Source organism: Filobacillus milosensis (assembly GCF_004402015.1).
Classification (GTDB): Bacteria; Bacillota; Bacilli; order Bacillales; family Alkalibacillaceae; genus Filobacillus; species Filobacillus milosensis.
Window position 1 is genome coordinate 1 of record NZ_SOPW01000020.1, and the last position, 57,671, is coordinate 57,671.

Sequence of the window (57,671 nt, forward strand, 5' to 3'; positions counted from 1 at the left end):
AAAACCACTTGATTCATGTTATAATCTTTAAACATAAGGATCCTCCTTGGGATTATGGTGTGGTTACTTTAATTCTATCAAAGGGGATCCTTTTTGTTTATGTAAAAATTACAAAAATATATAAAAATCGTGGGATTCATCATTACGATGGAGTCCCACGATTTTTTATGTTGCTGGGTTTTGTCCCAGCCTCTTTTTATTCTTTTTGTTGAATGAATGTCATTAATGATTCATGAATGGCTTTGTTTGAGCAAATAACCGTATTACCCGTTAACATATCAATTTCACTTCCATCGACTCTGGTAGTTATACCGCCAACTTCATCTACAATAATTTTACCGGCTGCGATATCCCATGGTTGTAAACGCATTGTGATATAGGCATCGATAATTCCTTCTGCAATGTAAGCAAATTCTAATGCTGCAGAACCATATGACCTTGTACCTTTCACCTTTCTAACGAGATCATGAATCTTTTTCTCATTCAGGCGTCGATTAGGAATGGCCCAAAAATTGTTTAAACCCACCAATGCGTCAGTTAATGACTTATCTGGATCAATAGGATCCAACTGTTTCCCGTCTTTATAAGCACCTTCACCTCGAACACCTTCATAAAGCACATTTGACATGACATCATATATTAAACCAATTTCACCGATACCGTTATGATATATACCAATAGAAATCGCAAAGAACCGCTGCTGATGCACAAAATTCATCGTTCCATCTATTGGATCAATAATCCAAACAGTTCCTTCTAATGAGTGCACTTCCTCACCCATGCCTTCTTCACCAAGAATTTTATGTTCAGGATATTTGGTTGAAATTTGATCCACAAAAAATTGTTCAGTCTTCTGATCAATTTCAGTCACTAAATCCTTACGATCACGCTTGGTATCTATTTTATAAGGCTTATGCATTTCACTTTTTATTAATTCACCAGCTTCAATAATCCATTGTTTGGCTTGCTTTAAGATAGAATCTCTATTATTCATTAATTAAAATCATTCCTTTTGCAATAGATTTTTTGTCCTAGCATTGTTGTATATTATTATAAACTAGTTTAGAGGTATGCTAAAATAATTTACAGAATGACGTAAAGGAGTGATGTAACGTGGCTAATTTTAAAGGATTCACACAAAAAGATTTTGATGTTTTTAAAATTGACGGACTAGATGAGCGAATGGAAGAACTTAGAGGCCGCTTATCACCCAAATTAGAGGCGATCGCAACTGCTATAGAACCTACAGCTTCATCATTATCAGGTGATGAAATGTTCGTACATGTAGCCAAGCATGCCAGACGTACTAAAAATCCACCTAATGATACTTGGGCGGCTCTAGCTAGTAGCAAAAGAGGTTATAAAAAGTTACCTCATTTCCAAGTAGGGATGTGGGAAACTCATGTATTTGTTTGGTTTGCATTAATATATGAAAGCCCTATAAAAACAGACTTTGCAAAGCAATTAAAAGCGAATAAGAATCATATTTTATCTTCCATTCCAGATCATTTCGTTTGGTCTAAAGATCACACTCAACCGGATACCGTTTCACATCAAAGCATGAAAGACGGTAAATTTGATGAGCTTGTTGATCGATTGCAAAATGTGAAAAAAGCAGAAATCCTGTGTGGAATCACTTTAGATCGTAATGATGAGCGTTTAAAAGATGGTAAACAATTTATTAAATTATGTGAAGATACGCTTAACGACTTATCCGTATTATACGATTTAACTAAATCACTTCAGACAAGCTAATAACTCGGCAAATGCCGAGTTATTTTTTTATAAACTATTTCATTGAAATCGTCTCATTGTCCGCTGCTTTTTGTGCTTGTTGCACGACTTTGTATGGGACATAAGTTGAATGTTTCTCAAACTGCTTAAACATCGTTTTTTCTTCCGCTTTTGATGGGACAACCTGTTTGAAGTTTTTATATTGAGTTAATACATCAGATGCTTTTATTTGGTTTTCATAAGCATTTTCCACAGTTCTAAAAAACTCTATAACGTGAATGACTTCTTCAGTCGACCAATCTGGGTCTATGGGGTAATGATATTCCATATATTAATTCCTTCTTTCTTATAGTTTTGACCATTTGTTTTGAACCTGCTTGACATCTCGTTTTATGATCTCAAATAATTCATTAACTGTAGGTACGTCATTGATGCGCATGGCCACTTGACCGGCCCATGCATACCCTTCTTCTTGTTTTCCCTCATGAATATATCGTTTATTCGCTTCGCCACTGATATAATTTTTCAATCCTTCATAACCAGCATCCTGAGATTCTAATTTTAAAATCTCATCAGTCCAATTATTTTTTAGAGCTCTCGCTGGTGCGCCTATTGATTTTTTTATTAATACCGTGGATTGTTCATTAGCCTCAAGTAGAGATTGTTTATAAGATTGATGGGCATGAACACATTCCTGAGTTGCAATAAAGCGTGTCCCCATTTCTATACCCTCTGCTCCTAAAGCTAATGCTGCCATTAGTCCTTTTCCATCACTAATTCCCCCCGAAGCAATAACAGGGATATTAACGGCATCCACAACTTCTGGTGTTAATACAAAGGTACCAATATCATCTCGCCCTAAGTGGCCACCACCTTCATGACCTACAACCATAACTGCATCTGCTCCAAGCTCCTCAGCTTTTATAGCTTGCCTTTTTGCTGCAACTAACACAAGTGTTTTAGTGTTGGTATTGTTAAACATCTCAAGGACAGGTTTAGGATTTCCTCCTGTGACTGAAATGACAGGAACCTCTTCTTCAACAGCTACTTGCACCATATGCTCAAATGGTCGACCATGCTGACCAATTGCAAAATTTACGCCGAATGGTTTATCGGTTAAATTCTTAACTTTATGTATTTCTTCACGTAATGATCGTTCATCAGGTAGACTCATTGCAGTGATTTGACCTAATCCCCCTGCATTAGAAACAGCTGCAGCGAGTTCTGCATATGCTAAATGAGCTAACCCCCCTTGAATAATTGGAAATTCTATTGATAATAACTCTGTAACTTTAGTTTTCAAAGAAGACCACTCCCTTTTGTTTCTTCTATTAATGTTATCACTTTTAACTCTATAAAAAAACAACTCAAGCGCCTAGGCGTTTGAGTTGTTTTTCTCTTTATGACAGCATTCGCATTGATTACTGTATACTTTAGTTACTTTAATATGTTCAAAATAATCGATAACCTTTTGACACTTCTGACAAATAATTGTTCCCATTTTCAACAGCTCCTAACAAATTAGAGTGTATTAATGTGTTACTAATAGTATATTATGTCATACTAATTATTGCAATAGGTTATTCATTTTTGTGCTATTTGTATATTTATATACCCAACAACTAAAATATACAACCAATTTTTTTAAACTAACCAAGAGAACTATTGCCATAAAGTCATTGAGCCATAATGATGCTCAACTATATTTTAATTAAAACTTCAAATAACAAAAAACGCTTGGATTTAATTATCCAAACGTTTTTTAGCATTCTCATAATTAATTTACAATTACACTTCACTGATAAATGAACGAAATTAAAGTTCACGAAATTTCTGTACTAAGCCGACCAAACCTTTACTGCCGAAAAACAATACAAACCCCAATATTAACCGAAGTAGTAATGCAAAAAAGGAAAACAATAATTCATCTTTAGCTTTGTCATTGATTTGTCCCATACCTAATTCTTTTAAACTTAACCAACTTTGTGCCATAGGCAAAAATTGTGGAAGTGTATATACAATAAATGCAAGACCCACAACCGAAACTGCAGCTACTTGAAACTGATAAGCTGATAATGAAGGCTGGTTTTGATTTAGTGCATCCTGATTTACTGAAGCCTTATTTTTAGGTATAAAAACACGACTTATTTTTTCAGCATATAACCAGATCACAATACTCATTATGACTTGAATCAGAAAAGGACCTAGATGCAATAGGATATTAATAACATGCGTTCGAGCCAACCCTTGTATTTCCTCATAGTAAATAGGTAGTACATAAAAACTGACCACCTGTGATAAATCCATTAATGATTGAATCAAAATATAAACAGCCAATATTCGTAACGCTATAAAAGCCAAGTCTTTGGTGTTCATACATAACCCCTCCTAACTTTATTTAACTATTTCACGCCATTAGCTTTATTACATGTAAAATATATAAGTAGTAACTGCTAAAGCCGTAATACCTACAGCAGACTGTACCCAAATTATTTTATTACTTATTCCAGCCTTTTTTTCTAAATAAAATATGTATCCATTTGTTAGCGAATATCCTATGATTGATAGACCATAGCCTTGTATGTCATAAATTAGAGTAAAATAGCGAATCATTCCTAATCCAACCAAAATCATACCAATCGTCCCAAAAATCATATTTAAGTATAAACTTCTACTTTCATTATTAATGACCATCACACCGTTCTCTTAATTAAATTATCTATGAATATCTAATACAATGTTAACATAATATTCCAATAATTTATTAAAAAATTAAAAACGATCACTTTTATGATCGCCTTGTTCAACGCCTCTCCCGTTAACTTAAATGGTTAGCACTATAAAAATAAGATTAAATACCCTTTCCACCTATTGTTTTTAGGGTGCTGATTCTCTCCATCCCAGTTATGATTGGTTTCACACGCCTAATTAATGTTTGTGTAGCTTCAATAGTTAGAGATGCTTGATGAGCGTTTTCACTACTCCATACTTCATAAACATAAACAGAATTCGGATCATTTTCAGAAATATTCACAAGATATACCTCACATTCATCGTTAAATAAGAAAGCTTTTAATCATTTATTAACTCATCGAAATTGATTCCTGCTGAAATTGCATATTTATCTGTAACAACCGTTCCACTTATAAATGCTTTAATTTCACGATAATTTTTGTTCTTGTCTTCAAAAACTATTCTTAATTCTGGACCATGTTCCCAGCTAATTTTTGATAAATCTTTTTTAGCGCTATTGTTTATTTTATCTATAATATTCATAATTGTCGTTCTATCCGTAATAACAATTTTTTCACCATTACCCCAGTTGTTGTTGGCTTGGGGTAATTCATTACTAATAGTCATAATTATGTATTCTTTTTCCTCGATGATAGCTGAACTACTACAAGCAGCTAATACAAACAATAAAGTCAACAATAAAACACTGTATTTCATGTTTAACCATCCTATCTGCACTTCTTTAAGTGAACACTTTTTAATAATAATATAGAAAATATCAACGTTCGTATATATGATAGAGAAAAGGGAATATAAAAGTTTGTATATGTTAAAATAAGCACGAATTGTAATTGGAAGGTTGGATGAATTATGCATGTATGGACTTTAATAGCGAATTTAATGCAAATTAGTCAAGTTGCTGTACAGGCTGTTACGGTAATAATTTTATATTATTTAGTGAAGAAATTGGTTTGGTATGTTGATGATTGTATTTATAGGTATCTACATTGGACTTCTCGCATATAGGTACTTTTTTCGCTTTATGATTTATATTACCTCAACATAAAATAATAAAGTTGAGAATAAAAACTAAATTGCCTCCATAACGTAGAAATTCACCTATAATAATGGCTCAGACATAATGGGCTGAGCCATAAAGTTATTTGCTTAAAAAACTTTCTAATGAGTAAAGTAAATTGTCAACAGAAGTTAAATGTTTATTAATTTCTTCTTCTGATAAATCTTCAAATGCGTATGGATTAGAAATCAATTTATATAATTAGTCTTTAAATAAAGAAAAAGAACAGACCAAATCATATACGATTAGGTCTGTTAGTTATTGTCTATTCAATTTACTCCATTGAATCCATAGGTGTTTCTATCAAGTCTGGATCTATAAAGCCATAACCCTTTTCTTTTAATCCTTCTAATATTGCTGGTAAAGCAGCATTTGTCCACTCCCGATCATGCATAAGCAGATTAGCTCCTTTACCTAAACCAGGTGCATTAACCATAATCTCTTCTAAAGCTTCTTTTTCCATATAACCTTGCATAAAGTCATATCCGTAAGACCAATTCATTAATAACATACCTTGTTCTTTGACTAACTTGCGCGCATAATCTGTATTTGCACCATGTGGAGCACGGAAGAATTTTGGTTTCTCACCTGTTACCTCTTCTATCAATTTACTCACACTCATTATTTCTTCATGTTGCTTTTCTTGTGATAAATCCCTTAAGTTTTTATGACTGTATGTATGGTTTCCTATTTCAAATCCCATGTCATACAATTCTTTAACTACTTTCTTACCTTCCTCAGAGTCCATAAAAATACCATTTACAAAAAATATAGCTGGTGCATTATACTCCTTTAATGTTGCAGCCATTTCTAATGCATGTCCATCAGGTGCATCATCAATTGTTAGTAAAACAGCATTGGGATCAGCCTTATCAATCGGCTTTATGTACCATACATCATTCATTTTATATTGTGGTTCTTTTACTTCCTCTTTTTCAGGTTCTTCTTGCTCAGCTTCATTATCTTTATCTTCATTTACTTCTTCATCGTCATTTGAACCAGCATTCTCTTCGTTCTTATCTTCTTTATTCTCTTCTTCTTCAGATTCATGATTATCATCGTTAGCATTTTCTTCTTCTTGTTGATTTGTTTCATCTGCACCTTGTCCAACAGCAGGTTCTAGAGCTTCTTCCCCACACCCAACAATCATTAGCAATAGAATTAAACCCAGCATAAAATATAGTTTTTTCATTGTTGTCTCCCCCTTTAATACTATAACTAAATTATAAATGATAAGACTAAAATTACCTATACATTTTCGAGTAGAAATTACAAAATAGGGCAAAAGAAAGATATAGAAAAATCGATTATAAAGCATTAATTTTTGTCTAGATCATGAAAGGATGATTGCACATTATGGGAAATAAAGTAACAAAAGTATTTTATATCTCATTAGCTATAGCTATATTATTTATTATTTGGGGTGTTATTTCTGAAGATACTTTACCAAACTGGAACTTAGGAACTGTTACTGGTAAAATTCAAAGTTTCTTGGTAGATAAATTTGGATGGTTTTATTTACTATCAGCAACAGCATTCTTAGTCTTTGCACTATTTTTAATCGCATCGAAATACGGAAATATTGTTTTAGGAAAAGATGGCGACAAGCCTGAATACAATTATGTTACTTGGTTTGGAATGTTATTTAGTGCAGGTATGGGGATTGGACTTGTCTTTTGGGGGGCAACTGAACCAATTTACCATTTTAATACACCACCTTATGCTGTAGAAAATGAAGGTGAGGCAGCAAAAGTCGCGATGAGGTATAGCTTTTTCCACTGGGGTCTTCATCCATGGGCGATTTACTCAGTACTAGCTTTAGCCTTAGCTTATTTTCAGTTTAGAAAAGATGCTCCTGGTTTAATAAGTAGTACATTAAAGCCATTATTCGGAAGCCGAATGGATGGTGGATACGGAACATTAGTTGACGTTATTGCGGTATTTGCAACTATATTCGGGGTCGCAACCTCACTCGGACTTGGTGCTCAACAAATTAGTAGTGGTTTAGGATATATAGTTGAAGGACTGACGAATAATTTCACTCTTCAGTTAATCATTATCATTATAGTAACTGTTTTGTTTATGTTGTCGGCAATTACTGGGTTAAATAAAGGGATTAAGTATTTAAGTACAACAAATATTATTTTGGCATTCTTATTACTGTTTTTCATGATGTTTGCTGGACCTACGAACTTCATTATGAACTTCTTTACAACAAGCTTAGGAAGTTATATTCAAAACTTGCCTGCCATGAGTTTTAGAATGGCACCTTTTAATGAAGAGAATACTGGTTGGTTACAGTCATGGACAATTTTCTACTGGGCGTGGTGGATTGCCTGGGCTCCATTTGTCGGTATGTTCATAGCTCGTGTATCACGTGGTAGAACGGTAAGAGAGTTTGTTGTCGGAGTTTTATTAGTGCCAACTTTATTCGGTGCATTATGGTTTGCGGTATTTGGAGGATCTGCCATATCTTTAGAATATAATGATGGGATGGACTTATTTAATATTATAGGTGAAGTCGGTCAAGAAGCAGCACTCTTTACGGTATTAGAAAACTACCCGATATCGATGCTTACGTCAATATTAACTATCTTCTTAATTAGTACATTCTTTATCACTTCAGCTGACTCTGCCACTTTTGTTTTAGGTATGCAGACGACAGGAGGTAGCCTAAATCCGAATGTAAAAGTCAAATTAGCTTGGGGTGTAGTACAGTCTGCAACAGCAGCTGTATTATTATGGCAAGGTGGACTCGGCGCTTTACAAACCGCTTCAATCATCGCAGCCTTTCCATTTGCATTTATTCTCATAATGGTGATTTTCGCCGTAATTAAAGAATTTAAAGAAGAAGCTAGAAATTATCCATTAAAACGAAAAAGACCTGAAGAAAGATAAAAAAAGATCGTGGCAATCGCCACGATCTTTTTATTTAACTAAAATTATGCTGTATGAATCGGCATACCAAGCACAACTTCTGCTGCTTCCATTACAGCTTCACCAAGCGTTGGGTGAGCATGAATAGTAAGAGATAAGTCTTCAGCAGTCATACCTGCTTCAACTGCTAAGCCTAATTCAGCGATTAGATCACTTGCATTAGGTCCTGCTACTTGTGCACCAATTACAAGACCATCAGATTTACGTGTTACTAATTTTACGAAGCCATCTGAGTCATTAAGTGATAACGCACGACCGTTAGCTGCAAATGGGAACTTCTTAGCAACTACTTCATAACCTGCTTCTTTTGCACTCTCTTCACTGTATCCAACACTTGCAAGTTCAGGATCAGAGAATACAACAGCTGGAATTCCTAAATAGTCAATTTCAGATTTTTCACCACTGATTGCTTCAGCAGCAATTTTACCTTCATAAGATGCTTTATGAGCTAATTGAGGTCCGTCAACAATATCACCGATTGCATAGATGTTATCTAAGTTAGTACGGCATTGTTTATCAATTTTAACTAGTCCTTTATCATCCATTTCTAGTCCAATATCTTCTAGACCCATTTCATCAGTGTTCGGACGACGACCTACAGTTACTAATAGGTAATCGGCTTCGATCGTTTTCTCTTCACCTTTAACCTCATAAGTAACTTTAACACCATCATCAGTTTCTTCTACACCTTGAGCCATTGCTTCAGTTACTAGTTCAACACCTTTTTTCTTAAGACGTTTTTTTACTAACTGAGTCATACCTTTTTCGAATCCACCTAAAATATCTTTAGTTCCTTCCAGGATTGTTACTTCGCTTCCAAAGCTTGCGTAAGCTCCACCAAGCTCCGTACCAATGTAACCGCCACCGATTACAACTAATTTTCCTGGGATTTCTTTAAGGTTTAATGCGCCAGTTGAATCTAACACACGATCAGAATAAGGGAAAGGCTTTAATTCAATCGTTCGGGAACCAGTTGCAATAATACAGTCTTTGAACTTGTAAGTTTGTGACTGTTTCTCATCCATAATTTTTACTGTGTTCTTATCAACAAAATATGCTTCACCTTTAACGATATCTACTTTGTTAGCTTTTAATAAGCTTTCAACACCGCCTGTTAGTTTATTTACAATCTTGCCTTTCCATTCTTGAACTTTGTCAAAGTTAACAGAAACGTTTTCAGCAACAATCCCCATATCTTCAGAGCCTTTCGCATGTTCATAGCGATGACCTGCTGAGATTAATGCTTTAGATGGGATACAACCAACGTTTAGGCAAACACCACCTAAATTACCTTTATCTACGATTGTTACTTTTTGGCCCATTTGAGCAGCACGAATAGCTGCTACATAGCCACCAGGACCAGCACCAACGACTAGAGTATCTACTTCTTCTGGAAAATCTCCTACTACCATTATCTACGCCTCCATCATGATTAATTGTGGGTCATTTAATAAACGTTTAACATGATTCATCGCATGCTGTGCTGTAGCACCGTCAATCATACGATGGTCAAAGCTTAATGAAATAGCTAAGACTGGTGCGACAACCACTTCACCGTCACGAACAACAGGTTGTTCACCAATACGACCAATACCTAAAATCGCAACTTCAGGGTGATTAATAACTGGTGTAAACCACTGTCCACCGGCAGACCCAATATTAGTGATTGAGCATGAAGCACCTTTCATTTCTTCTGATGACAGTTTACCATCACGAGCTTTTGTTGCCAACTCGTTAATCTCACCAGAAATTTCAAAGATTGATTTACGATCAGCATCTTTAACAACTGGTACGAGTAAGCCTTTATCTGTATCAGCAGCAATACCAATGTTATAGTAATGCTTTTGAATAATTTCCTCAGTATCATCATCAAATGAAGTATTAAATATAGGATACTTCTTAAGAGTTGAAACTAAAGCTTTAACAACATAAGGCAAGTAAGTTAGTTTGATGTCTTGCTCTGCTGCAGCTTCTTTAAACTTCTTACGGTGATTAACAAGTTCTGTCACATCAACTTCATCCATTAATGTCACATGAGGAGCTGTTTGCTTAGACTTAACCATTGCTTTAGCAATTGCTTTTCTAATGCCACTCATCTTCTCACGAGTTTCTGGGTATTCACCAGCAGGAACTGTTTGTTTCGCTGTTTCTTCAGTAGATTCAGCTGATTGATCTGACTCTTCTTCTGTTGTTTCAGCCGGTTGTTCACCATTTAAGTACTGATCAATATCTTCTTTAAGAATACGACCATTTTTGCCTGAACCTTGGACTTTTTGGATGTTAACTTCATTATCTCGTGCATATTTTCTTACTGAAGGCATGGCAATAACGCGCTTCTCTTCGCCTTCATCTTCGTTAGAATCATCTTTTTCTTGGGACTTATCTTCTTTGTCTTCTTTATCTTTTTTATCGTCTTTTGATTCTTCTTTAGACACCTCTTCTTTTTCTTTAGAAGAAACTTCTTTTGAATCATCAGCCTCTTCTTCAGAGCTGTCATCGTCACCCTCATAACCTTCAGCATCAATCTTAATAATGACATCTCCGACAACTGCTGTTTCACCTTCATCAACTAATACATCAAGAACTTCACCTTCAACTGGAGAAGGGATTTCAACGACTGCTTTATCGTTCTGAACTTCACATAGAACATCGTCTTCTTTAATTTCATCGCCTTTTTTTACAAACCATTTGGCGATTTCACCTTCATGAATACCTTCACCGATATCAGGTAGTTTAAATTCGTAGGCCACTATTTTTCCCTCCTAATCATTAAAAGTTAATGGATTGCTTCGCTTTCTCTACAATATCTTCATAGTTAGGTAACCATACTTCTTCAGCTTGAGAGAATGGGTACACTGTATCTGGAGCTGCTACTCTTAATACGGGTGCTTCTAAGTGTAAGATAGCACGTTCTTGAATTTCAGATACGACACTTGCAGCAATTCCAGCTTGTCTCTGAGCTTCTTGTACAACTACTGCACGGTTTGTTTTCTTAACAGATTCTACAATTGTTTCAATATCAATTGGAGAGACCGTTCTTAAATCGATAACTTCAGCATCAATATCTTCTTTTTCTAGTTCTTCAGCTGCTTTTAATGCTGAATGAACCATAGCACCATAAGCAATTAATGTAATGTCTTTACCTTCGCGTTTAACTTTTGCCTTACCGATCTCTTCTGTGTACTCTTCTTCTGGTACTTCTTCACGGAATGAACGGTAAAGTTTCATATGTTCTAAGAAAATAACTGGATCGTTATCTCTAATTGCTGAAATTAATAACCCTTTTGCATCGTGTGGATTTGAAGGGATAACAACTTTCAAACCAGGTTGTTGAGCCATTAAGCCTTCTAAGCTGTCTGCGTGTAATTCTGGTGTGTGAACCCCACCACCGAAAGGCGAACGAATAGTGATTGGGGCATGCCATCTACCACCTGAGCGATAACGCATACGAGCTGCTTGTCCACTTACAGCATCCATTGCCTCATAAACGAAGCCGAAGAATTGGATTTCTGGTACTGCACGGAATCCTTGAGTGGATAGTCCAACAGACATACCAATAATTCCAGACTCAGCTAACGGCGTATCAAAAACACGTTCTTCTCCGAATTCTTCTTGTAAACCTTCAGTCGCACGGAATACGCCTCCGTTTTGGCCAACGTCTTCACCAAAAACTAGCACATTTTCATCATTTTTAAGTTCCGTACGCAGAGCATCAGTTATTGCTTGAATCATTGTCATTTGTGCCATTGCTTACTTCGACTCCTTTTCTTTATATTCTTCCATTTGTTCTTCTAAGTTATATGGAAGTTTATCATGCATAATAGAGATTAGATCCGTTACTTTTTGTTTATCTTGACCGTCAGCTTTCTTAATCGCTGCTTTAATCTCTTCTTTTGCTTTTTCAATGACTTCATTCTCTTTATCTTCAGACCATAAATCTTTGCCTTCTAAGTATTTACGAAAACGTACTAATGGATCTTTCTTTTCCCATTCGTCGTCCATATCGTCTGTACGGTAACGTGTAGGATCATCTCCGGCCATTGTATGTGGACCATAACGATATGTCATCGTCTCAATTAAGGTTGGACCTTCACCGTTAATAGCACGTTCACGCGCTTCTTTAGTGACTTGATAAACAGCTAAGACATCCATACCATCTACAAGATAACCTGGCACTCCAACAGCTGCTGCTTTTTGTGCGATTGTTTTAGCTGCTGATTGTTTCTCTACAGGAACAGAAATCGCAAACTGGTTATTTTGCACGACAAAAATAGCAGGCGCTTGATAAGCTCCAGCAAAGTTCATACCTTCATAAAAGTCACCTTGTGATGCTCCACCATCACCAGTATAAGTTATAGCAACATTTTTCTTGCCACGACGTTTAAGTCCTAGTGCGACACCTGCTGCTTGTGTGATTTGAGCACCAATAATAATTTGCGGGCTCACTGCGTTTAGATCTTCAGGCATTTGGTTCCCGTGAAAATGACCACGAGAAAATAAGAACGCTTGATACAGTGGTAGTCCATGCCAAATTAACTGTGGCACATCACGATATGCAGGTAATAAGAAGTCTTCTTTTTCTAAAGCAAAATGACTTCCTAATTGAGATGCCTCTTGTCCAGCAGTTGGTGCGTAAAAACCTAAACGACCTTGTCGGTTTAAAGCAATTGAACGTTGATCTAGCACACGTGTATAAACCATACGACGCATTAATTCAACTAAATCATCGTCAGACAAATCAGGCATAGCATCTTCATTAACCATTTCACCATCTTCATTCAAAATCTGAATCATTTCAAATTTTTCATCGATTCCTTCAAGTGGACTTTTAAAGCTCACTTCAGTCACCTCTTCCTTCCAAATAAATTAACTTTTAATAGTTTACCTAAACTGCCGAGTACTAATCCATATCTTTAAAATATGTACCCCTAAATGAACAAGTTTAACCATGACCACCTGTTACATTCAAGAATGGTCAATTGACTAATACACTTCCATCTTACCGTAGTTTATCCTAATTCACACTAAATCGTCAAACACTTTTACCTTTATAGGTTTATTAACCTTTTCTATCAATAAACCAATATATAAACCACCTCTTCTGTTACACTCATTATTTGAAACTGTATTATAACAGGTGGTATTGTATTAGATGATGTTAAAGTTAATGCTGATAAAAATAAAGAATAAGTAGGATATATCTACGTAAAGCGAAAGGCGGCGACTCCTGGTCGACTAAAAGCGGCCACGTCCTGCGCCTGCGGTTACTCGGCGTAAAGGTGCAAAGGAGATTATTCATAGATGTTCCTTCGTTGGCCGTGCCCGCGGAAAGCGTCCGCCTGTAGCGATTCGAAGAATTAACACCAATTTCAATAGATGCTTACAAAAAAACACACTACCCAACAATGAATAGTGTGTTCTGTGTTATTACAATTTAATCTTCCTGATATTCAACATTTAGCCCTGAAGCTTCATAAAACTTTCTTTTTAGTTCGTTAAATTCTTTTGTATAAGTATTAAATTCTTTTTGTGCCTTTTTAACTTTTTCATAACTTGCGTTGACTTCTTCAACCTGCTGATCTAACTCTTCTTTTTTCAAGTCTTGATTCTTCAACATTTCATACAATTCAGCATCTAAATCTAAAGATTTTTGATAAGCTTTATATAAATCATTAAATGATTGAAATCTTGAATCCATCTTCTCAATCATTTGATTCGCTAATTTTTTCGGTTCTTCATCTAAATCTTCAACATATTGCTCTGCTTGATCGAATTCTTCTTTAGCAGCATCAATACTTTCTTTTTCTTGTTCTAATAGTTGACGACGCTCCTCAACGAGTCCTAAAGCTTCATCTACCATTCCTTGTATTTTATCTAATTCATTCATGTTAATTTCCATCATTTGATCATAAAGTTCATTTTCTTCTTCTTCTAGTTTAACTAAATCAGATTGTGATTGTTGAAATGAGCTTTCTAGTTCAACTGATTTTTCCAAATGATCATACATATCTTCTGCCGCATTATAATCATCCGTACATGCACCTAGGACCACCATTGATAATAACAATAATACTGAAATGATTACTCGTTTCATGAATTCTCCCTCTTTCTAGTTCGTGGATTCTTAATAAAAAGTATAACACATTGTACCTTTAAAAAATAATATCAATTTACTAAGAAGTTAGAAAAAATTGTGATAAAATGATGATGTTAACCACACAGATTTGAAAGGATGAATTGCTTTGATTACTATGGACGACATCGTACGCGAAGGGGCACCAGTTTTGCGTGAAAAAGCTGAAGAAGTAAACCTTCCTGCTTCAAATGATGATAATGAAACTCTACAAGAGATGTTACAATTCATAAAAAATAGTCAAGATGATGAAATAGCTAAAAAGTATAACTTACGACCAGGTGTTGGATTGGCTGCACCTCAAATCGGCATATCAAAGCGAATGTTAGCTGTACACTTTACCGACTTTAATGAAAAAGAATATAGTATGGGTTTATTTAACCCACGTATTGTTAGTCATTCAGTTGAAAAAACATACTTACAAAATGGTGAAGGATGCTTAAGTGTTGATCGTGACGTTCCCGGGATTGTGCCACGCTATGCAAGAATCACAATCCAGGCTACTAACCTAGATGGTGAGCAAGTCAAATTTAGATTAAAAGGTTATGCTGCTATTGTACTTCAACACGAAATAGATCATTTAGATGGCATCATGTTCTATGATCATATTGATGAGCAACAACCTTTCCAACCACCTGAAAATTCTACAGCTGCAGAAGAAATGTAAGTGCTGATTAATAAAATCAGCACTTTTTTTCTATAAATCATTTTAAATATTTACTTATGCAGTATATAATAAGAAAAGAAGATGATAATGTTAATATATACCTTTGTACATGAATCTTTAAATTGTACTAGCATACGACTTAAAATTCGCAATCATATAATCTACAAATTAAGGGGTTGTATGATCATGTTAAAGCGTTTAAAAGAAAAAATTAAAAAGCGTTTAAAAAGGTTATTACGTTCTAAAGACACTGTAAAAACATAATCTTGTTCTTTAATGCTCATTTGCATTTAGATATAGCTATACGGATAGGTAATGGACGGAGAAATAATTATAGTAAGGAGAGATAAATATGATTTTTAAAGTACTTTATCAAGAACACGCTGAAGAAGCACCTGTTCGAGAAGAAACAAAAACCATGTACATTGAGGCGGAAAATGTACGTGAAGTAAGATCCAAGCTAGCAGATCGTAATTATAATATCGAATATGTCCAAGAACTAAGTGAAGGTCACTTAGACTATGAAAAACAATCCGAAGATTTCAAAGTGGAGAAACTGTAGGAGTCTATAGATGAAATTTGTTAAAAACGATCAAGTAGCAATCTTCGCTTTAGGCGGTCTTGGTGAGATCGGAAAAAATACGTATGGCATCCAGTTCCAAGATGAAATAATTTTAATTGATGCCGGTATCAAATTCCCCGAGGATGAATTATTAGGTATCGATTATGTTATTCCTGACTATACGTATTTAATTCAAAACCAGGACAAAATTAAAGGATTGTTTATCACACATGGACATGAAGACCACATCGGTGGGATTCCTTATTTATTACGAGAAATTAATATTCCTATTTACGCAGGAAAGCTAGCTTTAGGTTTGCTTCGTAACAAACTTGATGAACATGGTTTATTACGTAATGCTGACCTTAATGAAATACAAGAAGATGACGTTATAAAATTCCGTAAAACATCTGTTACATTTTTCCGTACCACGCACAGTATTCCGGACTCATTCGGTATTGTAGTAAAAACGCCTCCAGGTAATATCGTTCATACTGGGGATTTCAAGTTTGATTTCACACCAGTTGGTGAACCAGCTAACTTATCTAAAATGGCAGAAATCGGTTCCGAAGGTGTTCTATGCTTGCTTTCTGATAGTACTAACAGTGAAGTACCTGGATTCACTCTATCTGAAAGCGTTGTAGGTGAAAGCATCCAAGACATTTTCAATAAAGTCGACGGTCGCGTTATTTTCGCAACTTTCGCCTCTAACATTTACCGATTGCAACAAGTCGTTCAGGCTGCTGTTAATAACGGTAGAAAAATTTGTGTGTTTGGTCGTAGCATGGAAAATGCGATTAGAATTGGTCAAGAGTTAGATTATATTCAAGCTCCAAAGGACACTTTTGTAGATCCAAATGAAATTAATAAACTTCCTAGTGATGAGGTTTGTATTCTATGTACCGGATCTCAAGGTGAGCCTTTAGCAGCGTTGTCTAGAATTGCTAACGGGACACACCGCCACATTCAAATTCAGCCAGATGATACGGTTGTATTTTCATCTTCACCTATTCCGGGAAATACAATCAGTGTAAGCCGTAGCATTAACAAGCTATACCGTGCTGGTGCGAATGTTATTCATGGATCATTAAATGACATTCATACATCTGGACATGGTGGACAAGAAGAGCAAAAGCTTATGTTACGCTTATTAAAACCTAAATATTTCATGCCAATTCACGGTGAATATCGTATGTTAGCAGAGCATGTTAAACTTGCTGCTGGCTGTGACGTTCCAGTTGAAAACTCTTTTGTTATGGATAATGGAGACGTCTTAGCTATTGGAAACAAACATGTAGGAGTTGCAGGGAAAATTCCTTCAGGCTCTGTTTATGTCGATGGTAGCGGAATTGGTGATATTGGTAACATTGTATTACGTGACCGTCGAATTCTTTCTGAAGAAGGTTTAGTTGTAGTTGTTGTGAGCATTAATATGAAAGAATTTAAAATTGCGTCTGGTCCGGATATTATTTCTAGAGGTTTCGTGTATATGCGAGAATCTGAGGATTTAATAAAAGAAGCTCAGGTCCTTGTATCGAAACATTTAGATAAAGTTATGGAGCGTCGTACGTCGCAATGGTCTGAAATTAAAAATGAAATAACTGATACAATTCAACCTTTCTTATATGATAAGACGAAGCGTCGTCCAATGATATTACCTATCATTATGGAAGTATAATTAAACATTACCTATCCAAAATAGCCAAAAAAATCTCGCTGAGAAATTCAGCGAGATTTTTTAATCATCATCAACTACTAATTCTTTTTCAAATCGTGAAATGTCTTTATCTGCACCAATAATAATTAATATATCATCAAAATGAATTTGTTCATTTGCCATAGGAGATACGTTAATATCTTTACCGTGTTTAATCGCAACAACGTTACATCCGAATTTCGCACGAATGTCTAACTCCATCAACGTCTTGTTTTGCATCTTCTCCCCTGCTTTAATCTCAACAACACTATACTCATCAGATAATTCCAGATAATCTAATACATTACTTGAAATAATACTATGAGCAATACGCTTCCCCATATCTCTTTCTGGGTGAACGATCTCATCTGCACCAATTTTCTGCAATACTTTTTCATGGTAATCATTTTGAGCTTTTACAGTAATTCGTTTGACCCCAAACTCTTTTAGTATTAATGTCGTTAGAATACTCGCATGTACATTGTCACCAATTGCAACAATAACATGGTCAATATTTCTAAAGCCCAACTCTTTTAGCGCTAATTCATCTGTAGAATCGGCAATAACAGCATGGGTAGCAATTTCTTTATATTCATTGACTTTATCTTCATCAGCATCTAAAGCAAGAACTTCTTTACCTTCTTTACTTAATTCTTTACATATACTTCCACCGAAGCGACCTAATCCAATTACTCCAAATAACTTTTTCATATAAGTTCCTCCTAAAGCCATATCTGCGAATAGTCTACCATAATATAGCTGATTTGTATGTAAAATTTATGCTATTTTAAATTGGTATTTAAAAATCCTTGAAACTTAATCCTAGACTTAACATTAAGCATAGGTTGACTCGCCACTAAAGTTCTTACACTCGCCAGAAAGATAAAAAAGGGACACCCCTAAGTCATTTTACATAACTTTTGGGCAGTCCCTTCTTGATTTAAAGTTGATCTAACATCTGAAACTGGGATTTAACTAATCCGTAGTATTCACCTTGATGTTTCATCAACTCTTCATGATTACCTTGTTCTAAAATACGACCATTCTCTAACACAATAATGTTATCAGAATCACGAATCGTTGAAAGACGGTGCGCAATAATAATCGCTGTACGTCCGTTTAAAAGTTTCTTAAGAGCATTTTGGATTTTCAGCTCTGTCTCTGTATCAATACTTGCCGTCGCTTCATCAAGAATGATGATTCTTGGATTGGCTAGTAATGCACGAGCAAACGATAATAACTGTCGCTCACCAGCTGATAAGATGTTTCCTCGTTCTTCAACTTCAGTTTCATATCCATCAGCTAATCGTTGAATAAAGTCATCTGCACCTACAACTTTTGCTGACTCCATAACTTCTTCATCAGTTGCATCCGGACGGCCAAATCGAATATTCTCCATAATCGTTCCAGAGAAAATAAAGGTATCCTGTAGAACAACACTGATGTTTTGACGTAAGCCGTCTAACTTGGTGTCTCTTAAATCGACTCCATCTATTTTTACAGAACCTTTTGTTGGGTCATAGAATCGATTAATCAAGTTAGCAATAGTAGATTTACCTGAACCCGTATGACCGACAAGTGCTACCGTCTGTCCCGCTTTCATCTCTAGTGAAATTTCATGTAAAGCGATTCGGTCTTCATCATAAGCGAACTGTACTTGGTCAAATTCGATATGACCTTGAATGTCATCCATTTCAACTGCATCTTCTTTTTCTTCTACATTTGGCTTTTCATCTAAGAATTCAAAGATACGTTCTGATGCTGACATAGCCATTAATAGTTGATTATACATTTGACCAAGTCTGGAAATTGGTTCCCAGAACATACCAATAAAGAATGTAAATGTTACAAACTCCCCTACGCTTACTCCTGGGTCATTAATGATCAAGTAAGAACCATAAGCAATTAAAATGACTGTACCAATAGCATTACTCATCTCAACAAATGGTCTGAACATAGCACTTTTTCTTGTTGCAGTTTTCCAGCTATTAAAGGTGTCATCATTTACGCCATGGAAATACTCAGTGTTGTTATCTTCTTGTGAGAATGATTGAGTAATTCTTACACCTTGAATACTTTCATTTAAGTGAGAATTAACACGTGATTGTTGAATACGAACATCTTGCCATGATTTACGAATGTTTTTTCTTAATTTTGTTGAGATGTAGAACATAATTGGAATGATTACCATTACAGCCAATGCTAATTTAGGGCTGATGACGAGTAGAATGATAACAATACTTACTAATGTCACAATATCCATCAACAAGTTAATGATTCCATTCGTAAATAATTCTTGTAATGAGTTAATATCATTCATTATTCGTACGATGATACTACCAGCTGATCGATTATCAAAGAATCGATTAGAAAGTCTTTGTACATGTGAGAATAAATGATGCCTCAAGTCATACACAACATTCTGACCGAGTATATTAACATATTTAATTCGAACAGCATTTCCAATATAACTAAGTAAATATAATACAGCTATACCGATTACGTATGATAATAATAATTGATACGTTCCTCCACCTTCTAAAACTTTATCAACAATTTGGTTACCTATCAAAATTGGAACAATTAACCTCACTGCCGTTGATACAAGCATTGCAATAATAGCAATCGGCATGACGGTTTTAGCGTATGGTTTCACATATTTTAATAATCGAACGAGCTGCTGCCAGTTAAACGGTTTATCTACAGCAATATCTTGAGTGTAACGAAATCTTTTTAGATGAGGGCTTTTCGCCTTCATAGTTTCTGCCATATGTTTCCCCCCTTAAGCGTGCTGTTTATTCTTTCCCAGTATCGCTTCCTTATCTTGATATTGAATGTCATAGATTCGCTGATACGGTCCACCATTGTCTAATAATTCTTCGTGTTGACCTCTTTCAACGATCTTCCCATCTTCTAAAACTAATATTTCATCCGCATGTTTTAATGATGATATACGGTGAGCAATGATGAAAGTTGTTCTTCCTTTCATCACTTCTTTCAATGCTTTTTGAATCTTAAATTCTGTCTCCATATCTACTGCAGAAGTTGCATCATCCAGGACTAATACTTTTGGATTTACTAAAATTGCTCGAGCTATAGAGATTCGCTGTTTTTGACCACCTGATAATCCCATACCTCTTTCACCTAACAAGGTGTCATAACCTTTTGGCATTTCCATGATAAAATCATGTGCCTGTGCTCTTTTAGCTGCATCGATAATCTCATCCATTGAAGCTTCTGGATTACCATAAGCAATATTGTCCTTAATTGAAGTTGAGAATAAGAATGGTTCTTGTAAAACAAAACCAATATGCTTTCTCATCTCTTTTAACGAGTATTCAGAAACACTATGACCATCTAGTAAAACCTCACCTTGTTCAGGCTCATAGAATCTTGTGATCAATTGAGTAATACTTGTTTTCCCTGAACCCGTTGCACCAATTAAACCAATAGTTTTTCCAGGAGGAGCATCAAATGTAACATCTTTCAATGCCTCATCATCATCCTCAACATAAGTTAAAGTCACATCTTTAAACGCCACATGCCCTTTAACATCTTCTGCTTTTACAGGACTAGTGGTTTCCTTAATTTCATCATCTGATTCTAAAATTTCTAATAAACGTTCTCCAGATGCTTTAGATTGTGAGAACATATTAACAACGAAACCAAAGTTCATTAACGGTCCTACCAGATACCAAATTAAATTAAAATAAGCAATAATGGCACCTAAAGAAATAGAACCATTCATATACAAGTAACCACCAAAGGCTAACAATACCACAACTGAAACATTACCCATAAACTCCATTAACGGAAAATATTTAGACCAAATCGTAGCTGTATTTAGATAATGTTGTCTGTAATCATCACCCTTATCTGAAAAACGACCAATCTCAAAGTCTTCTTTTGATAATGATTTAACTGTATTCATACCTGAGATATTCTCTTGCACACGTGTGTTTAAACGACCAAAAGACTTACGAATCTGTCTGAAAGCCGGGTGCACTTTTTTATCAAACTTCATAACTAAAACAATTAAGAATGGCATGGATGCCATCGTCGCTAATGCTAATGGTACTGAGAAATATAACATAACTGATAAACTACTTAGCACTAACAGCAGGATTCGAATTAACTCTGAAAATCCAAACGACAGGAAGAATCTAAATAATTCTACATCTGCTGTTAAACGAGACATTAGATCTCCAGTTTTAGCATTATCGTAGTAATGGAATGATAAGCGCTGTAACTTTTTATATAACGCATCTCTTAAACTAAATACTGCTGATATTCCAAAATAATCACCTAGAAACTGATGAAAAAATGTAGCAACAGATTTAACAATCATAAGACCAATAAACGATAAACATAGTATTGGAACTAATCCGTAGTTTTTCTCTTTTATGACATCATCTATTGCAATCTGCACAACAATTGGATAGGCAACTGTTATGATGGTCACAAAGAATAATGAAAGTAACGATAAAAAGAAAAACCGTTTATACGGCCAATAGAATTCTTTCAACTTTTTAAACGTCTCCATGATGTTCCCCCTTTTGAACAAAACTTAAGATGACAATAAAAAAATTGTACTTTAATAAATATATCGAGTTCCGAAATAAATTTCTACCCTTTTTGCACAATTTTTTAAAATTTTTATAAAATTATTTTATAGTACAACTTTGTTATCCGATACGTTAATAAGTTTGAATTTTTCTCAGTCTTAAGACGGAAATGCGTAACAGATTAAAAATCTAAAGAAGTGGTATATAATATTAGTAGAAAGGAGAGATAAAATGCTAGGATTCGACACTCAATTGATCTATGCTAAATTAGGAGAACTAGGACTATTATTAATTGTATTTATTATTGTAGCTCCCTTGGGAAGAAAGTTAATCGCAGGAGCTATGACGCAAGTCGCAAAGAAACAAAAACTATCTGAGGGAAGAAAGAAAACATTAGAGAAATTACTCCAAAGCATTTTTACATACGCTTTAATGATTTTCTTTATCTTAACTATTTTAGGTTTATTTATTGATATTGCACCGTTACTCGCTGGTGTGGGTATTTTAGGTTTAGCGATCGGTTTTGGTGCGCAAGGTTTGGTTAGTGATATTGTCACAGGATTTTTCATATTAATTGAAAAGCAAATCGATGTGGATGATTATGTAACCGCTGGCGGAGAAGGTGGTATCGTTGAAGAGTTAGGATTAAGAACAACACAAATAAGAGGTTTTGATGGTACATTACACTTCATTCCTAACCGTAATATTCAAAACGTAAATAACCATTCTCGTGGAAATATGCGAGCTTTGGTTGATATAGGTATTGCTTATGATGAGAATATTGATGAAGCAATTACTGTGTTACAAAATGCTTGTGACCCATTTAAGAACGATGTACGACTTAAAGAAGGGCCTGATGTTATTGGTGTTCAAAGCTTGGGTTCATCTGATGTAGTCCTTAGAATTATTGCAAAGACTGAAAACATGGAACAATTCGGAGTAGAACGCGATATGCGTAAAGCTTGTAAAGTTGCACTTGATCAAGCAGGAATTGAGATTCCATTTCCTCATCAAGTCTATATTGAGAAAAAAGAAAATGCTTAATTTAGTAAGGCATTCTTTGTAATGAAGATAATAACTACAAATAGCCTGTTCATAACTACTGAACAGGCTTTTATATCGAGGTGAGTATATGAAATACGTTATAATCGGCGGCGATGCTGCAGGTATGAGTGCTGCTATGCAAATTGTTAGATCTAAAGGGGATCATGAAATAATCACCTTAGAACGTGGTGAAATCTATTCTTATGGGCAATGCGGACTTCCTTATGCAATTAGTGGCATTGTTGATGAGCCTGAAGATGTGATAGCCAGATCTGTAGAGAAGTTCCGTGAAAAATATGGAATAGATGCAAAAATAAATCATGAAGTTACTCATGTGGATACAGATAGTAAGTCTGTTTCAGGTGTCGTGACGACTTCTGGAGAAACTTTTAGCTACAATTATGACAAACTTCTGATTGCTAGTGGTGCAAGCCCTGTCACTCCTGATTGGGAAGGGGTAAACTTAGATGGTATTTTTCATATCAAAACTATTCCAGACACTAACGACATCTTAAACTACCTCAATAAAGATGTACAAAATGTCACGATTGTCGGCGGTGGATTTGTTGGTCTTGAGATGGCTGAAAATTTCAAAGAAATCGGAAAAGAAGTAACAATTATACAACGTGGCAAACAATTAATAAAACCACTGGATGAAGACATGGCTGAACTAATACATGAAGAAGCCGATAAGCAAAATATCAAATTAATATTTGACGAATCCGTTCAAGGTTTTTCAGGTGATTCTAAAGTGAAGAAAATCCATACTGATCAAAATGAGTATGACACTGATTTAGTGCTATTATCCATCGGCATCAAACCAAACACTCAGTTTGTTGATGAGCAGTTTGAATACGGGGATAAAAAAGAAATTATAGTTAATGAGTTTATGCAAACAAATATTCCTGATGTTTACGCTGCTGGTGACTGTGCAAGTCAATATCACCGGATTAAACAACAAAATGATTACGTTCCATTAGGCACTCACGCAAATAAACAAGGCATGGTCGCTGGTCAAAACTTGGTTGGTGAAAAAGTCAGTTTTAAAGGCATTGTCGGAACTTCTATCCTAAAATTTTTAGATTTAGAAATTGCAAAAACGGGTTTATCAGAAAAAGAAGCTAGTGATATATCAATTGACTATGATTCAGTCAAAATTACTACACGACCAGTTGCTGGTTATTATTCAGCAGAAGAAAAAATAACAATAAAATTAGTTTATGAGAAAAGCTCTAAAAAGTTATTAGGCGCACAAATCGTAGGAAATAAAGGTGTCGATAAACGTATTGACGTTGTTGCAACAGCTTTATTCCATGAAATGACTACTGTGCAATTATTAGATTTAGACCTAGCATACGCCCCACCATTTAACGGTGTGTGGGACCCTATTCAGCAAGCTGCAAAAAGAACGTTATAAAATAAGTGATGATCGCACACAAAAATTTGCTGGCAATTCTTAACCATTTAACAGTGGTATAGTAACATCCATACAAAAAGCTCGCCTTGGCGAGCTTTTAAATATTATAGATTGTTTCTGTTACCGTTTTTATTCCAACATCAATAGCACGTTCATCTGGTTTCAGTTGACTATTGTGCAATCCATACTCTGAATCTACCCCTAACCAAAACATAAACCCAGGAATCTCTTTTAATAAATATCCAAAGTCCTCTCCTGTCATAGCTTCAGGGGCTTCTTTATAATCCACAATATCTTCAATAATGGTTTTAAACTTCCCAACGTAATTCGCATCATTGTGCACCATATAATAATTAGCTCCATAATCTATGGATGTCTCACAATCATAACGAACCTCTATGCCTTTTAACAAATTTTCAATGCTTTCTTTTATAACAATCATCGCGTCAGGCTTTATTGTTCTAATCGTACCTTCTACCCTAGCGTGTTCAGCAATAATATTTTGTACTGTACCAGCTTCCATTTTTCCTAAAGTGACAACCGCTGGACTCAAAGGGTCACGCATTCGACTGACAATTTGCTGTAGCTGAACATTAAAAGCACTAGCCGCCATAATCATATCCTTCGTTTCATGTGGATAGGCTGCATGGCCACCTTTTCCTTTAAAATCAATAAATAATTCACTGGTATTAGCAAATAACAAACCAGGCTTAGAACTCACAGTACCTACAGGAAGTTTAGGATCAATATGTAAAGCAAAAATCATATCTGGTCTATAGCGCTGCATGATTTCACTTTTCAGCATAGGTTCTGCTCCACCTGGCCCCTCTTCAGCTGGTTGGAATAAAAACAACACATGATCTTCTGGTCGATTTTTCACTAGTTGACTCAATGCTCCAAGGGCAATTGTCATATGAATATCATGACCGCATGCATGCATATACCCTTCACGTGTGGAGGAAAATTCATACCCAGTTTCTTCTGTTATAGGTAGTCCATCGATATCCGTTCGATAAGCAATGGTCTTCTCCCCTACCTTGCCTTCAACAAAAACAAATAATCCCGTATGCCATTTATGTATTGATAGATAATCTTGTGGTAGTTGATGAATATTATTTAGTAAATATTCTTGTGTTTTAAATTCCTGAAAGCCTATTTCGGGAATTTGATGCAGTTCTCGTCTAATTTTAATGAAATCATCCACAGCCAACTCAACCTTTCTCAGATATTATAAAAAAGCGGAATCAATTAAGACTCCGCTTGGCTTTCATTAATCATCTAATTTTCTTAAAGCACTCATGATTTCAGTCTTTGATTTTGTCTGATCATCAATTTCTTTAATGACTTTAGCTGGTGTACCTGCAACGACTGTATTTTCAGGTACATCTTCTGTAACAATGGCTCCAGCTGCAACAACTGCACCTTTACCTACTGTCACACCTTCTAAAATAACAGCATTCGCTCCAACAACTACTCCATCTTCAATAACAACTGGCTTTGCTGAAGGAGGCTCAATAACCCCTGCTAGTACTGTTCCTGCACCAATGTGACAGTTCTTCCCTACAGTTGCACGACCACCTAGCACTGCATTCATATCAATCATCGTGCCTTCACCGATTGCTGCCCCAATATTAATTGATGCTCCCATCATGATAACCACACCGTCACCAATTTCAACTTGATCACGAATTATAGCGCCTGGTTCAATACGAGCATTAATATTTTTAAGGTCTAATAATGGAATAGCTGAATTTCTTCGATCATTTTCAATCACATAGTCATCGATTAAATGTGAGAACTTTTCCAGATCTTCTTTAACAACTTTCCATTCACCAAATAATACCCCTGCTTGCTCATCAACAAATGTTTGAATGTCATCATTAAATTCAATCGCACTTAACTTATTACCTTTAAGGTAAACTTTAACAGGTGTCGATTTTTTAGCGTTTGATATGAAATTAATGATTTCATTAGCGTCCATCATCTTCATGCTGAATCCTCCAATATTAAATTTTACTTTACTGTATCAGAAGATTAAAATCTTTGACAAGCATTATCTTGCTTGCTGCTGATAAAATTCATTTCTAAATTGCTTTAAAATCTCTCTGCGCGTATAAATACCAACCATTTGTTCATCATTGTTTAAAACACATACAAATGAATGATCTATTAATACATGTATGGCATCCTCTAATGTTGCAGTTTCATTTATTGTTGGGATATCAGGTTGCATGACATCTTCAACTTTTTTCTTATACAACTGACTAATTTCTATTTCTTCTATTCCGAACATTGTTTCTACAATATTAGATTTGCTAATAATTCCACAAAAACGACCATCCAGATCTAAGACTGGTACAGCATTGTAACCGGTTTTAGTTAGAACTAACAATGCATGTTCAAGTGGATTTTGTAATTGGACATGTGCTACTTTTTCAGCATCAATCATGTCTTCTTTTACTGGTATCGATGATAAATCAAAGTGAGTTAAATCTAACATATGACTCCCCTCCTTAATTAACACAGGAGTACTTCCAAAAACATTTTAACATAAAGTATCCTAAGTACATAATTTTGCACCCTACTTTTATTACCCCAATTCATATATAATAAACCTTAGATAAAAAAGAAATGAGTGATTGTTTTGCCTTACCAATATACGAGAAAAGAAGAAGCAGTAAATGCCCTTACACATGGACTTGGGGCTGCGTTAGCTATAGCTGGATTGGTTATATTAATTGTCTATTCAACCATTCACGGTAATGCGTGGCACATTGTATCTGTTACAGTATACGGGACCACAATGTTAATCATGTACTTATCTTCTACCATTGTACATAGTTTAAAGGACGGCCGGGCAAAAGATATTTTCCTGTTTATTGACCATTCGTCCATCTACTTATTTATAGCAGGAACATATACCCCGATATTACTCGTACTATTACGAGGTCCGATTGGTTGGACATTATTTGGTGTCATTTGGGGTGTAGCAATTTTAGGCATCATCTTCAAAATATTCTTTGTGAAGAGATTTATGATTGTTTCAACAATAATTTATATTTTCTTGGGATGGTTTATTGTATTCGTTTGGAATCCATTGGTTCAGGAAATGGAATTAAGAGGATTAATCTTTTTAATCATTGGCGGGGTACTGTACTCTGTAGGAAGTATATTTTATATGTGGAGAGGCTTTCCTTATCATCATGCCGTGTGGCACATATTCGTAATTGCAGGGAGTGCCTTTCACTTCTTCGCAATATTATTTTACGTCGTTTTAGTCTAAAACAGGGCTGGAGAACCAGCCCTGTTTTTTTATATGTTTTAATTAAGTTGTTTTCTTACAAAGGCTTACTAATGTTTAAAATGGAAATTGGTTCAACCATTGTCCACCATCAAGCGTAACAACTTCACCATTCATATATTTCGCATCGTTAAGAATGAAGTAAGCTAAGTCTCCAATCTCCTCTGGTTCACCTAAGCGACCTAAAGGAATAGATTTCAATGTACGTTTTGCTGCTTCTTCTGACTCCCATAACTTATCAGCTCCACCAGTACGGTCAATTGGACCAGGTGCAATCGCGTTGGAACGAATGCCATACCTTCTTCCCCATTCAACCGCAAGTGTGCGTGTAAGGCTTAGTACACCTGCTTTAGCTGCTGCAGAATGCACAACTCCCGCGCCCGCATTCCAAGCATATGTAGCCACCATATTGACAATATTACCTTGGATACCGTTTTCAATCCAATAATTACCAACAGTTTGACTGCAATAGAATGTTCCATTTAATACGATGTCAATGACAGAATTCCAGCCATTGATAGATAGTTTCTCCGTGGAAGTGATAAAGTTTCCTGCAGCATTATTCACAAGGTGATTGATCGTTCCAAATTCTTTTACTGTCTCACTAACCATACGTTCAACATCTTCAGGTTGACGTACATCCATAACAATAGTCAGGACTTGTCGATCTTCACCCTCCATAATTTCTTCCTTAGCAGAAGCTAAACGTTCTTCATTCCGACCCGTTATGACCACTTTAGCTCCTTCTTGCGCAAATTTCTTAGCCATGTATTTCCCCATACCGTTTGAACCACCTGTTACAATAACAACCTCATTTTTCATTAACATTCCTCCTCTTGAATTTCATAAAAAAATGAATAACGGTTCATTTTCTAACTATTATCTCATATGTAAATACAAAAGACCATGATATAATGCAATTATGTATAAAAGAAGAGGATGAACAGCAATGACAAATAAATTTTCCAGAAGAACCTTCCTGAAACGAGTCACCGTAGGAACCCTTGGATTTGTTGGTTTATCTTATGGTGGTTATTATTATGCAAGAGAATTTGAACCTAGATGGTTAAATACGATTTACTCTACAATTGAGTCTCAACGTATTCCAAAACCATTTAATGATTTTAAAATCGTACAAATTACAGATACACATATGGGATTTCATTATAAAATAGAAGATTTTGAGAAGATGATTAAAGAAGTTAATCAAGAATCACCTGATTTAATCGTATTTACAGGCGACTTAACAGATGATCCTTCAATATTATCGGATGCATATTTTGAGAAAATCATTCAAATTTTTAAACAATTAGAGGCGCCTTTCGGTAAATACTGGATCTACGGAAATCATGACCATGGCGGTTATGGGACCAGGATGATTAAAAACGTCATGCAACGAAGTGACTTTAAACTTTTACAAAATGATAAAGTGAAAATTGAAAAGGACCGAACTCAAATTAACTTAGCCGGTTTAGATGATGTTTTGTTAGGCTCACCAAGAATATCAAATTTGCTATCTGATGAAGAAACGAACCAGTTTAATATACTGCTCTGTCATGAACCTGATTTTGCAAGACAAACGATCAATTTCCCTTTTGACTTACAATTATCTGGTCATAGCCATGGGGGACAAATCCAATTGCCCTTTGTAGGTTATATCGTTACACCACGCCTCGGCACACAATATGTTGAAGGGCATTATGAACTTGGACAAAGACCTTTACATTTATATGTATCTCGAGGTATCGGGACAACTCGGTTACCATTTCGTTTCTTTTGCAGACCTGAGATTAATGTATATACACTTCAATCTACTTAAGACCATGTCATGAAATTGTTAAAAATGGGACGGTCATTATGTGATTCCGTTACATTATAAGTGTTAGAATAAGCATGGAAGCAGATTGGAGTGTATATCTAAATGAGCAAAAAACATATTTTCTTAGGCTTTTCCATTCTTGTTTTACTAACCGTTATGACTGGTTGCGGCAGTGAACAACCGAACGCTAACGCAGACGAATCTAGCAATAAACAGGAACAAACAATTCAACCACAATATAATGTAGAAGTACAAGATTTCACGTTTACTAATCAAGATAATGAAAAAGTATCTTTAGAGGATCTTAAAGGCGAGTTTTGGGTGGCAAATTTAATCTTCACGAGCTGTGAAACTGTATGTCCACCTATGACTGCAAATATGGCCAAGTTACAAGACAAACTAGAAAAAGAAGGTCTCGAAGACATACGTTTGGTTTCTTTTTCTGTTGACCCTACTGTTGATAGTAAGGAAGCATTAAAAGAATTTGGTAACAAGTTTGATGCTGATTATAGTAATTGGGATTTCTTAACTGGCTATAGCCAAGCCAAAATTGAAGAATTTGCAGCTCAGTCTTTCAAAGCTCTTGTTTCTAAAGTTGACGGAGAAGATCAGGTTAATCATGATATTAATTTTATGTTAATTAACCCGGATGGCGAAATGATTAATCGATTTAAAGGAACTTCTTTTGAAGAAATGAATAAAATCGTTAAATACTTAAAACATTATAAGAGTGAATAATTAATTAAGAGGCTGGGACAAAACCCAGTAACATAAAAAATCGTGGGGCTCCATGTAATGATGAGACCCACGATTTTTTTAATATTTATTATTTTTACATAAACAAAAAGGACCCTCTTTGATAGAATTAAAGTAACCACACCATAATCCCAAAGGAGGATCCTTATGTTTAAAGATTATAACATGAATCAAGTGGTTTTGCCTTTAGATTTAGAAATAAAACTAGACAAAAATGATATCGCCTATACTGTAAATGATTTGGTTGAACAGATGCCTGAAGAAGCTTTTTCAGGCTTTTCGCGCAGTACAGGCTGCCCCGCTTACCACCCTAAGATGATGATGAAAATCATTCTATGTGCTTATACCCAATCTGTATTTTCCGGAAGGAAGATTGAAGCGCTACTTAAAGATAGTGTTCGTATGATGTGGTTAGCACAAGGATATGAACCAAGTTATAGAACCATTAATCGCTTCCGTGTGCACCCACAGGTCAAAGATTTACTACGTGACTGCTTTGTTCAATTTCGTTGCCAACTTGTCGAAAACAATATGATTGAAGAAGAAGCTATTTTTATTGATGGAACTAAAATTGAAGCCAATGCTAACAAATTTACGTTTGTATCGCGTAAATCCACTGAAAACTATAGTGCTCAATTAGTCGAGAAGTCTAACCAAATGTATAACGAATTACTTGAACAAGAAATTATACCTGGGATTGAACGTGAAAGTTCGGATGAACTTTCCACTGAAGAACTCACTAATATTGTTAATCAATTAGATGATAAGGTAAATGAGTTCGATCAAAAAATCGAAGATAACGACAAGGGTAGTGAGCGTAAACAGCTACGTTCAGAGCGTAAGGTGCCGAAACATTACCTTAAACAATTCAAAGATTTTGTGAAACGCAAACAAAAATACCAAGCAGATATGGCGATTTTTGGTGAACGTAATAGTTATTCAAAGACAGATCATGATTCCACATTTATGCGAATGAAAGACGATCATATGAAGAACGGACAATTGAAAGCTGCTTATAATGTACAGGCGGCAACTGAAGGGCAATATGTGCTTGCTTATGATGTTTTCCCGAATCCTACGGATACACGGACGTTTCTACCTTTTTTAGATTATATCGAAGATAATTTCTTTGAACTACCTAATTATATCGTTGCAGATGCTGGCTATGGTAGTGAACAAAATTATGAAGATGTATTAGAAAACCGAGAACGTACACCTCTCATTACATATAATCAGTACCGAAGAGAGAAAAAAATAAAATTCAAAAATGACCCATTTAACTTTTATAATTGGGATTATGATGAGGCCAATGATTTGTTTATCTGTCCTAACAATAAACAAGTTACGTTCCGCTATGAATCCCAACGTACGGATCGCTATGGGTTTACAAGAACATTCAAAGTATATGAATGCGAAGATTGTACGGGTTGCCCATTGCGTTCAGAATGTACAAAAGCTAAAGAAGGCAATAATCGTAAGGTGTACTATAACCAGAAATGGGAGCAGCAAAAATCATATATTAGAAGTAAGCTTTCGGAAGAAAAAACGGGTGAAATTTACGGCATGCGTAAAATCGATGTGGAACCAGTTTTTGGATTTCTGAAGGCTAATTTGCGTTTCACTCGAATGTCCGTAAGGGGCAAAGAGAAAGTGAAAAATGAATTAGGGTTTGCCTTCATGGCGGTGAATTTAAGAAAATACACCGCCATGAACACCCAAAGAAGTCTCAATCATCATATCGATTCATCAAAAAATGGCATCCATCATTTAATTTTTATGATGGATGCCATTTTTAAGTTATTTTTGACTAGTTATGTCCCAGCCTCTTTTTTGCTTAATCATTTCTTATAACTAAATAGACAATTAACCCTAATATCGGGAAAAATAATGTTCCAATCAAGACTACAATCGCATACTCTTTACTATTTCCTTTACGAATTGAGTCACGGTATGCCCATACACTTGTAATCAAGTTTAGAATTAAAATAAGTAGACCAAAAAATAAAAATATTGCAAATGCCGATACAATTTCCATATAAACTACTCCCCCTTTAATCATATTATCGAATTATTTCAATCATATGTAAAGGGAGGCATAAGAATCCATCAAATTTTTGAGGCTTTATGATTTTTTAATTGTTGTGATAAAATTTTAGTAATGTAAGTCACTAAAAAAATAAAGCCCAATATGATTATCGATAGCCACAATGCTCCAATTATATTAAGTCGTTCATCTTGAGCTAATTTGACATCAGATATAAATAGCACGACCAAAACTGAAGTACACGTAAATATTGAAACGATTAGATAAGATAAAGTATATATGCATTCCTTTTTTATTAATCGATTAACGATAGGTTTTATAATAAAATAAGCACAACAGAGTAACACAGAAAAAATAAAGGTATGAAAAGCATACTGACTCGCCATTAGATTTATAATTTGTAGTAACATTTGATCACCCCCATCAGTTCTTTCTAACGAAAATACGAACTGAATTACCATTAGGAGCATTGACATAATTATAAAGATCTAAACTAAATATACATAAAAGAAAATTTGGGCAAACGAAATTTTAATGAGGAGAGTTTATAAACAGATGGAACATTTAATAAATGAGAATGTAAAAAATATTCAAATATCAGGCATTCGAAAGTTTTTTAACTTAGTACAAGGTAAAGAAGACATGATTTCATTAACAATTGGGCAACCTGACTTTCAAACCCCTAACCATATAAAAGAATCAACTAAACAAGCTTTAGATCAAAACTTTACCACATATACACCAAATGCAGGAATTATAGATCTAAGAAGCGCTGTTTCGGATGTGGTACAAGAAAAATATAATTTAAATTATCAACCTGAAGATGAAGTTATTATTACAGTTGGAGCATCTCAAGCGATTGATATCACTTTACGTACCATATTATCTCCTGGTGACGAAGTTCTTTTGCCGGGGCCAGTTTATCCAGGTTACGAACCACTCATTAAATTAGCTGGTGGCACACCTGTTTACGTAGACACACGTGAAAATGATTTTAAGTTTACAGCAGATTTAATCGAACAACACATAACATCCAAGACTAAATGTGTCATTCTTCCCTACCCTTCTAATCCAACAGGGGTGACACTACAGTATGATGAATTAGAAGCTATTGTTAATCTTTTAAAAGATCTGCCTGTATTTATTTTAGCCGATGAGATTTACAGTGAATTAACCTATGGAAATGAGCATGTTTCAATTGGATCATTTAAAGAAGTTAGAGAACAAACGTTTATTATTCAGGGGGTATCGAAATCTCATTCGATGACGGGCTTTAGAATTGGATTTTTATTAGGACCAAACTCGTTAATGAAACATGTGTTAAAAGTGCACCAATATAATGTTTCCTGTGCTACTTCTACGAGTCAATATGCTGCGCTTGCGGCTTTAACTAATGGAAAAAATGATCCTAACGAAATGAGAAATGAATATCGTAGAAGAAGAGACTATGTTTTAGAGCGATTGAATAATATGGGAGTAGATGTAGTAGCACCCGACGGAGCTTTTTATGTGTTTCCTAAATTAACACCAAATAACAAAACTTCATTTGACTTTGGTTTAGAATTAGTTAATGACGCTAAATTAGCTTTAGTTCCTGGTGATGCTTTTTCTAGTTACGGTCAAGGGTATATGAGAATTTCATACGCCTATCACATGGACATTTTAAAGAAAGGCTTAGATCGACTGGAAAATTTTATTAATAAATAGTATAGTGTATTAAAATTATGACAATTCCTTGTTTTGAACTAACCTTTGATATTCATTTAGAAGGTTGTCTAACTCTTGTGAAAGTCGAATGGATTCTGGGCTGGTATAACCATTTTTATTTGCGTGTTGAACCATTTGATCACGGAGTTGTTCAATTTCTAGTTGTAGTTTGTTTGCATGATTTTTATCAGTCACCCTTGTTCCTCCTTGAGCATTTAAAAAGTAATGACTAATAGAAAATTATGTCACGAAATGTTCAGTAAGTAAATAGTGAGAAAGTCACTTCGGAGCTTTTTTTTACTTAATCAGAACATTTTGTAAGATACTTATAAAGAAATTTTAACAACTTTCAAAGTGAATTGTGTTAGGATATAATTATGATAGAAAGTTGAGAGGGAGATTTTCTTGAAAAAAGAAATATGGGAATGGACTAAAGCAATTGTTATCGCAGTCATTTTAGCTTTCTTTTTAAGAACATACATTTTTGCAACTTCCATTGTAGAGGGAACAAGTATGGATCCCACTCTACACAATGGCGAACGTGTAATTTTTAATAAAGCTATTTATTTAATTGATGAACCTGATCGAGGCGATATAGTTATTATCCAACACCCGAATAAAAACTATGTTAAACGAGTCATTGGTTTACCTAATGACACGGTGCAAGTTAAAAATAGTGTCTTATATATTAATGGTGAAAAAGTTAGCCAGAGTTACTTAAAAGAAGAACAACGTCTCGCAACAGATGATTTTGGTCCAGTAGAAGTGCCTAATGGTCAATATTTTGTTATGGGAGATAATCGTGACATAAGTAAGGATAGTCGGAATGGTTTAGGCTTTATTAATGAAGATGATATTATCGGAAGATCTGAATTGATTATTTTTCCATTTGATAATGTTTCTTTAACAAGGTAGGACATATAGAGTCAGGTGAAGCTATAAACTCACCTGACTTTTTTATTTTGGTTATTTTTAAAAGCTAGTTAATCTGTTCGGGTAATTTTAATATAGAGTCATTAAGCTCTTCAAGTCTCTTTTCGATTCGGTGTAATAAATAAAATGTCACTAAGATCGGAAATCCAACTTCCGGCACCCAGCTAATCCATTGACCCACCTCTTCCACCTCCAAACAAGAAAAGGCCCAATTCAGGGCCTCCTCCTATTTATTAACTTAATGGTACTTCTGTAACATTTCTATCTACAATTTGAGCATATGATGCTTCAACTAAAGAACCACCATTAGAGCTAAAAACGTCATTATTAATAATTGTGTCCATAACTTGTTTAACTGCTGTTGGATCTGCCGGTTCAATTGGTTCATCTAGTGAAATAGTTACTGTAGAACCTTCTAAATTCTTAAATTTTAGTTCTAATTTCTTTGCCATAATTTTTTCACCCCTTAATGATTTCTAAATACTTAAATTTCAGTAACATCGAATGAGTCATTACGAACTACATTCAATAGTGGGAAAGTTTGTAATGATGCTAGAGCCTGACTTACAGCATATAATTGTTCGGGTGTTGCTGCTGTGTTAACTCGGTTAAACGTCTTTCTCTTTAGAATTGCTTCCCCATTCTCTCCCAGCCCTTCCTCGAAGATTAATTGTAATTGGGACTTTGTTTTTACTTGTGTTGCCATGTCCCTCACCCCCTTTTCATCAATACAATCGAATAAAAATAAAAAAAGTGTGGAATGTTTGAAACATTCCACACCTTCGACACGTCTAATTAAGTAACAACCTGATACTGGGTTGCATTTTTTGATGCTATAATTTAATGTTTTGCATTGTCAAATACACAATATCCAATAAATGCAACTAACAAAGCTAAACTGATAATACCCATAGTTGTTTCAATCATTTTATATTCCTCCTTAAGATGGTTATAGTTATTATGGCTAGTTTTATTTTAACAAAAAAATTATATCATATATAATCATTTTTTTATTGTGAATCATGTTGTAAAATATTGAAGAGTACTGATTTTATGAAAAATTACTATAACTTTAAATAGATTAGGTGATGTTATGTCATATTGTCCAAAATGTGGAGCTAAAACACATACAGACGAATTATTTTGTGTATCCTGCGGAGCACCCCTCCCTACTGATATAAGTGAACGTTATAATACAGATCAAAAAAACTTTAATAAATGGTGGCTTGTTCCACTTTCTGTACTTATATTTTCCTTAATGTTTGCTATTGGTATACATTTTTACTTAGAACATCAAGAAGATCAAGCTAAACAATCCTATAATGAAGGTGTTGAATTAGCCTTAGAAGGCCAATATTTGAAAGCTAAAGATAAATTTAGACAATCACTAGATTACAAGAGTAACTATAAAGCTGCTGCGACAAGTTCTAATTTTATGGATATAGCTATGCAAATCAATGAAGCATTAGGTGAAGTTGATCGTTTAATTGAGAATAAAATGTATCAAGAAGCCATTAATTTAACTGAAGAAAATGAAAGTAAATTGAGACAATATAATGGTAAAGTCGTCAACCAGCTTCTGGATGAAATATTAACAAAAAGAAATGATATCAAAATTGCTCAAGTGCAAAACAACCTTAAAGACGAAGCCAGTATTGATGAATTAAAGATGCAATTATGGCGAGTCGAATCAATTAATACAGAGCCTGCTCAAAACTTAGAGAGCCAGATGAAAGAACGCATTGTTAACCTATCATTTAATGAAGCTAATGAAGAATTAAATGATAACCAATTCTCAACTGCACTAGCGATTGTTAAAGATGCGCTACGATATGTACCAGAAAACGAAAGACTTGAAAGCTTAAAAACAACTATTGAAAAACAAAAAGTTGCTTTTGAAACTGAGCAAAAACAACGAATAGCACAAGCTCAAAGCCAAGTAGAAATGGAACAAGAACAAAATGAAAATAATGCTGTTGAGCTAATTAATATAGAGGCAGTTAAGAATGAAGAAGGCGACATCGTCGTAAAAGGTGAATTGAAAAGTGTAGCCACCGTGCCTATTTATTCAACGTCAGTTAAATATTCATTATATGACGAGAATGATGAGTTAATCTTAGAAAATGAAACCTTCTTATACCCTGAAACACTATATCCAGAAGAAACTGGACAGTTTGAATATACTCATTATGATGTTAAGGAAGAAGTAGATATTAATATTGATCAAATAAAATGGTACTTAGAAGGACAATAGGAGTGAAGTTCATGCCACACCGTCGCAAACGGATTTTACCTATTACTCTATCAATTTTGATAATCATAGGTACATCTATAGCAATTTCATTATATTACCTTCATTGGGAAGAAGATGCTTTAGCTTCTTCTAAGGGTATGGTTGAAGTTGTGGAAAATTATGATGATAAAGAATCAAAGGATTTACAAACAGTCATTCACGAAGCCCAAAAACACGTGGTCCAGATTGAAGCGATTGGACCTACTCGAACAAGTGTTGGTTCAGGCTTTGTATACAATAATAAAGGTGATATAATCACGAATGCTCACGTCGTTAAGAATGCTGATGACATCTTTATAAAAACTTCAGATGCCTCAACTTATCCAGGCGCGTTAATCGGAATTAGTAAAACACAGGATGTCGCTGTGATTCGAGTACCACAGTTAAGAGATCAAGGTAACCTGGAAATAGACCCTTCATTTGAAGCAAACATTGGTGAGGAAATTATCGCCGTAGGGTCGCCTCAAGGTCACCTGAACACATTTACAGATGGAATTATATCTCAAAAGGGGCAAAACTTTACTTTAGAAAATTACGAGTATAAAAACTTGTATCAAGTTTCTGCGAATATCACACAAGGTAATAGCGGCGGTCCTTTAATCCATAAAGACAGTGGGTTAATTATTGGAATTAACTCTGCTGCTAATAGAGAAGGAAGCATCGGTTTTTCAATCCCTATTTCTTCTGTTTATGACCTAATTCAGATGTGGTCCGATAAGGCAGATAATGAGGAACTAAGTTTCGAAGGTGACCCTAATCACTATCAAACTTTCGATGAAGAATCTCTAAAAAATGACGCAACGTATTTAATTAATTACTTTTATGACACATTGAATGTACGCGACTACTTCGCTGCCTATTCTTTATTGGGTAGTAATGAACAGATTAAAAGAAGCTACCAAGAGTTTAGAGAATTAATTGTTAGTGCGATAGATATTAAAGTTAAAGGTAACATGCAATATGAGATGATTAGTAATGATCGAATTCAAATCACTGTTAAGTCTGATCATAAAATAAGAAAAGATGAAGAAACGATGGAAATTCATCACTATGAAACTAAATACACAGTTGGTTATGAAAATGATCAATTAAAAATCTTATCAATTAATCGAGAATTACTTTCTAAGACTGAAGAAAAATTAGAAAATGAGAAACCAACTGAAGAAGATGAAAAAGCATAAAAGGTGACACTTTGTTGTCACCTTTTTTTATTGTCCAGAATAAAAAAATTAGGTTAATATCCTTACTATATTAACCACTATTACATATAAATACATTACAATCGCTTATGGAGGTGATTTTATGTACGGAGGAAATGTTGGAGGAAATGTCGGAGGACATCAGGGTTACAACGACTTTATATTAATTGTTGTGCTATTCATCCTACTCATCATCGTAGGTGCTGCTTTTTACTGCTAATGAATTAAAATTCAGAATGAACGCAAAAAGAAGTGTGGTTAAAGTGCCACACTTCTTTTATTAATTCTATATCAACTGCTGTCTAATACTTAATTATAAAATAAAGAAAATGATAAGTATAACATAACCAATAATTAAGATAATTTTTTATGAAATAATGAATCCACTTCATTTACTGGTAAGGGTTTACTAAAGTAAAAACCTTGTACTTCATCACAATTCTCATTGTTTAAGAATAATAGATCATCTTCGTTTTCTACACCTTCAGCAATAACCCTTAGATTTAATGAATGAGATAAATGAATAATCGTCTTTACTATTGCAATGTTTTGTTCCGTTCTGTTTTGTATAAATAACCGATCTATTTTTAACTTGCTTAATGGGAATTGACTAAGATATTTCAAGGAGGAATATCCTGTTCCAAAATCATCTAAAGCTACATTCACACCTAAATCCTGAAAACCTTTCAACGTCTCAATAATAAACTTCTCATTCGACATGGCCATACTTTCGGTAATTTCTAGTTCAAGGTATTCTGGATCTAATCCCGTATCTTTTAGTATGTGTTCAATATTTTGCACTAAATCACGCTGTAAAAACTGTTTTGCAGACAGATTGACGCTTACTTTGACCTTATTAAATCCTAAATCCTGCCACAATTTGTTCTGCCTACACGCTTCTCTTAATACCCAGTCGCCCAACTCAATGATTAAACCAGTTTTTTCAGCCAATGGAATAAACTCATTAGGACTTATAACCCCTTTTTCAGGGTGATTCCAACGACAAAGAGCTTCTAGCCCTATGATGTTTTTAGTTTTTATGTCTATTTGAGGTTGAAAATAAAGTTCGAAATTTTTATTTTTAATTGCTTTATGTAATTCTGTTTCTAACGTTAGGCGTTCTTTAAAACCATCTGTAAAAGATGTTTTGAATATTTGGTAATCATTTTTATTACGTTCTTTAGTTAAATACATAGCTGTATGAGCTTGTTTAATAAGTTCAGAAGGGTCAGCTCCTAAATCTGGGTACATACTAATTCCTATACTAACGGATGTATAAATCTCGTATCCATCTACATTTATAGGCTGTTTAAACTTTTTAATTAATTGATTGGCGAAGTTTTTAGCCTCTTCTTCTTTTTCAATGTTCCTTTGAAGAATTAAAAACTCATCCCCACTCATGCGTGCAACAAAAATATCTTCAATTAATAATTTCTTAAGTCTTTCACCACAAGCTTTTAAAAGTTTATCACCAAATTGATAACCCAACGTGTCATTGATATGTTTAAAATAATCTAAATCAATAAAATGAATGGCTAATTTATTATTTAATACATATTTAGAAGCATTAATTTCATCCTGTAACACTTTTTGAAAATAATTTCGATTTGGTAAATCAGTTAACTCATCATAATAAGCCATAAATTCAATCTGACGCTCGTTCTCTACACGTTCTGTTATATTTCGAACAACTGCCACTCGTAATTCTTTATCTTTCAGCTGGACTGTTTCCGGGATAATCTCAGCATAAATATCGCTACCATTTTTGAGTATACCTTTTACTCTATAAGGAGAATTATGTGTAGACTTAATACTTTTAATCATTTTGGCGTGATCATTAGGGTGCACAAGTGTAAGAAAAGATTTACCTAATAATTCCGAACGGGAATAACCCGTTAAACTAGCAAATGATTGGTCGCAATCCACAATACTATCACCATCATGCATCACTACACCTTCATAAGGACCGTTTAATGCATGATTAAGCGTATAAACAATGGACTCTTTATTAGCTTGTAAACCGCCCTCTTTTAAAAGCATACACACATAATCATCAAGTTGGACACTTCTCATAAGAATAAGCTTCTCTGGCTTCTTGATGGTTCTAATCATCATTTCCTTACCTTCTGGAGAAAGTGTATTAAGATTTAAATAATCTGTGATAAAAGGTTTTTCATTTAAATCTAGCTGAAGTAATTCTGCTGATGAATTATTAGAAGCGATAATTTTCCCATCACGATCTAAAAACATAATTGCATCAGAAATATTGTTATAAATCCAATCATGAATAGGAATCGAATTGTTCCCTTCTTTCTTATGCAAGAATAATCCCCCTTAATTAACCTACCCGATATTTATTTTTTCTTTAGGGTATCTATAATTACTCTTTCTTCTTTGTTTATTGAAAGTAAATAAAAAAGTGAGTAAACCTATACGTCCAATAAACATAAGAATCATTAATAAAACCTGACTAAAATAAGATAAATCTGAGGTTATCCCCATCGATAGTCCTGTTGTTCCGAATGCTGAGCTAACTTCAAAAATGATGCTGGTTAAAGAGAATGGTTCAATCGCTGTAATTACAATTAACGAAGCTAAGAACATAATAATTGCTAATAAAGTAACGACAACTGCTTTAAATAAGTCCTCATCCTCAATTTCTCTGCCAAATATTTTAATATGTCTCTGGCCTCTCGCAAATGTCATAATGAAAATAATAACTAAAGCGAATGTCGTCGTACGAATACCACCACCTACACTACTTGGAGACGCCCCAATAAACATCATGCTAGAGAGAAATACCTGAGTTTGTTCAGTAAAACTATTAACATCCATAGTTGATAACCCTGCGCTTCTAGCCGTCGTCGATTGGAATAGGCTAGTGAATAATATTTCATGCCATGACTTATCCGCAAAGTAATGATTAAACTCCAAAACTATAACAACTAGAAATGAAAAAACTAATAGCAAGAAATAAGTTAGTGTTGTTAATTTAGTAAATAACGAAAAGCGTTTTAAGTTACGATCTTCAGGTGCAATCTTAAGATATTCTTTAACTTCAATTAATACAGGAAAACCAATTGCTCCTGCAATAATTAAAAGGATATGAACAAATTGCACAAAATAATCATGTTGAAATGGTTGTAATGAAGCACCAGTAATATCAAAACCACCATTTGTTGTGGCACTAATTGCAGAGAAAAAACCATGATAATATGCATCCAAAATAGAATCATGATAATTTAAATAATAAGTCCCTAATATGATGAAGCCTATGAATTCAATCGTCAAAATCACAAATAACATATCTTTTACTAGCCGTACAATCCCAGAAATAGATTGTTGATTTTGATCGGTCATAATCATTCGTCGTTCCCGGAAACCGATTTTACGTCCTAAAATCAGCCAGATTAGTGTTCCAAGAGCCATTACTCCCAGCCCACCAATTTGTAATGCTAACGCAATAACAATTATTCCGAAGAAACTAAAAGAATCCGCGGTAGATACAACCGTTAAACCAGTTACACTTACAGCACTAACAGAAGTAAAAAGGACTTCCATAAAGTTAAGGTTAATACCTTCTTTATGTGCTATTGGAAACGACAATAGAATCGTCACTAACGTTACAGCTGCTAAATAGTACATAGAAATCAGCTGTACAACAGATAAGCGATTAAATAGTTTTTTTAAATGAAACCCCTTTTTACTCACGTACATAGATGTTTCTCCTTTTTCGTTCGTAATTCCTGCTAAATCTACAAACTTATACAAATTTTTCGATTAAATATTCAAAATACAACCCCTACCTAACTAGGTAAGGATTAACTTTGGCTATTAAAAGAAGCTTTCCTGATTCTTTTCTTTGAATTTTTTTAATAATGATGCGCCTTGATATCCTGCTTCAATTAGTTCTTGTAACATGCGCTCCACTTGTTCTCGCTCACGATTAACTAAGTTACCTCGCAAGATAATATTGAAATCTTCTTCAATATCATTTATCGACTTAATCTTAGTTACGATGGTCGCTTTCGGGTTAGCTGCTTTAGAGATTCTTACTTGAACAACAAATTCACGTTCTTTTTCATGTTTCTCTTGAAAAAACTCATAATACTTTTTCGGCATATGGCATTCGATTAACCAGCGATCTTCATCCACTTCCCGATCAATGATTAATCCATCATGTATGTCAATTTCTTTGTTAAGTAATTCATCACCGGACTTTTCTAGAACTTCTAAAGAGATCAATTTAAATGTCTTCATACTAATAACCTCCCCTTTGTAAATATCTATATTATATAGGAAATAATAGGCAGACAAAAGATTTCTAGATCCTCTAATTAATATTAGTATAAATTTCAGTTAGTAATTAATACACCCAGACCTGCCCTGTACAAGCTTGACGTTTTAAAATTATTGTACGTGGTAAATAACAAACAAGCAATATAATCCTTAAAATTATAAAGGAGGACTATTTATGGCTGATGATTTTAAACACAGAGATGTACAGGTCGAACATAGAGAAAAGAAAACTGATTCAGGACGCGTAGGTGCAACAGCAATTAAATGGATTGCAATTTTAATCATTGTTTTCGGTATTATGTGGTTTTTAATTTCCTATGTGTTCCCAATGTTTGGCGGAGGTGCACAAGGCACTGGAGGTCAAGAGGCACAAACTATCTTAGACTTAAACTCAATATTAAAAGCTGGGTAATTTTTTACCCAGCTTTTCTTTGTTCTTCTTTATGAAAATACTTAAAGATAACAAATCCAATCATAATTAATAATGAAAATGTTAAATAAACATTACTAAAGATTGAACCAGTTCCTTCGAGGCCTAATGGATTAATAGGTAGATTAGGTTTATATAAATCCAATGTTTTACCCACAATGGCTCCACTCATTGCTCCAGAAACGAAATTTAATAAATTAAATACTCCCATTCCTACTCCTGTTTCGCGATCTTTAAGAATATTAGCCAGCAAATCAGCTCCAGAAGCTTGAACAAGTGGAAAACACATCATAGGAAAGATTAAACACAATGCTAAATAAAGTGGCGGAACTCCAACCGTGCTAGATACAATGAAAAAACCAACCAATAAAAGAAGCAGGCTAAATAAAAATACTTCTCTTGAACCTTTCTGGTCAACTAATTGACCGCCTTTTCTTCCTATTAATGCCGCACTCATAGCCCCTGGAAACATCGTTATGCCAATTTGTAGAGTTGATAATTGATACACTTCCCTCAACATAATAGGCACGGAAAACATTAATCCAAATAAACAGGCCACACCAATGAAACTAACAATTAAAGTCACCAAATAAGGCTGGTTTCGAAATAAATGTGGCGGAATAAAAGGATTTGCAGCTTTATTCATACGAATAAATACTAATATGAGAAAAACTAATGAAAATCCAAAGCTAATTACTTGTCCAAGGGTAATCGCCATTAAAATGGTTACTATAAAACCTGCGACTAAACTTGCTCCTAAATAATCAAGTTTTACGAACTCAGTCTTTTCATCCGGTAAATTTTTTCTCAAAAATGGCAACGTAATTATAATTAATGCCGATGATAAAAACAAAAACTGCCAGCTTAATAAACCAGCTATGGTCCCACCAATAATCGGTCCGATCCCTGATGCAAAAGCCATCACTGAAGATATAATTCCTAATACCTTACCTCGTTCATTAGGAAAATACCTAATTGGCGCAATAAATGCAATGGCAGGAATCATTGAACCCCCTATCGCTTGAATGACTCTGGCAACTAATACAAACAAATAGTTCGGAGCGATAAAACCAATTAGTGATCCAATGGTAAATACAATTAATCCAAATGTAATTAATGTTTTTAATGCAATCGTATCAGTAAGTTTCCCATAAACTAATGCCCCAATAGCATAAACCATTATATAACCTGTCATTACCCAACTTACTTCTGAAGGCAATAACTGAAATGCTTCAGCTATATCCGGAATCGCTATATTAAACATCGTTCCATTCATAACTGAAAACATTAATACAAAACAAAGTGAGAATAATAATGCTTTAGGATTACTTATATGCTCTTTATCTCTGGTCATCTTCTCCCTCACCTTTCATCTAAATAAGCATATCTATTTTCCATTAAACTTTCAATGAACTTAACTAGTAATTTTTTATCATTTGTCCATCTAATTTGTCACAATTTATGATAATATATGAATACAATAATATTTTGAAAATTCAGGGGGGTTAACTGATGGAACAAGCAGATATTAATTATGAGGCTTTGAAGAGAAAGAACAAGTTAATGTTTATTTTTATAGTTTTAGTATCGATTTTAAGCGTGGCTGTGAACTACATACTTGGACAAACCATGACAGTGCTTTTGATTTTATTAATCGGTTCATTATCACTAATATCCATCTTAGGGGTACTCTTAAAGATCGGTAAAGGCGTCAGAGTTTTTCCATACATAAGTATATTAGGGCTAGGATCTGTAATTGGAGCAATTATCCTTCAAGTTAGTACCTCAGGACAAAATATAGCACTTATTTATTTTCTTTTGATTAGTACTGCTCTTTATTTATCACGCGGCCTTTTATTCTTTGGTTTTAGCATAAGCTTAGTCTTATTAGTTGGATTCATCATGAAATATGGAGAACAGTTCGATTTAGATTATGGAACTTCTATCCTGATCCTTGTTTTAGGTGGAATAGTTTTATACTTCCAACAATTAATCGCTCAACAAACAAATGAGCGATTAGAAGAGTTACAAGTTGAAAATAAGCGAAATTTTGATTTAGAACACCAGAAAAAGCAACAAGTTGAAAATCAGGCTAACAAAATTAGAACGAGCATGGAATTCATTGAAAAACAATCCCATGAGCATAATCAATCGTTAAACGAGATGAACAAAGCTATTCAAGAAATCGCGAGTGGTACCGAAACACAATCTGATTCAATTTCAACTATAAACGATAAAGTTACTGAAACATCCAAAATATTAGATCAAATGATGAAAGAACTAGACACTATTCAACGATCTACTGCTGAAACAGAATCTGATTCTAAAAAAGGTATTGAAGCTTCAAGCAAACTGAACGAACAAATTAAAGACTTTCAAAATAGTCTGATGTCAATGCAACACACCTTTACTCAATTAAGTGATAAAGTAGATTCGTCTGTTGCATCCCTGCAATCCATTCAGGACATTACTGATCAAACTAGTTTACTTGCATTGAATGCATCGATTGAGGCAGCACGCGCTGGTGAACACGGAAAAGGGTTTGCGGTGGTTGCTGAAGAGATTAGAAAGCTTGCTGATCATACTGAGAAAACAGCTAAAACTATTTCAAATGATTTACTTAGTATGAAACAAACAAATGATGAAACTGATGCTCAAATGAACACAATTTCAAGTAAGCTTGAAAACAATATTGTAACCATTAATGATAACCATCAATTATTTGAGCAGTTCCAAAACCAAGCGAATACATTATTATTACAACTTGATAATTTCACAAAAATAGCAAACCAAGCTAATGACAACACAAGAACTGTTGAAGAAACGATCAGTGAATTCACATATTTAACTGAACAATCAACTGCTTCTATTGAAGAAATTAGTGCAACGGTACAGCAACAAACGGATCACAATCTTGCATTACATGAAGAAATTGAAAAATCAACGGATGCTCTTCAAGCATTAACAAATGAGCAAAACAAATAATTTTTAATAAAAAGGCTATGTTAAAGTTTAATGTTGATTTTTGACATAGATTAAGTTGTTGAATTGTGATGAGCGAAGGTGGCGACTCCTGTGGGAGCAGCGCGTGCTGAAGATCCACTTTGAAAAGAAAATGATTTTTCTTTTCAAAGTTAGCTGAAGCCGTGCCCACGGAAAGCGTCCACCGAAAGCGAATCACAATATCAACAACGGACTTAAACAGAGCCAATAAAAAAAGAACGGTCTGAGCGAAAAAGCCTAGACCGTTCTGCTTTTAAAACTTACCGAATTTATTCATTTTTTTCATCGTTTGTTTCATCATTATATTGCTCTCTAGTTCCTTTTTTCTTCATACGTCTTTGTCTAATCTTCTCTCTAATCTTTTTATAATCAAGAACAATTGTTTTACGTCTATATTTATCATCAGCTTTTAAGTCACCATTAGATGCCCTCATGAATGACCAAGCTAATAAGAAGAATATAAATATTAATGGAAAACCTCCGACTATACTGGCTGTTTGTAACGTCCCTAAACCGCCTAAGAACATTAAAGTTAGTGGAAGTATACATAGGGTGAATGCCCAAAATAATCGATTCCAACGTTCTGGCTCTCCATCTTCAACTTCTTTCTGTGTCACAGATGCTAAGATATATGAGCTCGAGTCAAAGGTTGTAGCTAAAAATACAACAGATAAGACTACAAAGATTAGAACCATGAATTTAGCAAATGGCAATTGATTAATGATTGAAATTATGGCTATTGGTGCCCCCTGGTCATTCAATACAGATACGACATCATAAGCACCTGTTAGTTGTAGATATAAACCAAAGTTCCCCATAATACCGAAGAATAATAAACAACCTAGTGATCCATATACAATTGTCCCAACAATGACTTGCCTTATTGTTCGTCCCCTTGAAATACGAGCAATAAACAAACCGACAAATGGTGCGTACACAAGCCACCATGCCCAGTAGAAAACAGTCCAAGATTCTGGGAAACCAGTTTCTTTAAACCCTTCAAAATTAGCAAACGGTTCTGTCCAAGTACTCATATGAAAGAAGTTATCTAGAATTAAACCAATACTATTAGTTGTTGCCTCGGAGATAAATAATGTTGGCCCTGTTACAAAAATAAATATTAATAAAAATACAGCTAATATTAAGTTGAAATCACTTAGGCGTTTAATCCCTTCATTTAATCCCATATAAGCACTAAGCGCAAATATGGCAGTCACGCCTAATAATATAGCTGTCCTTAATACCATCGTATCCTCAAGTCCCGTTAGATCGGTAATACCTGAGGTGATTAAAGGGGTACCTAAAGCAAGTGTGGTACCTGCCCCGCCTAATAACCCAAAAATAAAAAGTACATCTACGACTTTACCGATGAAAGTATCTGAAACGCCTCCAAGAAGTGGTCTTAACGTTTCACTTACCTTGATGATAGGTTTTTTTCTAACATAAAAGAAATACGCCATAGGTACGGCTGGTAAACAATACATTGCCCAGGCAATAGGACCCCAGTGAAATATACCATAGGTGGATGCCCATTGAATTGTTTCTAATTGCTGTTTCGAAGGGTCAATACCCAAAGGTGGTCCTTGATAATAATAGGCCCATTCGATTGTGCCCCAGTATAAGATACTCGAGCCAATTCCAGCACTGAATAACATACCAGCCCAAGAAGCTGTTCCAAATTCAGGCTTTTCATCTTTTTCTCCTAATTTTACGTGTCCATTTTGACTAAATGCTACAAAGATTAGGAAAAAGAATACGCCCAGCCCCATTAACAAATACAAAAATCCAAAATTCCCTGAAACAAATGTATTTAATTTATTAACAAATTCAGTTCCCGCTTCAGGAAAAATGACTAATGGAACAACAACTCCAAGTAATATTATAAATGCAGCAATAAACGTCGGCCAATCAATAAGTTTTCGATTCATCTAATTCTCTCCTTTAATACCCCATTTATTTATATTTTTAATACCCCAATAGCAATTTTTTAATACTCATTACCTATACTTTGCTGCATACATCCAAAAATTATTTATAGAACATCAAAAAAAGCTTTGGGAAATACCCAAAGCTTTCGAGTTTAAATTATTCAGGTTTTAATACGAGACGCTTTCCACCATTCACATCCATCTTAGTTAAATGATAATTTCCTTCAACCCAATCCATAATCTGATTATCATACCACTTACTTCGGTAATGACCAGCCTGGCCAGGTCCTACGATATGATGCGCCTGATTTATATTCTCTAAATCAATTACAAATCTCCATGACGCTCCGTGATTAGTAATACCATTATCTTTAAATGAAGCTGCCATTACAGTGACATTACTTCCACCAACAGGAACGGGTTCGATCGGATTAAAGAATTCATCCAATATAGATATATTAGATAGTGGGTGCGCAAAATACACTTGGTGGTAATCTCCCCAAGCCCATTCAGACATATTTTCCCCTTGCATTTCCTCTAATTCATCTATAGTTTTCGTAAAAGCATTGGATATTACTTGTTCTAACCCACCATTTTTTTCAAACCACAATACGTCTTTACCCTCATATGCTTTCATGATCAGTTGATCAAGATTTTGACCACTTCCTTTAAACATTGAAAGAACTTCTTCAGGAATTTCATCTGCGAATAATTCATCTTCAATATGCTTTAATAATCGATGAAATATTAATGGCTGGGGGTTGTCTGCATCATCAACATAATTCCAGCTCTTTAGAGAATCTATTGCTTTTTGTTCTTTTGATGATAATTGAGTATTTTCTAATATATCTGTAAATATCGGTGTGAACTGACGTGCTTGTAAATTCATTTGATCCATCTGTAAATCTTTCATATCCTCAATGGATAATGAATCAGATTCTTGAAGCACTTCATGAATCCTCGTATATCGGTAAGGTTGTGCCCACATGTGACTAATATGGTAAGGATACTCATCTGATATAACCTTATTATTAGCCGTTGCTACAAAACCTTTTTCAGGATTAACGATTCTAGGTAATTCATCGAAAGGAATGAATTCATCCAAATCATATTCACTATTCCAACCTGGAAGAGGTAATAATGCATGGTCTGGGTCATCATATTTTGGTATTTTTCCATTTGCCTTATAAGCAATGGTTCCATCTTTTGATGCGAATACAAAGTTTTGAGCTGGGGCATGAAAATCTTCTAATGCCTTCTCAAACTCTTCCCAGTTTTTAGCTCGGTTGATTTTCAATACAGCTGACAGTTCTGGTGTGGCATCTAATGCTGTCCAATCGAGTGAAAAAACAGCCTCTTCTCCACCAGTATTATTTGCAAACTCAGATATGACTGGACCATGTATCGTTTCAATAACTTCGTACTCAACAGGATCTTGATCTTTTATTTCAATGGTCTCTGTAATAACTTCAGCTTCAACCCATTCATCTTCATATTTAAATTTATGTGGGTCATCTTCATGTCTCTGTTCTAAATACAACTGTTGAACATCCGGACCAACATTTGTAACACCCCATGCAACATCTTCATTATGACCTAAGATCACACCTGGAATCCCTGCAAATATCACCCCTGACACATTATATTTGTCTGAATCCAGATGGACCTGATACCAGATTGAGGGTGTTGCTAATCCTAAATGAGGATCATTGGATAACAAAGGTAAACCTGAATCCGTTTTATCACCACTAACAACCCAGTTATTACTTCCATTGAATTCATGTGTCTTCGGTGCCTGAGTTAAATTAGCTGTGATATCAACATACTCTTCATCTGAAATATTAGTTAAGCCGTCTTCTGGATAGGTCGGAAACAGTTCATAAGCTTCTTCTTCATTAAAATTATGCATCAAATAATAATTAAACGCTTGACGTTCCCAATGTCCCCCTAAATCATAGGCCATATATTTACCAATAGTTAATGAGTCAATAACCGTCCATTCATCCATACCTTCTACGCCCATTAACTTAAATTCGACTGGGAACTTGTTGTCTTTCTTAACTTCCTGGATATACTGGTTTACACCATCTGCATATGCTTCTAAAACTTTAATAGATTCTTCATCATATAGCTCAAGCGATTTTTCTGCCGCACGTCTTAACCCCAGTGTTCGAAAATATTTATCCTGGTTTAAAGCCACTTCACCTGCTACTTCGCTTAACTCACCTGAAGCTTGTCTACGTGCCATTTCCATTTGAAACAATCGATCTTGAGCAGTAACATAACCTTGCGCAAAAAATAAATCATAATCATTACTCGCAGTGATATGAGGAACACCATTCTCATCCCTTAATATTTCCACTTGTTCATTTAAACCACTAACACTCTTGGTTCCTTCAGTATCCGCCAACGAGCGATTTATGTAGGCGTTTACATATAACAATAAAGAGGCCACCACGAGTAATACAATAACTAAACTAATCAGTGACCATTTAATCCATGGTCGCATTTTCTTTTTATGAACAACTTGTTGTTCTTGTTGAATTGCTTCTTCCATATAAATCTCCCCCTCTCATTTAATTTTACAAAAATACTAAAATTTTAACAATTTATTAAAGTTCTGTGAGATGAATATCTTTATTGAGTAAAATTGTTTACAATGTTATGTGGGTGATACTATGTTGAAATGGATACCAAGAGTCTTATTTATTATTTCATTAAGTTTATTAGCATTATTGTATGTTGGTCAGCAACTTTCATGGTTATATAGTGCCATACCGATTGCATTCGCTTTTACTGCAATCTTTTCGATTATATTTAGAAAAAATACACTAAATCAAATAATACTTTTTATATCAATAGGTGTGTTAGCTGGGATGCTGACATTTGCTTTATTGATTTAAATTTTGGGGTGACACCAGTGGAAGCAAAGAAAAAAGCAATTATAGCAGGAATCATCGGGTTATGTTTGTTTGGAGCGATAATTTTCTACCTCAGTTACTTGGGTTTGAAAACTGATCCTGATCAGGTTAAAGAGGTCAAGAAAGAAGCTAAATTATATCTAGAAGAGAAATATAATGAACCATATGAAATTGTTGATACAATGTATGATAACGTTGATGTTTATGAACAATTTAATTATGCTGCTATTACTAGTTTTGAAGAAAGAAATGACCCATTTAAATTCCTAGTATTCAAACATGCAGATAGCGGTGAGTACATGGATAGTTATGTAGCAGAAACCTGGGAGTATGAACTAAAATCCTTTTTAACTCCCCTTTTAAATGAGACATACGGAGAAGATCATATACAAGAATTGTGGATGACTTATCCTAAAGATATTGGTCACCAGCTTGGAATTGATTCTACCAACATTCCTTCCTTAAAAGATTATGACGCGAGCCCAATCATTAGAATTACATTAAATCGAGGGAAAGAAGAAAACGATGAGGACAAGTTAGAAGATATCATTAAACAAATGGAGCAAGAACTCAATATTAATAGTGGGCATATTACTCTAAGCTTTAGTGACTCCGCAATTATTTTTAAAGACAAAGATATAAGAAAAGACTTTTAATCTCACACATATGAAAAGGAAGCTATGATTAGCTTCCTTTTATTAATTGATCTATATCATTTCTTATTTTTTGTGGCGTTGCTTGAGGTGCGTATCTTCTTAATACACGACCTTCACGATCAACTAGGAATTTAGTGAAATTCCATTTAATTTCCCCACCTAAGAATCCTTTTTTCTGTTCTGTTAAAAATTCGAATAAAGGCGACTGATTTTCACCTTTAACATCTACTTTTTGAAACATGGGAAACGTCACACCATAATTAGTTTGGCAAAAATCCATGATTTCATCTTGGTTTTCAAATTCTTGATTCATAAATTGATCACACGGAAATCCTAAAACGTAAAAATCTTCACCATTATATTCTTCATATAATTCTTGAAGACCTTCAAATTGAGGTGTGAACCCACATTTACTAGCAGTATTGACGATTAACAATATATGACCTTTATAATCACTCATAGATTTAATCTGACCACCGCTTGTATTCACATCAACATCATATAGACTCATACCGACACCTCTCTTAATCTTTTTCTCAAAACACTCCTTACAATAGAGTTTCCCTTGCTCATGAATTCCATTAAAAAATCCATTTTCACAATAGACAGATCGTGAACAATTTATACATTCCCCAACAAGTTCTTTCAAAAGGTTTCACCTACTCTATTACCGAAGGATTAGTCTATTAAACATATGTACACTATGTTAATTAATTATAACAAAGTTGTAACACAAATGTAAAAGTCTGTTGAAATTTAATGCAAATTGTTTCAAAATTAAAATAAGTGATCAAATTATTGTACGGGCTTAATAATAGAGGTGATTATATGGGTGTTAAAAAGAAAATATATAAATTTCTAAGAATTTGGAACGATGTCAGTGCGGTTAAAAAAGGACGTGTAGGAAAACGTGTGGGAAGAAGGGTAGTAGGAAAAGCAACAGGGAAAGCGTTAAGAAAATTGTTTAAATAGAAGATTTATAATTTGATTTTTGCTTGTGTACTCGCCACTATACACCAATGAGTGGCCACTTAATAGGCGATGACTCACTACAAACGAAAAAGGGATACCCTGTTAATGACTTTAGGGCACCCCTTATTTATCTTCATCACACGTTATGTGTGTTATTTTATTATTTATTTAAATCTACTCCTAAAATGGCGCCAGTTTTTGCATCAACTTTAATTTCAGTTGCAATTTCACCTTTTAGTTCAATGTCATAAACCTTACCTTCTTCATCCAATTCAACTTCTGCCACTTTACCTGAAGCTACTTCTAATGCTGATTTAATAGCTTTTTCCTGACTAATAATTGCTTTAGGATTTTCTACCTTATTTTCAGTTTGAGCCTTTGCAGATGCATCTGACTCAACTGTAGCTGTTACACTTTCACCTTTTTCAAGATCATCTTTTACTTCAGCTTTCTTTCCAACATTGACTGAAGCTTTACCTTCCGCTTTTGCTTGAACTTCTTGCTTATTTTCGACTTTTATAACCTTACCAGAATAAGCATTGACATGAACTTCATATACTTCTGAATCATTATGAACTTCTACTTCAAAATATGATTGCTGATCCGCTTTTGTTTCTAACTCAACCTCTTCAATAGTACCTTGAACTTCACTAAGTACAATGTCTTCTAACTCTTCTACACCTATTAACTTATTCATATTAAATTCACACTCTGATTCTGCGACTTTTTTAGCTTCCACATTTGTTTTGTTATTAGTTGTTAATGAATCACTAAAAGATGTTGCTCCAACTGTACCTCCAACGGCCACTGAACTTGCTAAAGCACCTACTAATAATTTTCGTTTCATAATTAAATTCCTCCTAATCAAATATGTTGTACTCTAAATATACCTAGTTAAGATGAGAAAACTAATAACAGAATATTAGAAAACGATTAGAATTAAAAAAGAAAATAAAAAGAACAGGGTGAATACCCTGTTCTAATTGCCTTCTTCATTATTTTTATCATCATCTTTTTGGTCCCAAATGGTTGTTGTTGATCCATTAATCGCATTGATTCTGATCGTAACATCTTGATTAGATGGTAGTTCTAATTCAATAAAATAATACAATGTCCCTTTTATATTCTTAAGTTCTACATCATCTAACTTTCCTTCAATAACACTGGAGGCCTTTTTAATTGCTTCTTCTTTACTGATGGGAGTATTTTTATCTTTAGGTTGACTCTCTTCACTAAGAATATCACCTTTATAAGCATCAACTTTTAATGTAATAATCTCGAGATCTTTTTCAATTTCAATTTTATAAAATGGGTGATCTGTTTCATTTAACTCAATGTTACCGATTTCTCCATCAAAGACTTCTTGAACCTGCTCAGTTATTTCTGCTTCTTTTAATAAAGATAATGCTTCTTCTTGTTTTTGTTCACTATCTTCCTTTTCATCTGATGATTGATCCTTAGTCTGTTTAGCTGGATCATTCTGCTCATTGGAATCTTGATTTCCATTTGTTGAGTCATCTTCAGATTCTGGATTATTATCCTTTTTATTTTCAATCAATTCATAATCATATAAATCGCCATTTTGTTTGTCGACCATTACTTTGTAAGAGCGAGAATCCGTGTTAACAATAACCGAATAGTGTTGTTTTTCTTCTTCAATCTGATCTATATCTCCTGAGAATCGTTTTAATACGATGTCCTCGGCCTCTTCTTTAGTAATATTTTCAGCTGAAGAGGTACCAAAAACAAATTGTTGTGCTAAAACAAACACAACAACCGTTATGATTGCACCTCCTAACATCCATAAAATTCGTTCTTTTATCATGTGATCATCCTTAATACATCTTTTTATCTATATATTAAACGTTAGAAATTAAAATTTAATGAGAATTAGATGAGTTTATTCTTAAAATAACCGTCGTGCCTTGGTTTTCTTTACTTTTCAGATCTATAGTTATATTCATTGCATCTGCTAATTCCTTAGCAACGGCTAAACCTAAACCTGTTCCACCTTGGTCTCTATTTCTGGCTTCATCAACACGATAGAATCGTTCAAATACTTCCTCCTGTGATTGTTCAGGTATCCCAATGCCACGATCGATTATTTTTATGATTGGTTGTTTTGATTCTTTTCCCATAGATAAAGTAATGTAATCGTCACTATATTTTCTTGCATTGTCTAAAAAAATATATAATAACTGTTTCAGCTTTTGTTCATCAATTAATACAGATGAACTTTCATTGATGATGATCTTAATCTCTCTGTGATAAGCCTCTTTAAAATGATTAGCAACATCCTTAAGTATGTTATCTAATGAATGTTCTTCATTTTCTAATAACCAGTCTTTATCTCTTCTAGCTAATAACAATAATTGTTCCGTTAAATCCCTCATTCTTATAGCTTCTGTATGAATAGCTTCAATAGATTCTTTTACAAGTTCAGGCTGCTCTAATCCTCGTCGTTTAACTAAATTGGCATAACTTTCAATAATAGTTAGTGGCGTTCGCAGTTCGTGAGAAGCATTGGAAACAAAAGCTTCTTGCTTATCATAGTTTTCCTTTAAACGGTCCATTAAGTCATTAAAGGTCTCACTCATAGTATTTAATTCATCTTTTGATTGCTTAGTTGAAGGAATGTGTTTAAAGGAATTACTTTCTTTAATTTCTTTCATCGTGTTAATCAAAGTTTGAATTGGTGTAATGATGAGATCTGAAAGTAATTTACCAGAAACTATAATTGGGATGATGGCAATAACAGTTACTAATAACAGGACTAATTTTAGAGTGTTTAAATTATTCTCGGCTAATTTCAAGCTTTCAAATATCTGGAGATACACAACTTGACCCTTTTGCCAAATCAATGGTATTTGCACCAGTCCATATTGTTTATCCTCATGATTAATAATTTTGGACTGTCTTCCTCTTTCAAAATCTGTATCGACTTTCCGGAAAGAAATCGGCTCGCCTTCTGATAATGCAAAAGTCATTGTCTCTCCATTTCGATTTACAATCCTTAACATTCCATTACTTGGTGTATAGACACTTAATAAATCATCTACTGTAAATTCTTCATTAGCCTCTCGTAATCCAGAAACGATATTATCAGCATTGGATTCGATTCGTTCCATTTCCCTTTCGTAAGTAATATCACTAAAAGTAAAGTATATGGTAAGAGATAGTAAAACAATGATTACAATAAATAAAAATGTCGAATATAAGAATATCTTATTTTTTAGCCTCATAAGTATCCTTCAATACATAGCCAACTCCACGGACTGTATGAATTATTTCATTCTCCGTATCAGCATCGACCTTTTTTCTCAAATAACGTACGTAAACGTCAACGACATTCGTATCTCCCACATAATCGAATCCCCAAACGGCATCCAATATTTGTTCTCGATTAAGGACTTGCTTTTTATTATTTAAAAAGTAAACGAGTAAATCGAACTCACGAGGGGTCAATTCAATAAAACGTTCTCCACGATAAACTTCACGTGTACCTTCATTTAATTTCAAATCAGCAAAAGCTAACCATTCGGTTTGTTCTTCATTTTCTTGTGAATGAGTTTGTCTTAAAGCAGCTCGAATTCGAGCCAACAATTCTTCAATTTGAAATGGCTTCGTTATATAATCATTCGCACCTAAATCAAGCCCAGTGACTTTATCTTCTATGGAATCTTTAGCTGTTAACAATAATATTGGTGTTTGATTGTCATCCTTTCGAATTCGCCGAAGAATTTCAACACCACTCATTTCCGGCAGCATGATATCAAGTAAAATTAAGTCCCAAGACTTTTCACGGTACCACTCTAGTCCATCATAACCTGTATGAGCTTTGGTCACTTGATATCCTTCATAATTTAGTTCAAGTTCTAAAACACGTGCTATTTTTTGTTCATCTTCAATCACTAAAATATTGATATCCGACATTGCAAACACCTCGTTTCAACTTCGTCTAAATATTCTCTCAAATGTATGATACCATATAACTAAAGAAGAGTGATACGATGACTCACTGCCCACATTGCAAGCATGAATTTGAATATAATCATTTATTACCACTTGGCTGGCGTTTTAAAATAGGGGTAAGATGTCAAAAGTGTCATGAAACCTCCTATCATGCAGCTAGTAGTAAAAAGAAAATCATGCTTTCAGTTTTTATCTATCCGCTTCTTTTAGTCATTTTTCAAGCAATGGGATTAGCTTTAGGATGGAGTGCACTTATTGGATTATGTCTTCTTGCAGGAACTTTGTTTCTCATACCATTTTTGGTGCGTTTATCACCTGAAGAAGAACCATTATGGTAAAAGGTGGTGTATATTTTGAAAGGAATCATATTATTTGATGGTGTGTGTAATTTATGTAATGGGCTAGTTCAATTCCTTTTAAAACGTGATAAAGAAGATCGTTTTCGTTTCGCTTCTTTACAAGGTGAACAGGGTCAACAGTTGATACAAAAACACAACATTGAATACAATTTAGATACCTTTATATATATTAAAGCTTCAAAAGTATTTACCAAGTCGACTGCTGCTTTACATGTATTAAAAGATCTTAAAGGGTTTTGGCAGTTGTTATTCATATTTGTGTTAATTCCAAAATTCTTAAGAGACCCTATTTACAATTGCATTGCCAACAACCGTTATAAATGGTTCGGAAAACAAGATCAGTGTATGATGCCAAAGACAGAATATAAAAATAAATTTTTAGACTAAAAAAGTAAGAAAGCCCGATATAGATATGAGGCCACTGAAAAAGTCCGATTTTAAATATCAGCCCATCTTTTTTCCAAGTTTGGAAGAAAGGTGGGCTGATTTCTTTTATAAAATAAGTAGTACATA

At 34.4% G+C, this 57,671-nt stretch carries 61 protein-coding genes; 24 read left to right on the forward strand and 37 right to left on the reverse strand.

What is annotated here, in order from left to right; all coding sequences use genetic code 11:
* Positions 1-212: hypothetical protein (locus E3U55_RS17755; protein WP_228547585.1), on the forward strand; the 212-nt coding region annotated here is incomplete at its 5' end.
* Here the strand turns inward: E3U55_RS17755 and E3U55_RS14675 are convergent.
* Complete coding sequence (locus E3U55_RS14675) at positions 197-994, reverse strand: inositol monophosphatase family protein (RefSeq protein WP_134341239.1); 798 nt, start codon at positions 992-994, stop codon at positions 197-199. The genes E3U55_RS17755 and E3U55_RS14675 overlap by 16 nt on opposite strands.
* Positions 995-1,113: 119 nt before the next feature.
* Here E3U55_RS14675 and E3U55_RS14680 point away from each other — a divergent pair, with 119 nt between their 5' ends.
* Entirely contained in the window at positions 1,114-1,755 is a 642-nt protein-coding gene (locus tag E3U55_RS14680) for a YktB family protein (protein WP_134341240.1), read from the forward strand.
* A 34-nt stretch (positions 1,756-1,789) separates the two neighbouring features.
* Here E3U55_RS14680 and E3U55_RS14685 read toward each other — a convergent pair whose 3' ends face one another.
* From E3U55_RS14685 to E3U55_RS14720, 8 genes are all read right to left on the reverse strand, one after another.
* Positions 1,790-2,062 carry a UPF0223 family protein gene (locus E3U55_RS14685; RefSeq protein ID WP_134341241.1) on the reverse strand — a complete coding sequence of 91 codons (273 nt, stop codon included), beginning with the start codon at positions 2,060-2,062 and terminating at the stop codon, positions 1,790-1,792.
* Positions 2,063-2,080: 18 nt separating this feature from the next.
* Positions 2,081-3,037 carry an NAD(P)H-dependent flavin oxidoreductase gene (locus E3U55_RS14690; RefSeq protein ID WP_267195391.1) on the reverse strand — a complete coding sequence of 319 codons (957 nt, stop codon included), beginning with the start codon at positions 3,035-3,037 and terminating at the stop codon, positions 2,081-2,083.
* Between the two features lie 72 nt (positions 3,038-3,109).
* Complete coding sequence (locus E3U55_RS14695; RefSeq protein ID WP_134341242.1) at positions 3,110-3,235, reverse strand: GapA-binding peptide SR1P; 126 nt, start codon at positions 3,233-3,235, stop codon at positions 3,110-3,112.
* A 314-nt stretch (positions 3,236-3,549) separates the two neighbouring features.
* Positions 3,550-4,110 (reverse strand): hypothetical protein, encoded by a 561-nt coding sequence (locus E3U55_RS14700; protein WP_134341243.1) that lies wholly within the window; start codon positions 4,108-4,110, stop codon positions 3,550-3,552.
* Between the two features lie 48 nt (positions 4,111-4,158).
* A complete protein-coding gene (locus tag E3U55_RS14705) occupies positions 4,159-4,428 on the reverse strand; it encodes a hypothetical protein (RefSeq protein WP_134341244.1) in 270 nt (89 codons plus the stop codon).
* Positions 4,429-4,585: 157 nt separating this feature from the next.
* A complete protein-coding gene (locus tag E3U55_RS14710; protein ID WP_134341245.1) occupies positions 4,586-4,768 on the reverse strand; it encodes a putative quinol monooxygenase in 183 nt (60 codons plus the stop codon).
* 38 nt (positions 4,769-4,806) lie between these two features.
* On the reverse strand, positions 4,807-5,184 hold the full coding sequence (locus E3U55_RS14715; RefSeq protein WP_134341246.1) for a hypothetical protein: 378 nt from the start codon (positions 5,182-5,184) through the stop codon (positions 4,807-4,809).
* Positions 5,185-5,819: 635 nt separating this feature from the next.
* Positions 5,820-6,737 carry a polysaccharide deacetylase family protein gene (locus E3U55_RS14720; RefSeq protein ID WP_134341247.1) on the reverse strand — a complete coding sequence of 306 codons (918 nt, stop codon included), beginning with the start codon at positions 6,735-6,737 and terminating at the stop codon, positions 5,820-5,822.
* Between the two features lie 164 nt (positions 6,738-6,901).
* Here E3U55_RS14720 and E3U55_RS14725 point away from each other — a divergent pair, with 164 nt between their 5' ends.
* A complete protein-coding gene (locus E3U55_RS14725) occupies positions 6,902-8,443 on the forward strand; it encodes a glycine betaine uptake BCCT transporter (RefSeq protein WP_134341248.1) in 1,542 nt (513 codons plus the stop codon).
* A 44-nt stretch (positions 8,444-8,487) separates the two neighbouring features.
* Here the strand turns inward: E3U55_RS14725 and lpdA are convergent, their stop codons facing one another.
* The 5 genes from lpdA to E3U55_RS14750 all read right to left on the reverse strand — a co-directional run bounded on the left by lpdA (position 8,488) and on the right by E3U55_RS14750 (position 14,576).
* Positions 8,488-9,894 carry a dihydrolipoyl dehydrogenase gene (lpdA, locus tag E3U55_RS14730; protein ID WP_134341249.1) on the reverse strand — a complete coding sequence of 469 codons (1,407 nt, stop codon included), beginning with the start codon at positions 9,892-9,894 and terminating at the stop codon, positions 8,488-8,490.
* 3 nt (positions 9,895-9,897) lie between these two features.
* Positions 9,898-11,232 (reverse strand): dihydrolipoamide acetyltransferase family protein, encoded by a 1,335-nt coding sequence (locus E3U55_RS14735; RefSeq protein WP_134341250.1) that lies wholly within the window; start codon positions 11,230-11,232, stop codon positions 9,898-9,900.
* A gap of 19 nt (positions 11,233-11,251) precedes the next feature.
* Positions 11,252-12,229, reverse strand: a complete 978-nt coding sequence (locus E3U55_RS14740) for an alpha-ketoacid dehydrogenase subunit beta (RefSeq protein WP_134341251.1) — start codon at positions 12,227-12,229, stop codon at positions 11,252-11,254.
* Between the two features lie 3 nt (positions 12,230-12,232).
* Positions 12,233-13,276, reverse strand: coding sequence for a pyruvate dehydrogenase (acetyl-transferring) E1 component subunit alpha (gene pdhA / locus E3U55_RS14745; RefSeq protein WP_134341294.1), 1,044 nt, complete (start codon positions 13,274-13,276; stop codon positions 12,233-12,235).
* A 640-nt stretch (positions 13,277-13,916) separates the two neighbouring features.
* The gene (locus E3U55_RS14750; RefSeq protein ID WP_134341252.1) at positions 13,917-14,576 is read right to left on the reverse strand and encodes a YkyA family protein; all 660 of its coding nucleotides are present in this window, start codon (positions 14,574-14,576) and stop codon (positions 13,917-13,919) included.
* A 148-nt stretch (positions 14,577-14,724) separates the two neighbouring features.
* On the opposite strand from E3U55_RS14750, the gene def reads away from it, so the two are divergent.
* From def to rnjA, 3 genes are all read left to right on the forward strand, one after another.
* Positions 14,725-15,282, forward strand: a complete 558-nt coding sequence (def, locus tag E3U55_RS14755) for a peptide deformylase (protein ID WP_134341253.1) — start codon at positions 14,725-14,727, stop codon at positions 15,280-15,282.
* A 352-nt stretch (positions 15,283-15,634) separates the two neighbouring features.
* Positions 15,635-15,844 carry a DNA-dependent RNA polymerase subunit epsilon gene (locus E3U55_RS14760; protein WP_134341254.1) on the forward strand — a complete coding sequence of 70 codons (210 nt, stop codon included), beginning with the start codon at positions 15,635-15,637 and terminating at the stop codon, positions 15,842-15,844.
* 10 nt (positions 15,845-15,854) lie between these two features.
* The gene (gene rnjA, locus E3U55_RS14765) at positions 15,855-17,522 is read left to right on the forward strand and encodes a ribonuclease J1 (protein ID WP_134341255.1); all 1,668 of its coding nucleotides are present in this window, start codon (positions 15,855-15,857) and stop codon (positions 17,520-17,522) included.
* A 60-nt stretch (positions 17,523-17,582) separates the two neighbouring features.
* Here rnjA and E3U55_RS14770 read toward each other — a convergent pair whose 3' ends face one another.
* From E3U55_RS14770 to E3U55_RS14780, 3 genes are all read right to left on the reverse strand, one after another.
* Positions 17,583-18,251, reverse strand: a complete 669-nt coding sequence (locus E3U55_RS14770) for a potassium channel family protein (protein ID WP_134341256.1) — start codon at positions 18,249-18,251, stop codon at positions 17,583-17,585.
* Between the two features lie 229 nt (positions 18,252-18,480).
* Complete coding sequence (locus E3U55_RS14775; RefSeq protein WP_134341257.1) at positions 18,481-20,310, reverse strand: ABC transporter ATP-binding protein; 1,830 nt, start codon at positions 20,308-20,310, stop codon at positions 18,481-18,483.
* Between the two features lie 12 nt (positions 20,311-20,322).
* A complete protein-coding gene (locus E3U55_RS14780; RefSeq protein ID WP_134341258.1) occupies positions 20,323-22,083 on the reverse strand; it encodes an ABC transporter ATP-binding protein in 1,761 nt (586 codons plus the stop codon).
* 253 nt (positions 22,084-22,336) lie between these two features.
* Here E3U55_RS14780 and E3U55_RS14785 point away from each other — a divergent pair, with 253 nt between their 5' ends.
* The gene (locus tag E3U55_RS14785) at positions 22,337-23,149 is read left to right on the forward strand and encodes a mechanosensitive ion channel family protein (protein ID WP_134341259.1); all 813 of its coding nucleotides are present in this window, start codon (positions 22,337-22,339) and stop codon (positions 23,147-23,149) included.
* 88 nt (positions 23,150-23,237) lie between these two features.
* Positions 23,238-24,566, forward strand: a complete 1,329-nt coding sequence (locus E3U55_RS14790; protein WP_134341260.1) for an FAD-dependent oxidoreductase — start codon at positions 23,238-23,240, stop codon at positions 24,564-24,566.
* 97 nt (positions 24,567-24,663) lie between these two features.
* On the opposite strand, the gene E3U55_RS14795 is transcribed toward E3U55_RS14790, so the two are convergent.
* From E3U55_RS14795 to cbpB, 3 genes are all read right to left on the reverse strand, one after another.
* Positions 24,664-25,776: an N-acetyldiaminopimelate deacetylase gene (locus E3U55_RS14795; RefSeq protein ID WP_134341261.1), complete on the reverse strand. Its 1,113-nt coding sequence runs from the start codon at positions 25,774-25,776 to the stop codon at positions 24,664-24,666.
* 60 nt (positions 25,777-25,836) lie between these two features.
* The gene (dapD, locus tag E3U55_RS14800; RefSeq protein WP_194840939.1) at positions 25,837-26,556 is read right to left on the reverse strand and encodes a 2,3,4,5-tetrahydropyridine-2,6-dicarboxylate N-acetyltransferase; all 720 of its coding nucleotides are present in this window, start codon (positions 26,554-26,556) and stop codon (positions 25,837-25,839) included.
* 63 nt (positions 26,557-26,619) lie between these two features.
* Positions 26,620-27,066, reverse strand: a complete 447-nt coding sequence (cbpB, locus tag E3U55_RS14805) for a cyclic-di-AMP-binding protein CbpB (protein WP_134341262.1) — start codon at positions 27,064-27,066, stop codon at positions 26,620-26,622.
* Positions 27,067-27,204: 138 nt separating this feature from the next.
* Between cbpB and trhA the strand changes: the two genes are divergently transcribed.
* The gene (gene trhA, locus E3U55_RS14810) at positions 27,205-27,849 is read left to right on the forward strand and encodes a PAQR family membrane homeostasis protein TrhA (RefSeq protein ID WP_134341296.1); all 645 of its coding nucleotides are present in this window, start codon (positions 27,205-27,207) and stop codon (positions 27,847-27,849) included.
* Positions 27,850-27,924: 75 nt separating this feature from the next.
* Here the strand turns inward: trhA and fadH are convergent, their stop codons facing one another.
* Positions 27,925-28,689 (reverse strand): 2,4-dienoyl-CoA reductase, encoded by a 765-nt coding sequence (gene fadH / locus E3U55_RS14815; RefSeq protein WP_134341263.1) that lies wholly within the window; start codon positions 28,687-28,689, stop codon positions 27,925-27,927.
* A 127-nt stretch (positions 28,690-28,816) separates the two neighbouring features.
* On the opposite strand from fadH, the gene E3U55_RS14820 reads away from it, so the two are divergent.
* The 3 genes from E3U55_RS14820 (at position 28,817) to E3U55_RS14830 (ending at position 32,293) form a co-directional block, all read left to right on the forward strand.
* Positions 28,817-29,686, forward strand: coding sequence for a metallophosphoesterase (locus tag E3U55_RS14820; protein ID WP_134341264.1), 870 nt, complete (start codon positions 28,817-28,819; stop codon positions 29,684-29,686).
* Positions 29,687-29,788: 102 nt separating this feature from the next.
* Positions 29,789-30,424 carry an SCO family protein gene (locus E3U55_RS14825; RefSeq protein WP_134341265.1) on the forward strand — a complete coding sequence of 212 codons (636 nt, stop codon included), beginning with the start codon at positions 29,789-29,791 and terminating at the stop codon, positions 30,422-30,424.
* Between the two features lie 165 nt (positions 30,425-30,589).
* Positions 30,590-32,293, forward strand: a complete 1,704-nt coding sequence (locus E3U55_RS14830; protein ID WP_134341266.1) for an IS1182 family transposase — start codon at positions 30,590-30,592, stop codon at positions 32,291-32,293.
* On the opposite strand, the gene E3U55_RS14835 is transcribed toward E3U55_RS14830, so the two are convergent.
* Positions 32,277-32,477, reverse strand: coding sequence for a PLDc N-terminal domain-containing protein (locus tag E3U55_RS14835; protein ID WP_134341267.1), 201 nt, complete (start codon positions 32,475-32,477; stop codon positions 32,277-32,279). The genes E3U55_RS14830 and E3U55_RS14835 overlap by 17 nt on opposite strands.
* A gap of 564 nt (positions 32,478-33,041) precedes the next feature.
* Here E3U55_RS14835 and E3U55_RS14840 point away from each other — a divergent pair.
* Positions 33,042-34,193 (forward strand): aminotransferase A, encoded by a 1,152-nt coding sequence (locus tag E3U55_RS14840; protein ID WP_134341268.1) that lies wholly within the window; start codon positions 33,042-33,044, stop codon positions 34,191-34,193.
* A 15-nt stretch (positions 34,194-34,208) separates the two neighbouring features.
* Here E3U55_RS14840 and E3U55_RS14845 read toward each other — a convergent pair whose 3' ends face one another.
* Positions 34,209-34,388 carry an aspartyl-phosphate phosphatase Spo0E family protein gene (locus tag E3U55_RS14845; RefSeq protein WP_228547586.1) on the reverse strand — a complete coding sequence of 60 codons (180 nt, stop codon included), beginning with the start codon at positions 34,386-34,388 and terminating at the stop codon, positions 34,209-34,211.
* Between the two features lie 210 nt (positions 34,389-34,598).
* Between E3U55_RS14845 and lepB the strand changes: the two genes are divergently transcribed.
* Positions 34,599-35,108 carry a signal peptidase I gene (gene lepB, locus E3U55_RS14850; RefSeq protein WP_134341269.1) on the forward strand — a complete coding sequence of 170 codons (510 nt, stop codon included), beginning with the start codon at positions 34,599-34,601 and terminating at the stop codon, positions 35,106-35,108.
* 64 nt (positions 35,109-35,172) lie between these two features.
* On the opposite strand, the gene E3U55_RS14855 is transcribed toward lepB, so the two are convergent.
* The 3 genes from E3U55_RS14855 to E3U55_RS14865 are packed head-to-tail and all read right to left on the reverse strand — an operon-like array spanning position 35,173 to position 35,832.
* Positions 35,173-35,307 carry a YvrJ family protein gene (locus E3U55_RS14855; protein ID WP_134341270.1) on the reverse strand — a complete coding sequence of 45 codons (135 nt, stop codon included), beginning with the start codon at positions 35,305-35,307 and terminating at the stop codon, positions 35,173-35,175.
* Between the two features lie 52 nt (positions 35,308-35,359).
* Positions 35,360-35,578, reverse strand: coding sequence for a DUF2922 domain-containing protein (locus E3U55_RS14860; protein WP_134341271.1), 219 nt, complete (start codon positions 35,576-35,578; stop codon positions 35,360-35,362).
* Positions 35,579-35,610: 32 nt separating this feature from the next.
* Entirely contained in the window at positions 35,611-35,832 is a 222-nt protein-coding gene (locus E3U55_RS14865) for a DUF1659 domain-containing protein (protein ID WP_134341272.1), read from the reverse strand.
* A 387-nt stretch (positions 35,833-36,219) separates the two neighbouring features.
* Between E3U55_RS14865 and E3U55_RS14870 the strand changes: the two genes are divergently transcribed.
* From E3U55_RS14870 to E3U55_RS14880, 3 genes are all read left to right on the forward strand, one after another.
* A complete protein-coding gene (locus tag E3U55_RS14870) occupies positions 36,220-37,380 on the forward strand; it encodes a zinc ribbon domain-containing protein (protein WP_134341273.1) in 1,161 nt (386 codons plus the stop codon).
* An 11-nt stretch (positions 37,381-37,391) separates the two neighbouring features.
* Positions 37,392-38,600, forward strand: coding sequence for a S1C family serine protease (locus E3U55_RS14875; protein ID WP_194840940.1), 1,209 nt, complete (start codon positions 37,392-37,394; stop codon positions 38,598-38,600).
* A 121-nt stretch (positions 38,601-38,721) separates the two neighbouring features.
* Positions 38,722-38,838 (forward strand): YjcZ family sporulation protein, encoded by a 117-nt coding sequence (locus E3U55_RS14880; protein ID WP_134341275.1) that lies wholly within the window; start codon positions 38,722-38,724, stop codon positions 38,836-38,838.
* Between the two features lie 134 nt (positions 38,839-38,972).
* Here the strand turns inward: E3U55_RS14880 and E3U55_RS14885 are convergent, their stop codons facing one another.
* From E3U55_RS14885 to E3U55_RS14895, 3 genes are all read right to left on the reverse strand, one after another.
* The gene (locus E3U55_RS14885; RefSeq protein ID WP_134341276.1) at positions 38,973-40,940 is read right to left on the reverse strand and encodes an EAL domain-containing protein; all 1,968 of its coding nucleotides are present in this window, start codon (positions 40,938-40,940) and stop codon (positions 38,973-38,975) included.
* A 21-nt stretch (positions 40,941-40,961) separates the two neighbouring features.
* Entirely contained in the window at positions 40,962-42,335 is a 1,374-nt protein-coding gene (locus E3U55_RS14890) for a TrkH family potassium uptake protein (RefSeq protein WP_134341277.1), read from the reverse strand.
* 117 nt (positions 42,336-42,452) lie between these two features.
* Positions 42,453-42,878 carry a YwpF family protein gene (locus tag E3U55_RS14895; protein ID WP_134341278.1) on the reverse strand — a complete coding sequence of 142 codons (426 nt, stop codon included), beginning with the start codon at positions 42,876-42,878 and terminating at the stop codon, positions 42,453-42,455.
* Between the two features lie 214 nt (positions 42,879-43,092).
* On the opposite strand from E3U55_RS14895, the gene E3U55_RS14900 reads away from it, so the two are divergent.
* The gene (locus E3U55_RS14900) at positions 43,093-43,329 is read left to right on the forward strand and encodes a hypothetical protein (RefSeq protein ID WP_134341279.1); all 237 of its coding nucleotides are present in this window, start codon (positions 43,093-43,095) and stop codon (positions 43,327-43,329) included.
* A gap of 4 nt (positions 43,330-43,333) precedes the next feature.
* On the opposite strand, the gene E3U55_RS14905 is transcribed toward E3U55_RS14900, so the two are convergent.
* Positions 43,334-44,701: an MFS transporter gene (locus E3U55_RS14905; RefSeq protein WP_134341280.1), complete on the reverse strand. Its 1,368-nt coding sequence runs from the start codon at positions 44,699-44,701 to the stop codon at positions 43,334-43,336.
* A 158-nt stretch (positions 44,702-44,859) separates the two neighbouring features.
* Here E3U55_RS14905 and E3U55_RS14910 point away from each other — a divergent pair, with 158 nt between their 5' ends.
* Positions 44,860-46,332, forward strand: coding sequence for a methyl-accepting chemotaxis protein (locus E3U55_RS14910; RefSeq protein ID WP_134341281.1), 1,473 nt, complete (start codon positions 44,860-44,862; stop codon positions 46,330-46,332).
* A 287-nt stretch (positions 46,333-46,619) separates the two neighbouring features.
* On the opposite strand, the gene E3U55_RS14915 is transcribed toward E3U55_RS14910, so the two are convergent.
* Together E3U55_RS14915 and E3U55_RS14920 are read right to left on the reverse strand one after the other, a co-directional pair.
* Positions 46,620-48,278 carry a BCCT family transporter gene (locus E3U55_RS14915; RefSeq protein ID WP_134341282.1) on the reverse strand — a complete coding sequence of 553 codons (1,659 nt, stop codon included), beginning with the start codon at positions 48,276-48,278 and terminating at the stop codon, positions 46,620-46,622.
* A gap of 157 nt (positions 48,279-48,435) precedes the next feature.
* Positions 48,436-50,835, reverse strand: coding sequence for a penicillin acylase family protein (locus tag E3U55_RS14920; RefSeq protein ID WP_134341283.1), 2,400 nt, complete (start codon positions 50,833-50,835; stop codon positions 48,436-48,438).
* 121 nt (positions 50,836-50,956) lie between these two features.
* On the opposite strand from E3U55_RS14920, the gene E3U55_RS14925 reads away from it, so the two are divergent.
* Both E3U55_RS14925 and E3U55_RS14930 read left to right on the forward strand, forming a co-directional pair.
* Complete coding sequence (locus tag E3U55_RS14925) at positions 50,957-51,181, forward strand: hypothetical protein (protein ID WP_134341284.1); 225 nt, start codon at positions 50,957-50,959, stop codon at positions 51,179-51,181.
* A 17-nt stretch (positions 51,182-51,198) separates the two neighbouring features.
* Positions 51,199-51,855: a hypothetical protein gene (locus E3U55_RS14930; RefSeq protein WP_134341285.1), complete on the forward strand. Its 657-nt coding sequence runs from the start codon at positions 51,199-51,201 to the stop codon at positions 51,853-51,855.
* Between the two features lie 28 nt (positions 51,856-51,883).
* Here the strand turns inward: E3U55_RS14930 and E3U55_RS14935 are convergent, their stop codons facing one another.
* Positions 51,884-52,366 (reverse strand): glutathione peroxidase, encoded by a 483-nt coding sequence (locus E3U55_RS14935; RefSeq protein ID WP_134341286.1) that lies wholly within the window; start codon positions 52,364-52,366, stop codon positions 51,884-51,886.
* Between the two features lie 317 nt (positions 52,367-52,683).
* Between E3U55_RS14935 and E3U55_RS17585 the strand changes: the two genes are divergently transcribed.
* Entirely contained in the window at positions 52,684-52,827 is a 144-nt protein-coding gene (locus E3U55_RS17585) for a hypothetical protein (RefSeq protein WP_194840941.1), read from the forward strand.
* Between the two features lie 160 nt (positions 52,828-52,987).
* Here the strand turns inward: E3U55_RS17585 and E3U55_RS14940 are convergent, their stop codons facing one another.
* From E3U55_RS14940 to E3U55_RS14955, 4 genes are all read right to left on the reverse strand, one after another.
* Positions 52,988-53,674: a PepSY domain-containing protein gene (locus E3U55_RS14940; protein WP_134341287.1), complete on the reverse strand. Its 687-nt coding sequence runs from the start codon at positions 53,672-53,674 to the stop codon at positions 52,988-52,990.
* Positions 53,675-53,806: 132 nt separating this feature from the next.
* Positions 53,807-54,652, reverse strand: coding sequence for a PepSY domain-containing protein (locus E3U55_RS14945; protein ID WP_134341288.1), 846 nt, complete (start codon positions 54,650-54,652; stop codon positions 53,807-53,809).
* 55 nt (positions 54,653-54,707) lie between these two features.
* A complete protein-coding gene (locus tag E3U55_RS14950; RefSeq protein WP_134341289.1) occupies positions 54,708-56,069 on the reverse strand; it encodes a HAMP domain-containing sensor histidine kinase in 1,362 nt (453 codons plus the stop codon).
* Positions 56,053-56,760: a response regulator transcription factor gene (locus E3U55_RS14955; RefSeq protein ID WP_134341290.1), complete on the reverse strand. Its 708-nt coding sequence runs from the start codon at positions 56,758-56,760 to the stop codon at positions 56,053-56,055. The genes E3U55_RS14950 and E3U55_RS14955 overlap by 17 nt, the downstream gene beginning before the upstream one ends.
* Before the next feature lie 77 nt (positions 56,761-56,837).
* On the opposite strand from E3U55_RS14955, the gene E3U55_RS14960 reads away from it, so the two are divergent.
* Together E3U55_RS14960 and E3U55_RS14965 are read left to right on the forward strand one after the other, a co-directional pair.
* On the forward strand, positions 56,838-57,137 hold the full coding sequence (locus E3U55_RS14960) for a TIGR04104 family putative zinc finger protein (RefSeq protein WP_134341291.1): 300 nt from the start codon (positions 56,838-56,840) through the stop codon (positions 57,135-57,137).
* A 6-nt stretch (positions 57,138-57,143) separates the two neighbouring features.
* The gene (locus E3U55_RS14965) at positions 57,144-57,545 is read left to right on the forward strand and encodes a thiol-disulfide oxidoreductase DCC family protein (protein ID WP_323740420.1); all 402 of its coding nucleotides are present in this window, start codon (positions 57,144-57,146) and stop codon (positions 57,543-57,545) included.
* Positions 57,546-57,671: the final 126 nt, after the last annotated feature.

What these genes read in the sequence shown, in the direction of transcription:
- E3U55_RS14905 (WP_134341280.1), bottom strand. Translation starts at nt 44,701, where the DNA reads ATGACCAGAGATAAAGAGCATATAAGTAATCCTAAAGCATTATTATTC.
- E3U55_RS14790 (WP_134341260.1), top strand. Translation starts at nt 23,238, where the DNA reads ATGAAATACGTTATAATCGGCGGCGATGCTGCAGGTATGAGTGCTGCT.
- E3U55_RS14865 (WP_134341272.1), bottom strand. Translation starts at nt 35,832, where the DNA reads ATGGCAACACAAGTAAAAACAAAGTCCCAATTACAATTAATCTTCGAG.
- E3U55_RS14875 (WP_194840940.1), top strand. Translation starts at nt 37,392, where the DNA reads ATGCCACACCGTCGCAAACGGATTTTACCTATTACTCTATCAATTTTG.
- lpdA (WP_134341249.1), bottom strand. Translation starts at nt 9,894, where the DNA reads ATGGTAGTAGGAGATTTTCCAGAAGAAGTAGATACTCTAGTCGTTGGT.
- rnjA (WP_134341255.1), top strand. Translation starts at nt 15,855, where the DNA reads ATGAAATTTGTTAAAAACGATCAAGTAGCAATCTTCGCTTTAGGCGGT.
- E3U55_RS14705 (WP_134341244.1), bottom strand. Translation starts at nt 4,428, where the DNA reads ATGGTCATTAATAATGAAAGTAGAAGTTTATACTTAAATATGATTTTT.
- E3U55_RS14725 (WP_134341248.1), top strand. Translation starts at nt 6,902, where the DNA reads ATGGGAAATAAAGTAACAAAAGTATTTTATATCTCATTAGCTATAGCT.
- E3U55_RS14840 (WP_134341268.1), top strand. Translation starts at nt 33,042, where the DNA reads ATGGAACATTTAATAAATGAGAATGTAAAAAATATTCAAATATCAGGC.
- E3U55_RS14700 (WP_134341243.1), bottom strand. Translation starts at nt 4,110, where the DNA reads ATGAACACCAAAGACTTGGCTTTTATAGCGTTACGAATATTGGCTGTT.
- dapD (WP_194840939.1), bottom strand. Translation starts at nt 26,556, where the DNA reads ATGAAGATGATGGACGCTAATGAAATCATTAATTTCATATCAAACGCT.
- E3U55_RS14915 (WP_134341282.1), bottom strand. Translation starts at nt 48,278, where the DNA reads ATGAATCGAAAACTTATTGATTGGCCGACGTTTATTGCTGCATTTATA.
- E3U55_RS14880 (WP_134341275.1), top strand. Translation starts at nt 38,722, where the DNA reads ATGTACGGAGGAAATGTTGGAGGAAATGTCGGAGGACATCAGGGTTAC.
- pdhA (WP_134341294.1), bottom strand. Translation starts at nt 13,276, where the DNA reads ATGATTCAGATTTTGAATGAAGATGGTGAAATGGTTAATGAAGATGCT.
- fadH (WP_134341263.1), bottom strand. Translation starts at nt 28,689, where the DNA reads ATGAAAAATGAGGTTGTTATTGTAACAGGTGGTTCAAACGGTATGGGG.
- E3U55_RS14955 (WP_134341290.1), bottom strand. Translation starts at nt 56,760, where the DNA reads ATGTCGGATATCAATATTTTAGTGATTGAAGATGAACAAAAAATAGCA.
- E3U55_RS14925 (WP_134341284.1), top strand. Translation starts at nt 50,957, where the DNA reads ATGTTGAAATGGATACCAAGAGTCTTATTTATTATTTCATTAAGTTTA.
- E3U55_RS14775 (WP_134341257.1), bottom strand. Translation starts at nt 20,310, where the DNA reads ATGGCAGAAACTATGAAGGCGAAAAGCCCTCATCTAAAAAGATTTCGT.
- E3U55_RS14720 (WP_134341247.1), bottom strand. Translation starts at nt 6,737, where the DNA reads ATGAAAAAACTATATTTTATGCTGGGTTTAATTCTATTGCTAATGATT.
- E3U55_RS14740 (WP_134341251.1), bottom strand. Translation starts at nt 12,229, where the DNA reads ATGGCACAAATGACAATGATTCAAGCAATAACTGATGCTCTGCGTACG.
- E3U55_RS14750 (WP_134341252.1), bottom strand. Translation starts at nt 14,576, where the DNA reads ATGAAACGAGTAATCATTTCAGTATTATTGTTATTATCAATGGTGGTC.
- E3U55_RS14770 (WP_134341256.1), bottom strand. Translation starts at nt 18,251, where the DNA reads ATGAAAAAGTTATTTGGAGTAATTGGATTAGGTCGCTTCGGTGGAAGT.
- E3U55_RS14945 (WP_134341288.1), bottom strand. Translation starts at nt 54,652, where the DNA reads ATGATAAAAGAACGAATTTTATGGATGTTAGGAGGTGCAATCATAACG.
- E3U55_RS14780 (WP_134341258.1), bottom strand. Translation starts at nt 22,083, where the DNA reads ATGGAGACGTTTAAAAAGTTGAAAGAATTCTATTGGCCGTATAAACGG.
- E3U55_RS14685 (WP_134341241.1), bottom strand. Translation starts at nt 2,062, where the DNA reads ATGGAATATCATTACCCCATAGACCCAGATTGGTCGACTGAAGAAGTC.
- E3U55_RS14830 (WP_134341266.1), top strand. Translation starts at nt 30,590, where the DNA reads ATGTTTAAAGATTATAACATGAATCAAGTGGTTTTGCCTTTAGATTTA.
- E3U55_RS14920 (WP_134341283.1), bottom strand. Translation starts at nt 50,835, where the DNA reads ATGGAAGAAGCAATTCAACAAGAACAACAAGTTGTTCATAAAAAGAAA.
- E3U55_RS14895 (WP_134341278.1), bottom strand. Translation starts at nt 42,878, where the DNA reads ATGAAGACATTTAAATTGATCTCTTTAGAAGTTCTAGAAAAGTCCGGT.
- E3U55_RS14935 (WP_134341286.1), bottom strand. Translation starts at nt 52,366, where the DNA reads ATGAGTCTATATGATGTTGATGTGAATACAAGCGGTGGTCAGATTAAA.
- E3U55_RS14695 (WP_134341242.1), bottom strand. Translation starts at nt 3,235, where the DNA reads ATGGGAACAATTATTTGTCAGAAGTGTCAAAAGGTTATCGATTATTTT.
- E3U55_RS14940 (WP_134341287.1), bottom strand. Translation starts at nt 53,674, where the DNA reads ATGAAACGAAAATTATTAGTAGGTGCTTTAGCAAGTTCAGTGGCCGTT.
- E3U55_RS14950 (WP_134341289.1), bottom strand. Translation starts at nt 56,069, where the DNA reads ATGAGGCTAAAAAATAAGATATTCTTATATTCGACATTTTTATTTATT.
- E3U55_RS14900 (WP_134341279.1), top strand. Translation starts at nt 43,093, where the DNA reads ATGGCTGATGATTTTAAACACAGAGATGTACAGGTCGAACATAGAGAA.
- E3U55_RS14760 (WP_134341254.1), top strand. Translation starts at nt 15,635, where the DNA reads ATGATTTTTAAAGTACTTTATCAAGAACACGCTGAAGAAGCACCTGTT.
- E3U55_RS14715 (WP_134341246.1), bottom strand. Translation starts at nt 5,184, where the DNA reads ATGAAATACAGTGTTTTATTGTTGACTTTATTGTTTGTATTAGCTGCT.
- E3U55_RS14835 (WP_134341267.1), bottom strand. Translation starts at nt 32,477, where the DNA reads ATGGAAATTGTATCGGCATTTGCAATATTTTTATTTTTTGGTCTACTT.
- E3U55_RS14910 (WP_134341281.1), top strand. Translation starts at nt 44,860, where the DNA reads ATGGAACAAGCAGATATTAATTATGAGGCTTTGAAGAGAAAGAACAAG.
- E3U55_RS14860 (WP_134341271.1), bottom strand. Translation starts at nt 35,578, where the DNA reads ATGGCAAAGAAATTAGAACTAAAATTTAAGAATTTAGAAGGTTCTACA.
- E3U55_RS14870 (WP_134341273.1), top strand. Translation starts at nt 36,220, where the DNA reads ATGTCATATTGTCCAAAATGTGGAGCTAAAACACATACAGACGAATTA.
- E3U55_RS14890 (WP_134341277.1), bottom strand. Translation starts at nt 42,335, where the DNA reads ATGTACGTGAGTAAAAAGGGGTTTCATTTAAAAAAACTATTTAATCGC.
- E3U55_RS17585 (WP_194840941.1), top strand. Translation starts at nt 52,684, where the DNA reads ATGGGTGTTAAAAAGAAAATATATAAATTTCTAAGAATTTGGAACGAT.
- E3U55_RS14675 (WP_134341239.1), bottom strand. Translation starts at nt 994, where the DNA reads ATGAATAATAGAGATTCTATCTTAAAGCAAGCCAAACAATGGATTATT.
- E3U55_RS14785 (WP_134341259.1), top strand. Translation starts at nt 22,337, where the DNA reads ATGCTAGGATTCGACACTCAATTGATCTATGCTAAATTAGGAGAACTA.
- E3U55_RS14820 (WP_134341264.1), top strand. Translation starts at nt 28,817, where the DNA reads ATGACAAATAAATTTTCCAGAAGAACCTTCCTGAAACGAGTCACCGTA.
- E3U55_RS14825 (WP_134341265.1), top strand. Translation starts at nt 29,789, where the DNA reads ATGAGCAAAAAACATATTTTCTTAGGCTTTTCCATTCTTGTTTTACTA.
- cbpB (WP_134341262.1), bottom strand. Translation starts at nt 27,066, where the DNA reads ATGTTAGATTTAACTCACTTTGATTTATCATCGATACCAGTAAAAGAA.
- E3U55_RS14960 (WP_134341291.1), top strand. Translation starts at nt 56,838, where the DNA reads ATGACTCACTGCCCACATTGCAAGCATGAATTTGAATATAATCATTTA.